General features: G+C 34.9%; 38 protein-coding genes, 1 tRNA gene and 1 pseudogene (1 of these 40 running past the window's edge). 9 read left to right on the top strand and 31 right to left on the bottom strand.

Annotation, left to right across the window (positions count from 1 at the left end; genetic code table 11):
• Together ACKI44_RS07790 and ACKI44_RS07785 are read right to left on the bottom strand one after the other, a co-directional pair.
• Nucleotides 1-954: the 5' end (the start) of an Ig-like domain repeat protein gene (locus tag ACKI44_RS07790; RefSeq protein ID WP_407423188.1), read on the bottom strand. 6,018 nt of this gene lie to the left of the window's left edge; only the first 954 of its 6,972 coding nucleotides appear in the window; it begins with the start codon at nt 952-954; the stop codon falls past the left edge of the window.
• A 204-nt stretch (nt 955-1,158) separates the two neighbouring features.
• Entirely contained in the window at nt 1,159-6,843 is a 5,685-nt protein-coding gene (locus ACKI44_RS07785) for an adhesin (RefSeq protein ID WP_407423186.1), read from the bottom strand.
• 364 nt (nt 6,844-7,207) lie between these two features.
• On the opposite strand from ACKI44_RS07785, the gene ACKI44_RS07780 reads away from it, so the two are divergent.
• Nucleotides 7,208-8,392 (top strand): coenzyme F420-0:L-glutamate ligase, encoded by a 1,185-nt coding sequence (locus tag ACKI44_RS07780; protein ID WP_407423184.1) that lies wholly within the window; start codon nt 7,208-7,210, stop codon nt 8,390-8,392.
• 23 nt (nt 8,393-8,415) lie between these two features.
• Here the strand turns inward: ACKI44_RS07780 and ACKI44_RS07775 are convergent, their stop codons facing one another.
• The 8 genes from ACKI44_RS07775 to ACKI44_RS07740 form a co-directional block, all read right to left on the bottom strand.
• A complete protein-coding gene (locus ACKI44_RS07775) occupies nt 8,416-9,579 on the bottom strand; it encodes a MalY/PatB family protein (RefSeq protein WP_407423182.1) in 1,164 nt (387 codons plus the stop codon).
• Nucleotides 9,566-10,081 carry a nitroreductase family protein gene (locus ACKI44_RS07770; protein WP_407423180.1) on the bottom strand — a complete coding sequence of 172 codons (516 nt, stop codon included), beginning with the start codon at nt 10,079-10,081 and terminating at the stop codon, nt 9,566-9,568. Before ACKI44_RS07770 ends, ACKI44_RS07775 begins: the two co-directional genes overlap by 14 nt.
• Nucleotides 10,082-10,291: 210 nt before the next feature.
• A complete protein-coding gene (locus ACKI44_RS07765; RefSeq protein WP_303736815.1) occupies nt 10,292-10,927 on the bottom strand; it encodes a flavodoxin family protein in 636 nt (211 codons plus the stop codon).
• Nucleotides 10,928-11,007: 80 nt separating this feature from the next.
• Nucleotides 11,008-11,382, bottom strand: coding sequence for a hypothetical protein (locus tag ACKI44_RS07760; protein WP_407423178.1), 375 nt, complete (start codon nt 11,380-11,382; stop codon nt 11,008-11,010).
• Nucleotides 11,383-11,479: 97 nt separating this feature from the next.
• Nucleotides 11,480-12,757 carry a serine--tRNA ligase gene (gene serS / locus ACKI44_RS07755; protein ID WP_407423176.1) on the bottom strand — a complete coding sequence of 426 codons (1,278 nt, stop codon included), beginning with the start codon at nt 12,755-12,757 and terminating at the stop codon, nt 11,480-11,482.
• Between the two features lie 58 nt (nt 12,758-12,815).
• Nucleotides 12,816-13,163: a hypothetical protein gene (locus tag ACKI44_RS07750; RefSeq protein ID WP_407423174.1), complete on the bottom strand. Its 348-nt coding sequence runs from the start codon at nt 13,161-13,163 to the stop codon at nt 12,816-12,818.
• A 72-nt stretch (nt 13,164-13,235) separates the two neighbouring features.
• Nucleotides 13,236-13,586, bottom strand: coding sequence for an arsenate reductase family protein (locus tag ACKI44_RS07745; RefSeq protein WP_407423172.1), 351 nt, complete (start codon nt 13,584-13,586; stop codon nt 13,236-13,238).
• A 55-nt stretch (nt 13,587-13,641) separates the two neighbouring features.
• Nucleotides 13,642-16,083, bottom strand: a complete 2,442-nt coding sequence (locus ACKI44_RS07740; protein ID WP_407423170.1) for a hypothetical protein — start codon at nt 16,081-16,083, stop codon at nt 13,642-13,644.
• A gap of 67 nt (nt 16,084-16,150) precedes the next feature.
• Between ACKI44_RS07740 and ACKI44_RS07735 the strand changes: the two genes are divergently transcribed.
• Nucleotides 16,151-17,221 (top strand): NADH-dependent flavin oxidoreductase, encoded by a 1,071-nt coding sequence (locus ACKI44_RS07735; RefSeq protein WP_407423168.1) that lies wholly within the window; start codon nt 16,151-16,153, stop codon nt 17,219-17,221.
• Here the strand turns inward: ACKI44_RS07735 and ACKI44_RS07730 are convergent, their stop codons facing one another.
• The 8 genes from ACKI44_RS07730 to hypA form a co-directional block, all read right to left on the bottom strand.
• A complete protein-coding gene (locus tag ACKI44_RS07730) occupies nt 17,222-18,163 on the bottom strand; it encodes a methionine synthase (RefSeq protein ID WP_407423166.1) in 942 nt (313 codons plus the stop codon).
• A 9-nt stretch (nt 18,164-18,172) separates the two neighbouring features.
• Nucleotides 18,173-18,478 (bottom strand): DUF1894 domain-containing protein, encoded by a 306-nt coding sequence (locus ACKI44_RS07725; RefSeq protein WP_407423164.1) that lies wholly within the window; start codon nt 18,476-18,478, stop codon nt 18,173-18,175.
• 1 nt (nt 18,479) lies between these two features.
• Nucleotides 18,480-18,935 carry a DUF1890 family protein gene (locus ACKI44_RS07720; protein ID WP_407423162.1) on the bottom strand — a complete coding sequence of 152 codons (456 nt, stop codon included), beginning with the start codon at nt 18,933-18,935 and terminating at the stop codon, nt 18,480-18,482.
• A 19-nt stretch (nt 18,936-18,954) separates the two neighbouring features.
• Nucleotides 18,955-20,037, bottom strand: a complete 1,083-nt coding sequence (locus tag ACKI44_RS07715; RefSeq protein WP_407423160.1) for a hypothetical protein — start codon at nt 20,035-20,037, stop codon at nt 18,955-18,957.
• A gap of 40 nt (nt 20,038-20,077) precedes the next feature.
• A tRNA-Ala gene (locus ACKI44_RS07710) sits at nt 20,078-20,150 on the bottom strand.
• A gap of 61 nt (nt 20,151-20,211) precedes the next feature.
• Nucleotides 20,212-21,252 carry a DUF354 domain-containing protein gene (locus ACKI44_RS07705; RefSeq protein ID WP_407423158.1) on the bottom strand — a complete coding sequence of 347 codons (1,041 nt, stop codon included), beginning with the start codon at nt 21,250-21,252 and terminating at the stop codon, nt 20,212-20,214.
• 5 nt (nt 21,253-21,257) lie between these two features.
• Nucleotides 21,258-21,911, bottom strand: a complete 654-nt coding sequence (hypB, locus tag ACKI44_RS07700) for a hydrogenase nickel incorporation protein HypB (RefSeq protein WP_407423156.1) — start codon at nt 21,909-21,911, stop codon at nt 21,258-21,260.
• Nucleotides 21,912-21,926: 15 nt separating this feature from the next.
• Nucleotides 21,927-22,304, bottom strand: coding sequence for a hydrogenase maturation nickel metallochaperone HypA (gene hypA, locus ACKI44_RS07695; RefSeq protein WP_407423154.1), 378 nt, complete (start codon nt 22,302-22,304; stop codon nt 21,927-21,929).
• Nucleotides 22,305-22,454: 150 nt separating this feature from the next.
• Between hypA and ACKI44_RS07690 the strand changes: the two genes are divergently transcribed.
• Nucleotides 22,455-23,603: an aldo/keto reductase gene (locus ACKI44_RS07690; RefSeq protein ID WP_407423152.1), complete on the top strand. Its 1,149-nt coding sequence runs from the start codon at nt 22,455-22,457 to the stop codon at nt 23,601-23,603.
• Between the two features lie 73 nt (nt 23,604-23,676).
• A complete protein-coding gene (locus ACKI44_RS07685; RefSeq protein ID WP_407423150.1) occupies nt 23,677-26,922 on the top strand; it encodes a C1 family peptidase in 3,246 nt (1,081 codons plus the stop codon).
• Nucleotides 26,923-27,573: 651 nt separating this feature from the next.
• Here the strand turns inward: ACKI44_RS07685 and ACKI44_RS07680 are convergent.
• Nucleotides 27,574-29,848: pseudogene (locus tag ACKI44_RS07680) on the bottom strand (DEAD/DEAH box helicase); the annotation flags it as partial.
• Nucleotides 29,849-30,001: 153 nt separating this feature from the next.
• Between ACKI44_RS07680 and ACKI44_RS07675 the strand changes: the two are divergent.
• The 3 genes from ACKI44_RS07675 to ACKI44_RS07665 are packed head-to-tail and all read left to right on the top strand — an operon-like array spanning nt 30,002 to nt 34,358.
• The gene (locus ACKI44_RS07675) at nt 30,002-32,443 is read left to right on the top strand and encodes a UvrD-helicase domain-containing protein (protein ID WP_407423148.1); all 2,442 of its coding nucleotides are present in this window, start codon (nt 30,002-30,004) and stop codon (nt 32,441-32,443) included.
• A gap of 13 nt (nt 32,444-32,456) precedes the next feature.
• Nucleotides 32,457-33,650 (top strand): PD-(D/E)XK nuclease family protein, encoded by a 1,194-nt coding sequence (locus tag ACKI44_RS07670; RefSeq protein ID WP_407423146.1) that lies wholly within the window; start codon nt 32,457-32,459, stop codon nt 33,648-33,650.
• Nucleotides 33,651-33,677: 27 nt separating this feature from the next.
• Complete coding sequence (locus ACKI44_RS07665; RefSeq protein ID WP_407423143.1) at nt 33,678-34,358, top strand: DUF169 domain-containing protein; 681 nt, start codon at nt 33,678-33,680, stop codon at nt 34,356-34,358.
• Here ACKI44_RS07665 and ACKI44_RS07660 read toward each other — a convergent pair.
• The 3 genes from ACKI44_RS07660 to ACKI44_RS07650 form a co-directional block, all read right to left on the bottom strand.
• A complete protein-coding gene (locus ACKI44_RS07660) occupies nt 34,347-35,000 on the bottom strand; it encodes an NTP transferase domain-containing protein (RefSeq protein ID WP_407423141.1) in 654 nt (217 codons plus the stop codon). The genes ACKI44_RS07665 and ACKI44_RS07660 overlap by 12 nt on opposite strands.
• Nucleotides 35,001-35,022: 22 nt before the next feature.
• Nucleotides 35,023-36,273 (bottom strand): hypothetical protein, encoded by a 1,251-nt coding sequence (locus ACKI44_RS07655; RefSeq protein ID WP_407423139.1) that lies wholly within the window; start codon nt 36,271-36,273, stop codon nt 35,023-35,025.
• Nucleotides 36,274-36,342: 69 nt separating this feature from the next.
• A complete protein-coding gene (locus tag ACKI44_RS07650; RefSeq protein ID WP_407423244.1) occupies nt 36,343-37,626 on the bottom strand; it encodes a Mur ligase family protein in 1,284 nt (427 codons plus the stop codon).
• A gap of 87 nt (nt 37,627-37,713) precedes the next feature.
• On the opposite strand from ACKI44_RS07650, the gene ACKI44_RS07645 reads away from it, so the two are divergent.
• A complete protein-coding gene (locus ACKI44_RS07645) occupies nt 37,714-38,112 on the top strand; it encodes a nuclease (RefSeq protein WP_407423137.1) in 399 nt (132 codons plus the stop codon).
• A gap of 8 nt (nt 38,113-38,120) precedes the next feature.
• Here the strand turns inward: ACKI44_RS07645 and ACKI44_RS07640 are convergent, their stop codons facing one another.
• The 6 genes from ACKI44_RS07640 to ACKI44_RS07615 form a co-directional block, all read right to left on the bottom strand.
• The gene (locus ACKI44_RS07640) at nt 38,121-40,871 is read right to left on the bottom strand and encodes an AAA family ATPase (protein ID WP_407423135.1); all 2,751 of its coding nucleotides are present in this window, start codon (nt 40,869-40,871) and stop codon (nt 38,121-38,123) included.
• A 2-nt stretch (nt 40,872-40,873) separates the two neighbouring features.
• Nucleotides 40,874-42,031, bottom strand: a complete 1,158-nt coding sequence (locus ACKI44_RS07635) for an exonuclease SbcCD subunit D (protein ID WP_407423133.1) — start codon at nt 42,029-42,031, stop codon at nt 40,874-40,876.
• A 126-nt stretch (nt 42,032-42,157) separates the two neighbouring features.
• Nucleotides 42,158-43,657 carry a helicase HerA-like domain-containing protein gene (locus tag ACKI44_RS07630; RefSeq protein WP_407423131.1) on the bottom strand — a complete coding sequence of 500 codons (1,500 nt, stop codon included), beginning with the start codon at nt 43,655-43,657 and terminating at the stop codon, nt 42,158-42,160.
• A 4-nt stretch (nt 43,658-43,661) separates the two neighbouring features.
• Nucleotides 43,662-44,762, bottom strand: coding sequence for a DNA double-strand break repair nuclease NurA (locus tag ACKI44_RS07625; protein WP_407423129.1), 1,101 nt, complete (start codon nt 44,760-44,762; stop codon nt 43,662-43,664).
• A gap of 216 nt (nt 44,763-44,978) precedes the next feature.
• The gene (locus ACKI44_RS07620; RefSeq protein ID WP_407423127.1) at nt 44,979-45,731 is read right to left on the bottom strand and encodes a geranylgeranylglyceryl/heptaprenylglyceryl phosphate synthase; all 753 of its coding nucleotides are present in this window, start codon (nt 45,729-45,731) and stop codon (nt 44,979-44,981) included.
• Between the two features lie 112 nt (nt 45,732-45,843).
• A complete protein-coding gene (locus ACKI44_RS07615; protein ID WP_058739021.1) occupies nt 45,844-45,990 on the bottom strand; it encodes a 50S ribosomal protein L40e in 147 nt (48 codons plus the stop codon).
• A 237-nt stretch (nt 45,991-46,227) separates the two neighbouring features.
• On the opposite strand from ACKI44_RS07615, the gene ACKI44_RS07610 reads away from it, so the two are divergent.
• Nucleotides 46,228-47,271 carry an acyltransferase gene (locus ACKI44_RS07610; RefSeq protein WP_407423125.1) on the top strand — a complete coding sequence of 348 codons (1,044 nt, stop codon included), beginning with the start codon at nt 46,228-46,230 and terminating at the stop codon, nt 47,269-47,271.
• A gap of 2 nt (nt 47,272-47,273) precedes the next feature.
• On the opposite strand, the gene ACKI44_RS07605 is transcribed toward ACKI44_RS07610, so the two are convergent.
• The 3 genes from ACKI44_RS07605 to ACKI44_RS07595 form a co-directional block, all read right to left on the bottom strand.
• A complete protein-coding gene (locus ACKI44_RS07605; protein WP_407423123.1) occupies nt 47,274-48,095 on the bottom strand; it encodes an alpha/beta hydrolase fold domain-containing protein in 822 nt (273 codons plus the stop codon).
• Nucleotides 48,096-48,107: 12 nt separating this feature from the next.
• Complete coding sequence (locus ACKI44_RS07600) at nt 48,108-49,559, bottom strand: sodium-dependent transporter (protein ID WP_407423121.1); 1,452 nt, start codon at nt 49,557-49,559, stop codon at nt 48,108-48,110.
• Between the two features lie 270 nt (nt 49,560-49,829).
• Nucleotides 49,830-57,668 carry a hypothetical protein gene (locus ACKI44_RS07595; protein WP_407423242.1) on the bottom strand — a complete coding sequence of 2,613 codons (7,839 nt, stop codon included), beginning with the start codon at nt 57,666-57,668 and terminating at the stop codon, nt 49,830-49,832.
• Nucleotides 57,669-57,671: the final 3 nt, after the last annotated feature.

The following is a 57,671-nucleotide window of genomic DNA, read 5'->3' as shown; positions in this document are numbered from 1 at the left end:
TTCATCCAAAATGACTGAATATGTAACGTTAATCTTGGATGAGAATGAGTTAATGCCTCTGTAAAAAATAGAGGATTTAGCAATCAATGTGGAATTGTAAATGAAGAATGGATTGGAGAATCTGTCCGGATCAAATACTATTACCCTATTGAAGTTAACGTCTGAATCATGTATCTTCAGCCCATTGGTAAAATTAACATTTGAAGCCTTTAAAACACCGTTCAGCTGTTCCATATGATGAATTTTGGAGTTTTCTATGCTTACATTAAAAGCAGGTCCTTTACTGTCATAATCATCATTGGACATTAACTCTCCGACTGTTGAATTGATTATCTGGATTGAATCATAGTTATATACCGTTGTACTTATTCCTCTTTCAACTGATCTGAAAGGAAGATTGGAATTTGAAATTCTGGCATTTCCAAGATTGATGATAATTTGAGCCAAAGCTGAAGAAAGAATATTATTGAAGTGTGAATTATCAATTTTGAGGTTATTATAATTAAATATAACTGACATGAAAGTATTCATCTTGCTGAATGAAATGTTATTTAACGTTAAATCACCATTGTTTACGATGAGGGCATTATATCTTGAATTGACATCACAATATCCGTTGATGAAATTTATATTGTTGATTGTCAGCGAATTCGAGCTTAAAATATTGAAAAATCCGTATTTATTTTCCCCGTCTATTGTGACATTTCTGGATAATGACTGTATTGTCAGATTCTTATTAATCGTCAACCCGGTGTTCAAGACACCTGAATACCTACCGTCCATCAGAATAATCGTTGAATTGTCCTCACTCTGCTCAATAGCTTCCTTTAAACTGGAATATGGTGCATCATAGCTGCCGTTGGCATATCCCATGTTTGTTGTATTTACATATATTTCATTCTGATTTATTCCGTAAGCATTATCAAAAGAATTTGAAATTAAATCATCTGACATTGCTGAATTATCCTCATTTGCACTAACAAAGGATAGAGAAAGAATAAAAATTAATAATAATGAAAAATATACGAGAATTTTATTATATTTAATTTTTAACACCTCTAATATAACCATTCTTTTAAAAAAATGGTCTTTAATGTTATAAGTTTTTGTTAAAGATGTATATAAAAATTATTAAAAAAAAGAAGATAAGAGAAATGTTTAATATTCTTCATCTCTCTTGCGTTTATAACCAAATATTAACAATAAAAACATTGCGATAACGGCAATTAAACTCATTATAATTGTCTTATTATCATCAATTTTTTTATCTACAGATTTTTCTTCAAGTTCGTATGATTTTCCTCCATCACTGGAGCTTGAAGCCTGCTGAGATTCACCGCTGGAAGATTCACCTGCAGATGAAGAAGCAGCTGACATCGCATTAGCCACTAAACCGTAAGTGTCTAAAGATTCATCGAACTGTGAACTGTTTACTCTGCTTACACTGTTGCCTTCAGCACTTCCATTTTGGGTATTGACATTAGCGTTTTCACCATCATAGGAAGGAATATCCTGATATATGAACTCCGGATTTCCGGTATTCGCATTAGGAATTACAGGAACAGGAATATTAATGCCCCTTGCAACTGCATCATCGATGATGTTTCCTATTGGATTTAAAGCGCCAGGTCCATCATATTGTCCTCCTTCACCATAACCCATATTGGATCCAGGTTTATTGGAATTGCCGGACGGACCAATGACATTACCACCATATCCTGCAGAATTACCACCATTTCCACCGATACTGGTACCGGTTGATGAATGAGTATTTGTACTGGTAGGAATGACACTTCCAGGAACGTTGTCTCCATCATCAGGATTTACTGGAGCTGGCGGATTATCATTATCCTCTTTTTGAACAATCCATGTTACATATTCACTTAATCTGGAGCCCATTCTGATATTAGGGAAATTATAAACAGAATTGTCTGCATTGGCAGGACGTCCGTTTAATTGGGTCGGACCCCAATAGTTGTATCTCATATCAGCCAGGACTCTTGAACTGTCAGAAGTGATATATGAAGAGGATATAGTGCTTGATTCGGGAGCAAAATTATCATATATGTTGGAGTAATGTATTGTAATGTTTGCCTGGCCAACGCGCATAGCTCCGCCTGCAATCAATGCCATATTGTTAGTTATGGTTGAATTATATATGTTGAGATTGTTTTGAACATGACCATAATAGAAATATGAATCATATGTCAAAGCCCCACCATATCTTGCGGAATTATTGCTGATGACCGTTCTTGTAATGAGGAAATTGTTTGAAATGAATAAAGCTCCTGCAGAGCTTCCTGCACGATTTCCAATGAAATTACATAAATCAATTAATGCATCTCCGGACTGTGCATAAACTGCACCGGCATCACTTGCAGCCTGATTGTCTCTAAACTCAGAGTTATAAAGCCTAAATTTATTGAATGCACCATAAATAGCTCCACCATCATAATTATTGTTATAACTGTAGGTATCAACCAAATCATTATTCTTATAGATTTTAGTGTTATTTGCACGGTTATTGATAAATGAAGAATTCGTTATTGTCAAATCAACATCTGATTTTGAACGGACAGATGCAGAAACATATTTGGCAGCTATTGCACCACCCTTATAAGCGGAATTCCTGTTAAATACTGAATTATCAATAATCAGATCCGTTCTATTACTGTAGATTGCCCCTCCTTCACCAACAGGAAGACTGCATCTGGAAGTATATGAATAGGTAACTCCGGTAACAGACCATGAAGAGACAGCTTTTCTAACCATACAGTAATTGAATGTTACAATTGCGGAGTTGTCATAGAATAATGTATTGTTTACAGTCATTAATGAATCTGAATCTGTATAAATTGCTCCTCCGTGAACACCATGATTTGCATAGAAAACTGAAGAGTTTATTGAAGTTTTACCATAATCAGCTATTGCTCCACCGATATGTGCTAAATTTCCATAAATAAATGAATTGTCTATTACCAGATTGCCGTAATTTAAAATGGCACCGCCTTTACCGTCATCTCTACAGTCAATTGTATAAGCTTCGTTTTCACTTACATTATTGTCGAAAATCGGATTTGAATTGTCGTAGTATGATGAGGAATTGCATAATGTTGAATTCCTGATTATCAGAGCTCCGTTATTTATAAACAATGCTCCTCCGTCAACATTATGGGCGTTTGTGAATGTAATGCCATTAACGGTTAAAATACCTTTTTTGGATATGGAGAATAACTGATTTAAATCAGCATCGATTATAACTCCATCTTCAAGGCTGGACAATGTGATATTCTTATTGATATTCAAATCATGCTCAAAGTAAATTCCTTTTGATATATAGATTATTGCATGGTTCAATGCATGTTCTAAAGCATGGGAAATGCTTGCAAAAGGATTTGACTGACTTCCATCACCATAGACATCACTTCCGTTTATGGATACATAGATATTGGATGGAGAGTTATCAGCAACAGTATCGTATTTTGAATAAACCGCATCATTTGAACGTCTGGTACCGTTTCCACTAATCAGATAATTATCTGTGACCCTGTTTGAAATGTTTCTGTCTGAGATTATCATAACGGCATAATCGTCAGCATTTAATGAAGTGGAAAATATTTTATTGTCCCAGACACAGTTATTTGATGATTCATCAGTTAAATATACACCGGACTGATTTGTAAGTGGAGATTTACCATTAATTCTAAACTCATTACTCATTATCATATTATTGCTTGAATTTAATCCGTAATATCCGAATATTGAAGAAGCATTTCCAGCAAGAATATTGTTCTCAACAAGTGAATCACATGAATTTAGGGAATAGATAAAAATCACGTCATCACAGATGCCTGTGAAATTATTGTTTGAAATAAAGACATCATGTGAATTAACGGCAGATATTACCTTTGATGAGCCATTTATATTAAATAAATTATTGTTCAATGTAATCAGTTCAGTATTTTCCAGTCTGATTACATCACTGTCGCTGTTAAAGGTATTGTCCACGAGATAATTATCATGTCCTCCATCAATGCAAATTACAGTATCATTGAAAACACTGTTTGAAATTGATACTTCTGAAACATTGTTTAAACGGACTGTAGAGTTTTTAAGCAAAATATCTGTAATATTTAAAGACGAATTAATGATTAACTCAATAGTATTTGCCAAATTCGCTTTATAACCTGAAATATTAACAGGAATATTAACGATTAGCTTCTGATTAGCTGACAAATTAAGCAATATGGTATCATTGGCCTTGACAATAGAGGAATCCAATAGCGGTTTGAAGTAAATATCGTAATTGATATCGCTTATAACATGAACATTAGTTTCCAAATCTATGAGGGACTCGTTACCGTCAATTTTAATAGGATTGGTAGCGTTTGAATATATTGTGTTATTTATAACAGAAACGTTTTCACAATCTGAAATAAAGACTGCCCCATCACCATCACCGATAACATCAAATACATAATCCATTGAAATGTTTTTACCGAAAATATTCAATTCATTATTAATTATTGAAATGTTATTGGAAAGATAAGCCGCTACACCATAGCTTCCTCCACTATTGGAGAAAAGATAATTCTTTTCTATATCCATTGAATCGGACATGTGCAATTCGATTAGATAAGCCATCTTATCCGCATGAATTATAATTTCATTGTCTGAAATGTTCCATCCGTAAAGCCTGCCGATAACGTTAACTGCTGCAATTCCATATCCGCAGTCCTTGGAAATGATATTGATCTTATTTCCAATCACTTCACTTTCAACAATGGCATCGGAAAATATTGCTTCACCCATTTTTGAAGTAATCATTATAATGGTATTGTCATTAATCTTGAAGTTTCTGGAAAACTCTTTATTATACTCATATGAATCCGGATTATATGATGAAACACTTATTCCGTAGGCATAATCTAGTTTGGAGTTGACATAAATGTTATTTCCTGAAATGATATTGTCATCACCAACACCGCAAACAAAGATAGCTGAATCAGAGCCAGTTTTCTTATTCAGTATTAATGTGATATTGTTTTTAGCCACGTTTATATCATTCACATTATCTAAAACAATCGCATTTTTGTTATAATTCATGAAGTTGAAATCCCTGATTAAAGATCCGGTTGAATCCTCTTCAAAGGTTATTGTAACATTGAATAACAAATTGTTTTGCTTATTGCTAATTACATTAATCTTTTCATTAAAGAATATATCCTTATTTGAAATGAAAGTAAAAAAGATTGATTTAGTGCGGTTTTCCTTAAACGTGTAGTTCAAATAACCGTTTTCATCGAAATAATCATAGAAATTATCATCATTAATGACCAGGGCCGTCGCATCATAAATGACACCGTTAATCATGTTATCTGAATCGTCATCTGCAACAGCATCGGTTATTTCCTTGTAGATACCTACACTGGCATTAGTTTCAATGACATTGGATGTGATTGTAGTATAATAAACCAATCCCTTAAGATATATTCCGTAGCTGTCACTGGTAATCTTGTTGTTGGATATTGTATTGTTATAATATCTGTTCAAACCGGATGTGGTTATGGAGATACCTCTGGCGTTAGTAACGATAATATTCCTGTCAATGGTATTTTCATTACCTAAAAAGGTGACTGCATCATCATAACTTGATCTGGCTTTATTGTCATGAACATTTGAATAGTTACCGACAAGGGCAATGGCATGACCATAACTTCCTATATTAATAATATTATTATAGACATTAAGTTTGCTGCCCACAATTAAACCGTTTTCAAGATCTTCAAATGAAATAACGTTTCCTGATACAACACCTGTTGAATCTCCCTTACCATAAACGGAAAGACCGGTTTTTTGGCTTTTACCGTGAATGCTATTGTCGCAGACAGAAATGTTAGCACCATTAACGGCAATACCTATTGCACTGCCATCGACGTCATTACCATAGACCTGAGCATTATCCCCTATCAGATTAATACCGTATGAGCCTTTATAGATAGTATTGTTTGCAATAATCGTGTTTTCATGATTTGCATAAACTGCCTGGATAATAATGGACATAGGCAATGTTGAAAAACCAATCAGCTCATTATAGGTTATTGTACATCCTTCACATAATGCAGATTCAAGACGACCTGCAAATGCAAAAGGTGAGAAATAAATCAGGTTAGTAACGGAAAAATCTGAATAGCTTAACACTTCAACCTTATTTCTTGAAATAAAGTTCCTGTGACTGTTTCCCATGATAATATTAGATGAAACATAAGTTTTCATATCATTATAAACAATAATATTATCGCTTGAAGAATGCATTGGAATGGCGTAAACGCCTCCTGAATTTGCAATTCTGATTATGTTATGGGAAATTGTGTTATTTGAAGTATCAGATAACCATATACCATGCAGATTACCTACCTCTTTAGAATTGATTGACAATATGGCCTCAGTGTTATTGATTGTAAGACCTGTCACCACTGAACCGTCACTGCCCTTAACCAAATGAATAAACCCGTTTCGAATTTGATCAGATGAGCTGTTAGGCATTAATGTTAACTGACGGTCTATAACAAAACCTCTGTCAGTTATATTGGCAATCTTTAATATATCTCCTGAATTAATATTTGCATCCCGTCTGATTTCACCAGTGTATTTATTAAAATAATTATCATATGAATCCTGATTAATCTCTATTGTTTTTCCAGATATGTTATCCCCGAGTAATTCATCAATAACTATTGAATCATCTAAACTGTTAGCAATGCATGCTTCATCTGTCTGATTTGCTGCAAAAGCCGCATTAAATGATAAACTTAATAAACAAATTAATATTAATGAAATCAAAATATCCTGTTTTCTTATTTTTTCACCTCCCTTTAAACCAATTTAAATAAAACCATAGCATCAATATAAAAAATATATTACTATAAGTGTACTCTATATATAAAATAATATTTAAATATTTACAAATAAAATTTAAATAGAATGATTTATTTGGACTTTTTTTGTTATAATTCAGCAATTATATCTACCAAAATATAATCAAAAATTAATTCAAGCCAATCAGCATGAATCTAATTTTCCCCAGATGCAGATGTTGGGTATTTTCGAACAACTGAAATTAATCTTAAGATATAAATAAGTTAAATTATATAGATTATTTGGGTTATTAAAATTTAATCCGACTTACTGCTTAGGAGTAAAAAAAATGAGATGTGTTGGTACTGTAGTACGTGGTATAAGGACACCTATTATTAAAGAAAATGATGATTTAGCTACAATTGTTGTAGATTCAGTTATGGCTGCAAAAGAAAGCGAAGGATTTGAATTCAGGGACAAAGATATTGTTGCAATTACCGAAGCGGTCGTAGGAATTTCAGAAGGAAATTACGTAACCGTTGATGATGTTGCCCAAGACGTTCAAAACAAGTTTCCATCCAAAAACATAGGAGTTGTAAATCCTATTTTAAGTAGAAACAGATTTTCAATCATCCTAAAAGGAATTGCAAGAGGAATGGACAAAATAACATTATTAACATCTTTCCCTGCAGACGAAGTAGGAAACGGTATTTTAGACGAAGAAGTATTAGACAAAAGCGAATTCCATTTAGGAAGCGTCATTTCCGAAGACGAATACAAAGAAACTTTCGGATCATGGATTCACCCATTCACAGGAATAAACATGATCGATTTCTACAGAGAACTAATCGAAAGCGAAGACTGTGAAGTCGAATTCGTATTCTCCAACGACATAAAAACAATTCTCGATTACAACAAAGACATTTTAACCTGTGACATACACACAAGAGAAAAAACCGTAAAATTACTCAAAGACCTTGGAGCAAACGTATACGGATTACACCAAATCCTAACCGAACCAATTGGAGATTCAGGATCCAATCCAGATTACGGATTACTAGGATCCAACAAAGCAACAGAAGAAAAATTAAAATTATTCCCAAAAACAGGAGACAAATTAGTCAGAGAAGTTCAAAAAAGATTAATCGACCTAACCGGCAAACAAATCGAAGTAATGGTTTACGGAGACGGAGCATTCAAAGACCCTGTTGGAAAAATCTGGGAACTAGCAGACCCTGTTGTATCACCAGCACATACTGACGGATTAATAGGAACTCCAAACGAAATCAAATTAAAATACGTTTCAGATAACAAATTCGCCGATTTAAAAGGCGATGAATTAAAAGAAGCCATCAAAGAAGAAATCAGAACCAAAGATAAAGACTTAACTGGACAAATGATTACCGAAGGAACCACCCCAAGAGTATTAACCGATTTAATCGGTTCATTATGTGACTTGACCAGCGGTTCCGGAGATAAAGGAACTCCAGTTATATTCATCCAAGGATATTTCGATAATTTAGCAAATGACTAAATTACGAAACCCCTTTTCTTTTTTTAAAATTGTTTAATATTGTTTAAACTGATTATTCCGCCTTTTAACCTTCGAAGACCATCAATCAACAATTCTTCAGGACATGCTATATTCATCCTTAGGAAGTTGTCTCCACATTCTCCAAAGTCTATTCCGGCAGATAAGAAGAGTCCCTGGTTGGACCTTAAGAATTCAGACAATATTTTTGATTTAAAACCGATTGCTGAGCAGTCAAGCCACAACAGATATGTTGCATCACATTCAACAAGTTTTATGACAGGAAGTTCCTCAGCTAAAAACTCCTTAACGGTTTGCTTATTTTTGTATAAAACACCTTTAAGTTCATCCAGCCATTCTCCGGATTCATTATAAGCGGCAATAACGGCAGATGCTGCAAATACATTGCATGAATCGGAACTGTCAATATGCATTTGGGTTTTAACTTTTTCCAGAAGTTCATTGTTTGTTGTGTGAACAACAGAGCTTTGAAAACCAGCAATATTAAATGATTTGGATGGAGAAAGACATCTTATCACATTGTCACCAGCATCAAATGGGTTGTATTTGACTCCGGGATCTGTCAAATCACAGTGGATTTCATCAGCTATCAAAATGACGTCATGCTTTCGGCACAGCTCAGAAATTCTTGATAAATCATCTCTAGACCAGATTTTACCGATAGGATTGTGAGGATTGCAAAGTATCATCATCTTAACTCTTGAGAGCTTTTCATCCAGGTCATCAAAATCTATTCTGTACTTGCCGTCTTCATAAATCAGCTCATTTTCAAGGACTTTACGGTTGTTGTCCTCTATTACATAGTAGAATACATGATAAACTGGTGATTGAATTAATATCTCATCATTTTCATCAGTCAGACATCTTATCATTGATGAAATTGAGGGCATTACACCAGTGGAATATGCCATATCCTCTCTTGACATTTCAAGACCATAATTTGAATCCCACCAGTTAATGTATGCTTCAAATAGCTCGTCTGGAACTATAGTATATCCATAGATTGGATGTTCTGCTCTTTTTTGAATTGCATTTTGGATTTGCGGTGCTACCTTGAAATCCATATCCGCTACCCACATCGGGACATCATCATCAAAGAGATCCCATTTAAGGCAGTTTGTCCCGTTTCTATCAATAACACTTTCAAAATCGTATTCAGTATTTTTCATAATGGATTCTTCCCTCATCGAATTTATCCATGAACTTGTTTTCCCAGCCTTCAGCAGGATAACCTAGAGTTATTACACAGAATGGTTTCTGATTTTCATTATCCAATTCAAACAAATCAGCAACTTTCTCCATTGTTTCTTCAGTTGGAGCCACACCATTCCAAAGACCTCCCAATCCAAGGTTAACTGCTTCAAGGAGCATGTTTTCAGCTGCAGCTGCCATGTCCTGTTGCCAGTGGAGTTTGTAAAATGCCCTTTCAATGTTTGCAACAAGCAATATTGCAACAGGTGCAGTTTTTACACGAGGCTTGATTTCAGCAAGTTTTTCCAATGTTTCCTTGTTTTTAATGACAACGAATTCCCATGGCTCAGCTCCCAATCTGGAACCTGGTGCCTGCATTCCAGCTTTCAGAATCTTTAAAATATCTTCATCACTAACATCCTTATCCTGATATTCACGGATACTTCTTCTTGTTTTAATAATTTCTTCAAAATCTGTCATATTAATTAATAGTTTGTCAAAATATTTAAATTTTAAATAATATAAGTGATTATAATTTGAATTAAAATATAAAATATTTTATAAAAAAGAAAAAAGAAGAACTGATTTTAATTTATAGAGAAAAACCAGCGAAATCATCTAAAGAATAATTTACATGCATTTTAGAAGGAATTAATTACCCACCACTCAAATCATTTTCTGCCCAGATCTTTAAATTTTACTTAGTTCAGCACCGATTTTAAAGGCGTTTTCAATATCTTTTGGATATTGTAAAATAAGCTGTTTTTCCTTCAGTTCCTGTGAAAAACCTGCCATATTATATTTTGAATAATCATGAACCTGAAGAGTATCACAAACAGGATATGATTTGACTTCCCCATTTAAAAATGAAAAGAGATATTCAACCGTTGAAAGGCTTGCCTCCATAGACTGCTTATAGTAATCAAATGGTGCATTCATGGTGTAGAAAATTCCTACATTGACTTTTCCAGTATAATAGCTTGATCCGTCATCATAAGACATTACACAAAAGATTAACCTTTCAATTAATGCCCTGAATTCACTTGTAGGCTCTCCAAAGTAAATCGGTGTACCTATAAGCAGAGTATCTGCTTCAAGGATTTTTTCAATTAATGGTGAAAGTTCATCGTTCCAGTAGCATTTTCCCTTAGGCTTATCTTTTAATTTACAGACCAGACAGCTTCTGCATCCCTTAAAAACCAAATCATATAAATTAACGTATTCTGTTTCAGCACCAACAGATTCAGCTCCCTTTAAAGCGGACTCCATTACCTCAGCAGTATTCCATTTCTTACGAGGACTTGCATTAATAACAATAGTTTTCATAAGATTTATTCTATATATTCTGATTAAAAAATTATTTGGATTTCGGCGACTCTGAATTTAGATAATATTCTCAATTAACCTTAATGCAGATTCTCTATACGAAAACTTTGTGCATTTACAAACTGACCATTTATAGAAACCGTTTCAGGACCAATCTTATCATTCACGAAATATCCATCAACAGTTACAGTTTGTCCTTCCAATCCTTTAAGTTTAGCAGTACTGACAATCACATAAGCATTACCCACCTGAATAACACCGGAATCACCACCCGCATTATAAATACTGTCATAAGGACCAAGATATGTTCCGGAAAATTGAACATGTTCATTAGCGGTAGGAAGCATACAATAACTTGCATCAACAGTTTTTGGAGGTAAAACATACACCAAACCAATGCATAACACTACAATAATTATCAATAATCCAATAATTATTTTTAAATTCATTTCCATTATATTAACTCCCCTTTATACAAATCTGTGGAATTTAAAATTTATAATTAAATAAAAATAGTTGTAGTGTGTAAAAACACACTTAAAATTTGATAATTTATTTTTTAGCTTCAATGACAGTTTTTCCATTCATGTAAGGGACTAACACTTCAGGAACTTTTACACTGCCGTCAGGCTGTTGATAGTTTTCCAAAATACAGCACATTGTCCTTTCAGTTGCAATAGCTGTACTGTTTAAGGTGTGCAGGGTTTGAGCGTCTCCGGAACCTGCTCTTCCATAACGGGTTTTGGTTTTTCTTGCCTGATAATCCTTACAGTTGGTACATGAAACCAGTTCCCTGAATGCTCCGGAACCTGGGAACCATGCTTCAAGATCATATTTAATAGCTGCATTATCGTTTAAAGCAGAAGATACAATAGCTATGACCTGATATGGGAGGCCTAATTTCTGATAGATTCTTTCGGTTACTTCCATCAGGTGATCATGCTGATTTCTTGAATCTTCAGGAGCGGAATAGATGAACTGTTCAATCTTTTCAAATTGGTGAACTCTGAATATTCCTAAAGTATCTTTTCCGTGTGAACCTGCTTCTTTTCTAAAACAAGTTGATAGTGCACAGTATCTTAACGGCAAATCATCAGGTGAGATGATTTCGTTTCTGTGAAGTGCTGCCAATGTCTGTTCAGCGGTTGCGATAAGGTACATGTCCTCATTTTCCACTTTGTATAGAGTTTCGTAGAATTCACCGAGTTCAGAGGTTTCAGCTGCAACTTCTCCTTTTACAAAGAATGGAGTTTGCATTGGAATGTAGCCTTCAGCTTCAAGCTCTGAAAGCGCAAATTGAATTAACGCCAAGTTTAAATGTAGGATGTCTCTTTTCAGGTAGTAGAAACGTGCACCTGCAATGCTTGCTGCAGTTTCCAAATCAGCACCGTCAATTTTATTAATTAAATCTACGTGGTTTAACAATTCGAAATCATATTCCGGGATTTCACCATAGGTTCTAACCACTACGTTATCGTCTTCTGTATCTGAAATCGGCACATCTTCATCTATGATGTTTCCGACTTTATATCTGTAATCATCCCTGAGTTTAAGATATTCTTCGTTTTTAGCACTCAATTCCTTAATCTCTGCTGCTACTTCTTTTGAACGGTTGATAACTTCTTCCAAATTACCTTCTTCTTTAGCTTTTTTGAATGATTTGGATAATTTATTTTTTTCAGATCTTAAAGAATTTAATTTTCTTTCACCTTCTCTCCATAAGGTGTCATATTCTATTACTTTTTCAACGTTTTCAGTGCTTCTAAATCTTTTCTTCTCAGAGTCAATGATAATTTCCGGACTTTCTCTGAATAATTTTATATCTAACACTTTTTGTCCCCATCAATTTTTTATCACTATATAATTATGAATCTTCTGTTTTTTAAAGTTAATCCTTAACTTCCTTGTTTATTAACATTCTTCTCATTTTTGTATTGTCCAAAATCTTCAAGTTATCGTCAATGTCATATTTCAGGTCAGCTATGAGATTAATTTCTTCGTCCCATCCTTCCCTTTCACGGGTTCTGATTTTTTCCCAGCGTTCATAATCCTCATCGACCGGAATGCCGTTGTTTTTAATGTTATCCAGTGCATTGAAAAATTTGAACTGGATATTTCCTCTTATTTCCATTAGCTTATCGTACTGTTCAAGCAAATCGTCAAGCTGATAAGACATTAATTTGAACTTTTCACATTCAAGTTCCAGTTTTACCATATCCAAATCATCGTTAGTCATGTTAATTAATTTAGATTTAAAATATAAAAAAGTTATCCTGGCTAAAAAAATAATAAGTGATGGTGAGTGGATTTAAAGAAGTTTTTCTTCCCATTCCTTAACTCTAAAACCGGTTAAAACAAAGTCATCCCCAACAATTACAGGCCTTTTTACAAGCATGCCGTCAGTTGAAAGCAGTTTTAACTGTTCGTCTTCTGACATGCCCGGACGTTTATCCTTCAGTTTTAGCTCACGGTATTTCATTCCGCTGGTGTTAAAGAATTTGTTTAAGGTCAAATCACTTTTTTCATACCATTCCTTCAGTTCATCATATGTGGGATTTTCATCAATGATATGTCTTTCTTCGAATTCTATATTGTTTTCTTCAAGCCATTTTTTGGCTTTTCTGCATGTTGAACATTTAGGATATTGAACGAATAACATGATTATTAATTTGATTTTTCATCTAAAAATATTTAGTGCTTAATTGATAACATAATTAACTTATGGTAATCCAATTTGCAACGTTTAAAGAATTGTAAGATGAGGTAATGATGTATTTGCCGGACATCAGATTTATATTCAATCGGGCTACACCATTTAAATCTGTTGTTCTTGTGTAAAAAACACCATTAACATTGAATGTAACATTCTGACCTGCATAGGGATTGCCTTCACCATCCAGAACTTTAGCTTCAAATTTAGATCCATCCCTATAGTGCATATTCAAGTCATTTGTTTCTAAAACGGACAATACCTTAATTTTATTTGATGTCATCAAGCCTTTATATTGGGCAGTAATGATATAATCCCCAGGACCTAAATTAATATTGAGTTTGGCAATTCCTGATGCATTGCTTTGACGATTATAGAATACGCCATTAATGTTGAACGTGACGCTTTCGCCTGCACCGACAGGCTTTCCGTCGTCTCCCAGAAGCCTGACAGAATACTGGGAAGCGTTTCTATAATATTTGGTCAAATCATTGTTCATGTCCATATTGGATAAGACTGTAACAGTATTGGAATAAAGCTCTCCTGAAGAAGGATTTCTGGCAGTAATGATATAAGTTTCAGGATTGAGATTTATATTCAGTTTGGCTCTACCTTCATCATTGGTTTTTCTTGTATAGAAGACTCCGTTAATGTTAAATTCAACATCACTGTTTTTTAAGATATTTCCATTGGAGTCTAAGAAAGTGGCATAGTACTGTGTTGCATTCCTGAATGTTTTGGTGATATTTTTTCCTGAAACTGTTGATTTAACAGTCACTGTGGCATTTACCTCTTCATCGTCATAATCAACAAATACTGTATAGACCCCACTGTTTAAATTGATTGCAATGCTTGACTGGCCTTTATCATTTGTTAGCCTATCATATCTCTGCCCGTTAATGACAATACCTAATGCCTGATTAGCTAAAGGAACATCATTTTTATCAGTTAAGGTTACAACAAATCTTTCAGGACCATTATAGTATTTTGTTAAGTCAGGAGCCGTAATCTTAACGTTTGAGGGTCCTATGATGAAACTTACGGCATTGGCGCTGGTCCGGTTATAGAGATTATCGCCTGAGTATAGTGTTTTGACGGTGTATGTTCCATTTTCCAAATCATTTAATGTTAGACTGGCCATTCCATCATTAACTGTTGAGGTGTAATTTTTACCACCAACATCATATATTATGCTTCCCGTTGCAGATGCAGGATTTATTATTGTGGTTAAAATCACGTTTCGACCGTTTTTCTTATAGCCGGTTTTAACATCAGGGATGAATTTTTCGTCCACATCACCCACATTCAATATTCCTTCAATGACTGTGCAGTCCTTTGAAATTGATTCACTCAAGATTCCTGAAAGTCTGTAAATTCCATTTTTTAAATTGACCGCATAGGTGTATCCTGAACTTTCATCAAGATATAATGTAGGCTTATCCACAAGTTTATTTGTTTTGTCATAGACTTCTAGAGTTATGGTATTGTAGACATCTGCAGGATATGAATCCAGTTTAATCCTGTTTTTATTGTCATCATAGACATTTCCAACCAATACAGTATCTCCGGAATTGACAGTCTGATTTAAGAATTCAAGATAAATCGGAGAAGCTATTGGAGTATCTCCACGATAGGAAATGTCCCACAGATAAGAAGAGGCCATTATATTATTTCTTAGGTATAGTGATCCGTCACGTCCGTCCCAATCATCAAAGTATTCAATGAAATTCGTATTGCCTCTGCTTGATGTGAAATTGGAATTGATGATATTAATCTCATTATTTGCACAAATGGCTGAAGCGTATTCATTAGCCATATTATCTATAAAAATACAGCTGTCAACAGTAGTGTTTGACTCATAAAGAGATGTTAATGCACCTGAAGCCCAATTGGCACTGTTTTCTATAAATTTATCATTATATAAGTAGGCTTTTGAACTTTCCAAAAATATTGCACCATCATTTTCAGCACTGTTTTTAGTAAAAATTGAATTGATAATGTCAATGGAGGTAAATGAATATATTGCTCCACCGGCAAATGAAGCATGGTTATTTGTAAATTCACAGCCGTCAATTTTTAAAGGATGTTCACTGTAAATCGCTCCACCCCAACCATCAGCGTTTCCATTAAGGAATTTTATATTATTTAAAACAACATTATCCGCATCGATTTTAAAGATTCTTGATGCGTGTGATGCATCAATGCTGTGACCATTACCATAAATGCTTATCTGCTTATTGATACTTATTTCACCGCTTCCAACATAATCTGTGGTTAAAAAGATGCTGTCACCATCATTGGCACCGTTAATTAAATTCAGTAACTGATTAAAGTCCTGTGAAGCCAAAATTTCCCCACCATCTTCAGTGGCATTGATATCTTCGTTTGCAGATACACAAGCAATCGAAACAAAAAACAGCAATAACAAAACAAATATTCTTTTCATTTATTCACCATAATTTAACTTATAATATAATATATGTTTTTATAGTATTTTTACTTAAATTATTACTATGAAAGATTTGTTTGACTGTTGTAAATTTGGAGAGTTTGACCTCAATAGCCGTATTGTAAGAACCGGTTTATGGGAGTCTGAAAGGGAAAAATCAGGAAATCTTACTCCTGAAATATATAATCGTTACGAAAACATTGCTGCAAGCGGCGTTGGATTGATAATAACTGAACTGATATCACTCTATCCGAGAGATGCATTTTCAAAGTATTCTCATACCCCTCATTTTAAGCGTTTTGTTCGTGAAATGAAAGATTTGACTGACCTGGTCCATCTTTATGATGTTCCAATTTTTGCACAACTCGGTTTTGTACAGTTCAACAAGCATGCTGAGCATAACGTGCCTATTGATGAGGTGTCCATTGATGACATTAGAAAAATACAGGCAGATTTTATCAAGACCTGTCAAAAAATCGACTATGCAGGCTTTGATGGGGTTCAGATTGCATTGGGCAATTACTATTTCCTCACCCGATTCATCAGCCCATACTTCAACAAAAGGAATGATAAATACGGGGGAAGCACACTTAACCGTTTGAGAATCGTATTGGAAATGATTAAGGTAATTAAAGAAACCACAAATTTACATATCAACTGCAGATTAAACGCATTTGACATTCAGGCCGGCGGAATGACAATAGACGATACCGTTGAAATAGCCAAACTTCTTGAAAAATTCGGCGCTGACAGTCTTCAAATAACAAGACCACGCTCACCACAGTACTTTTCAAAGGAACACAAGGACAGGACAAATCCCGAAATCCATTCAATGAATGTGGAAGAAATACACTTATTGACAAAAGAATCTGAAAAGATTATAGATAACGTCAATATTCCTGTAATTATGGGTGGTGGAGTCAACAGCAAGTCTCAGATAAATGAAATCCTTAAAAAAAGCAAAATAGATTTTATTTCAATGCAAAGACCATTCGTATACGATCCTAGCTTCCTGGTTGAATGGCAAATGGAAGATGAAGGCATTAATGAATGTAAAATGTGCAATAACTGCTACTGGAAAAAAACAAGTACCTGCTTTATCAACAGACCCCCAACATGGAATGTTGAAAAATAGCTAGTATGAATCTTTAATGTCATTCATTAATTTTAATTTTTTAAAGGCAACGTCCATTGGTGCTCTTCTAAGCCCGCAGTCAGGATCAAGCAGGATATTGTCCTTGCCGATAATATCCACTCCTTTTGAAATCAGTTCCTGAGTAACATCTTTTGAGTCAACCTCATTTTTAGCTGAATCTATACAGCCGAATCCTATTTTTTTGCCTTCAAAGAGTTTGATATTCTTTTCCAATAAATCCAAATTGACATTGTTTCCTGCAAATTCAAAGTCAAGAATATCAACATCAAAATTGGCAATGTCTTTATATGCACCTTCAAGGGTACCGCAGACATGCATAGCCAAAGGAATAGTTAAACCGTCGTGCAATATTTCAATAGCTTCACGGGCAACTTTCATGTTTACCATACCGGTTGATAAAAATGGTTCATCGACCTGAATATAAACAGGTTTTACTTTCTTTTCAATAGCATCAACTTCCTTTTTTAGGCTGTGTGCCAAGTCAATAATGGCATCATCCTTGTTTTTATAAAAGGAAGTGATTCTTGATGAATGGATAATAGTGGACGGACCGGTGATAATTCCCTTGATTCCTTTTCCTTCAGGAATATTTCCATTGTAATACTCTTTGATTAATTTTTTAGCATAAAGCAAATCTTTTACAGAGATTTCACCAGTAGGATTTCTGATTTTAGAAACAATATAAGTATTTCCATCCTCGATTTTAAATCCAGGAATGAATTTTGAAAAACTTGAAACCATATCTCCCCTTACCTGACCATCGGATATGATATCAACGCCGGCATCAAGCTGGGAAAATACAGCCTGTTTAATTGACTCCTTAAATGGGTCATATGCTCCAACAGATTTGAGCAATTTATCTTTAAAGCCAGTTGCCTCTTTCAATTCAACAGGGTAACTGCCTACAACTGTGGAACGCATAAAAATCACTTATTGAGTATTTAATTTTCTAATATTATCAATTTCTTCAGCATCTATTGGCAATTCAACAACGGAAGTACCGTGACAAGGTTTTGTGTACGGAATAAAGACCGTTCCTTTCTCATCATCGATTCCGATAGGAATTGGTGGAATTCCGATGACACGAACACCTAAAACCTGGTCTCCAGGTTTGACATATACGATTTCATCAGCTTTAAAACGAATAATCATAGCACAATCTTTAAAACCAGCTTTGGAAGCATGAATTTCGTAATTATCTGATTGCTGAAGATAAGTATCTAAACAGAATGACATTTTATAACTCCTTTAAAGCTTTATCAAAATTAATTTTTATTGGAGAAGGATTGTGGAAAGCCCTTACAGCACAGATTTTTGCTTTACTGCCGCTTTCTTCTATCATACTGACAAATTCACCAACCAAATCCAAGTCCCTTTCAAATACTAAAGCAAGGGATTTGGTGTTCAATATTTGGTCGAATGTGACAAAGAATGCTGCTGCAGCGTCTTTATGGACAAAACCGACTAACAAATCATAGTCACCTTCACTGACTTCACCTAATGTTCTTTCCAAATCTACTAGATTAAGTTTATAATAACCTTCAGGATCAGATATTTTAACTAATTTTGAAGCTGCAGGATTAGCAGCTATTGTAACGTCATAACCTAATTTGGTTAATTCACTGAAAGCATATACTGCCATCGGTGTTTGAGAAGGTGTCTCTGGACAACCCAATAAAATTAAAGCTTTCATATATTACTCTCCTATATATTTAAGTTCTAGATTTTAAGGTAACTGCATTTGCCAATATGAGACATCCCAAGAACATGAAAGTCAAAAGCGCAGTACCGTTAATAGTCCTATTAAAAATGAATAAACCGATTAAAGCCTGTGAACAAAATGCTGCTAATGCACCAGTTAACAATACTTCTTTACCCAAGTATTTTTTACTGTTTTTCTCCCTTCTTTCTCTGTAAATAGCCAATATTTTAAAACCAATAATTATGGTTCCTAAAACAAATACCATTAGACCTACGAGTCCTAAATAACCGAAATCAAATCCATAACCGAAAATTCCCGGAAGCATGTAGTCAACGGTATCCTTTTGGTTAACCAATATACCAAAAAACATTGGGAACGGAAGTCCGAAGAATAAAACCAATTGCATCGGAAGTGTAATATAACCTTCAGCAAATGCTGTTCCTTCTGCACCCCAGTATGAAGCGTTTCCACTGTGTCCGATAAGCTGAATATTGTTTAATACCATTTTTACACTTGATGTGGAGTATTGCTCAATCCTGCCTAACCTTAACATTGGTGAAAAGATTGTCATTCCAGTAATTCTTGAAACAACTTCCAAACTTAAAAATCCGGCTACAGCTATACCTATGAAGAGCATTATTCTTTTTAAAGTGAAGAAAGATTTTTCTCTGAATGATTTGGATAATATGGTATAACCAATGAATAAACCCAATATCCATAATAATAAGAAAGATCTGTGCATTAATCCACCAAATACGGTAATACCTAGAAGGAATAAAATAACAAATCTTCGAAGCGGTTTAACGTCCACTCCCGAGTTCCGCATAACCTTCAGCGACGCTAAAGCAGTCACCGCACCAAGAAGAGCAATTGGACCAAAAGGGTGAGTAAATTCCGCCTGACTTGAAGATACAACAAGCAAAGCAATATCTGCTCCGAAAAGAAGAGTGAAACCTCCCGCTAAAAAGAGAGACAAGAAAGTTACTACACTGAGAGATAATGGAACTAAATTAAGCACAAAGACCAATAGAATAAATATCATTATCCCTACTTCTAATATTAGCTGTAAATGATTTTGAGCTATTAACATCATATTTGAATCACAATTTAACTTTATTTAATAAATAGAAAAATGGACTGACCGGGATTTGAACCCGGGGCCTCCGCCATGCCAAGGCGACGATCTCCCATCTGAGCTACCAGCCCATATAAAAAATATATGAAAAAGGTAATACAAAATAATATTTGAAAAAAGTAATATAAAAAACTATTTACCATTTTTACCTAAATCATATAAGTTATCGATAATAATTTGGAATAAATCATCAGTCTTTAAATCAATTTTTTCATGAGGATTATTCAAAAATTCCATAGCTTTTGTAATTACCTGATTTACATTATTTGACCTGTACATCAAGCCATAATCGATGTAATACTGATCAACTGACAATGTTTCTCCAGGATAACATGAAATAACAGGAGTCTGTAAAATAGCTGCTTCCCTGTTCATTGTTCCGCCGGCACCAATAACCAAATCACATTTCTTGATTAGGCTTGAAGTGTCAACAGGAGGCTCCAATATTGTAACATGGTCAATGCCTTCAAAGATTTCAGCCTGTTCTTTAAATCTTGGCAATATGAGGATATTGGCATGTTCCTTTAAATCATCTACGATTGGAGATAAAACAGATTTTCTGCAATCAGTATTCAGGTATGACGCAAGGGAAGGCTCTGGCCTCATCAAAATAGTTTTAGGATGTTCAAGTTTTAAATTCAGATCTTTGAAAACATCATCGTTATAATTGAAACTTTTAAAGTGCATGAGTTCTGAAGTACCGTTATATGGAATTATTGTATTTGGATCTGCACCGAATTTCATTAATTTCCAGAAATCGATTTTTCTTGGAGTGATAATTCTGTCACATAATGGCAATGTTAATTTATTAGCTGCAAGAGCATGTTCGTTGTCTAAAACGTACAAACTAGGAATTCCTAAACCGAATGAGATTCTAGGAAGTTCTATAGAATGCTTGCTAAGGGCGACATCAACCCTTTCATCAGCTATAATATCAACAAGGTTATAAACTCTTGAAGTACTTTCTCTCAGTTTGTCATATAAACTTACACCGTGTTTTCCAACGGAAATAAAGTCTATATCATACATATCCATTAATTTATGGATATCTCCAAATTGCCTTGCAGTGACAATCAAATCCTCACCTTCGGCTTCAAGGTATTTGATTACGTCCTTGAAAAACCTCACGTGAGGAGCATTTGAAATATCAATCCAAATTTTCAAAAAAATCACCAGATTCAGTTGTTCATTTTTTCTTCAATACATTTAATGATTTCATCTAATCCAGTTCCTTCTTTTAAGCTGGATTTAATGACTTTAATGTTAGGGTTTAATTTTAAAGCGTCATCGACCATTTTATCAGCATCTGCACCTACAGCATCAGCGAGGTCAACCTTGTTAATGACGACTGCATCAGAGGTTTGGAAAATAATTGGGTGTTTTTCAACGGTGTCATCTCCTTCGGTAACACTAACAACAACTATTCTCATGTGGGAACCTAATTCAAAGTCGACAGGACAGATTAGATTACCTACGTTTTCAATGATGAGCATGTCCAAGTCATCCAATGGCAAGTCTGCAATTCCATGACCTACCAAATGAGCATCCAAATGACATTCTTTACCTGTGTTTAAACCTACAACAGGCACATCATGTTTTTCTATTCTTCCGGCATCGAATTTTGAAATAACATCTCCTGCCAAAACACCGATTTTATAGTCAGTATTGTCAATTATTTCTTCTACCAATGTTGTTTTACCGGAACCGATAGCTCCTACAAAATCAACACAGAAAATTCCTTTGTCGTCTAAATTTTTTTTGTTTTTATCTGCTAATTTTTTATTAGCGTCCATAATATTTTTTGCTACTTCAACGTCAGCCACTTGATGCATATTATCACCATTTAATTAATCATCATCAGGTTTTTCAATAACTATATTTTTAACAACAATATCTTTACCGTTTAAAATTTCAATTTTGAAACTATCGCACTCAGGACATTTGACCATTGGAGCATAATGATCTTTATCGTCAATTATTGCCTTACCATGGAAGTTGCAGTCATGACAGTCAATTTCAACAGGAATCTCTTCAAATACTATTTTTGCATCTTCCAAAATTGTATTTTCAACAAGAACCCCCAATATAAATTCCAACTGTTCCGGATTAACCATTGCAAGTCTTCCAAGTTCAATTGTTACTTCATTGACTTCAGTTGCATTATTACTCTCTGCAGTTTCGATTACTGCATTAATTATTCCTTGAGCCATTGATAATTCATGCATTATTTTCACCTATTTAATAAAAATATAATTATTAATATTATAACTTTAATTTAATGTGCTTATAAATTTTATTAATAAAATTGTTGCAATTGACAACATTTATATATCCAGTAAAACAAAGTATTATTTAATTGAAAGGGGGATAATACTATGACTTTTAAAGAGAAATTTGGTTTTGGATGCATGAGGCTTCCACAAACAGATGATAATGATCCTACAAGTGTCGACCAGGAATTATTCAACGAGATGGTTGACATTTATATGAAAAAAGGATTTAACTACTTCGATACGTCATATGCATACCACAATGGAGTTTCCGAAGTGGCCATCAGAAAGGCAGTTGTTGAAAGATACCCAAGAGAATCATACAGAATATGTGACAAGATGCCGACATGGGCATTAACATCCGAAGAGGACAATGACAAATTCGTTGCAGAAATGCTTGAAAGACTGGGAATTGACTACTTTGACGTGTTCTTTGTTCACAACATCAACGTTCCATGGTTCAAACTGGCTGAAAATGCAAAAACCTTTGAATACATTAAAAAAATGAAAGAGGACGGAATAGCTAAAAAAATAGGTTTCAGTTTCCACGACAATTCCGGACTCTTAAAAGAAGTTCTTGACAAATACGGAGACTTTTTAGACATAGTGCAATTAGAATTAAACTACCTGGACTGGGAAGACAATGCCATCGAAGCCCGTAAATGCTATGAACTATGTTGCGAATACGGATTGGACGTTTATGTCATGGAACCTCTGAAAGGCGGTGTTATTGTAAATCCTCCGGAAGATATTAAAAATGACTTTAACGAATTCAACCCTGACAAATCAATAGCAAGCTTCGCATTGAGATTCTGCGCATCACTTGAAAACGTTAAAATCGTTTTAAGCGGAATCAGCAAAATGGACGACCTTCTTGATAACTGCAATACCTTTGAAAACTTTGAAGTTTTAAATGATGAGGAAAGGGAATTTTTAGAACAGATGGCAGAAAAGCTACAATCAAAAGTAGCCGTTCCATGCAGCGAATGCGGATACTGCATAGACGCATGTCCTGAAATGATACCGATTCCCGAATACTTCTCACTGTACAATACAAGCAAAAACCAGCCGGAATCAAATATCTACAGAAATTACTTTGACAAGCTAGGTGATGAAAAGGTACCTGCAGATGACTGTACATACTGCGGAACATGCCTTGATTACTGTACCCAACACATCGACATACCTGAAGAGCTTGAAAAAGTCTGTGAACACTTTGAAAAGGGTTTCAGCGCTTATGCCGGAGCACCTTAAAAACAACCCCCATCACCATTTATTTTAAAAAAAATGAAAATTATATTAAATTAGAATATACAAATATATAATTATGACAAATTTTTATAAACAAATTACAAAAATCATATTAATAATAGCTATTTTATTAATATGCACAGATTCTGTTTCGGCAGAAGGTAACTTTACTGCATTGCAAAAAGAAATTGACAATAGCGGTAACGTTTTAGAAATAACTCAGGATTATACTTTCAACAAATCCACTGATGCAGGTCTCGGTGGGGCAATATCATTAAACAATAAAGAATACTTTACAATCAACGGTAATGGCCATATTTTAGATGGAGCCAACCAAAGTTCAATTTTTGCTATTACCACAGACAATATCGCAATTAATAACATCACATTCATAAACGGAAAATCCATGTCCGGAGGAGCAATTAGCGCATTAGGTTATAATGTAACATTAAACAATGTAATCTTTATAAACAATCATGCAGAATTTAGAGGAGGGGCTGTTGCATGTGGTAACGAAGTAACAATCAATAATGCTCAATTTATTGACAATACCGCTCTTGAAGAAGGAAATTCTCTTGAAGTTAGTTTTCATGGTATTTTAACATTAAATAACTGTACTTTTTCAAACACACAAGAGATTTTAAAATTCATGGTTTATGCAGAGGATTCCACATTATATGTAAATAATTGCACTTTTGCAAATACCACCTCCAAATATGGTACAGCCATATTTAGCAATGAGAATGCAATCATTACAAATTCAACATTCATTAACTTAACTGCAAAACTAACCGGCGGAGCACTGTTATTTAAAAATCATCATACAATAGAAATTAAAGATTCCAATTTTATTAATACCCATGCTCAAAATGATGGCGGAGCCATTTTTGCAGATAAAACGCCGCAAGGACTTTCAAGTTCTAATTTAAACATCAAAAATTCAAGATTCATTAATACAAGTGCAAATTACGGTAGTGCTGTTTGCGCACTTAATAATTACCTGAATATTGAAAACTGTACTTTTTTAAATAATACGGCTATTTATAGTGGAGGAGCCGTTTATGGCGGTTCATGTGATTCAACCATTTATAATTCAACATTTATTCAAAATAATGCAATTGATAATGAACTTGGGTCATTTGGTGGTGCAGTATATCACGATGGCAGGTCAATATATATTAAAAACTCAACATTTCAAAAAAATCATGCTGCAACACACGGAGATGCAGTATACATCTATCAGCCTTATGATTTGAGAATATATAATTCAACATTCAAGGATAATGGTAATGCAATATATTCACTCTACGAAGAAGAATTTTGCTTTATAGAGGATAATGATTATTCAGATGATACCGTATCCATAAACAATACAGATTATGAAACCATTGTTGTAGAAAATGGTATGAAACTTAAACTTATTAACAATACTATAAATTATACAGACTTGCCTGAAAAATTCGATGCACGTGACTACGGATGGGTTAGTCCAGTTAAAAATCAGGGCACAATGGGTTCCTGCTGGGCTTTTGGAACAATATCTTCATTAGAATCAACATTGCTTAAAGCAACAGGAATTACATATAACCTTTCCGAAAACAATCTTCAAAACTCCATATTAAGATATTCAAAGTATGGTTCTTACACCATGTTTGAGGGCGGCTATGTAGAAAATGCTGTGCGATACTTTACTGGTTGGTTAGGAGGTTTCTCATCAGAATATGATGAATACGATGAATATGGTAAGTTATCCCCATTAATTGATACTGATGAAAATATACACATTCAAGATGCTATAATTATTCCACCAACCACTAATTTGACATATCAAAAAGAGATAAAAGAAACAATTATTAAATGCGGTAGTATTGCAGCTCCAATTGAAGCCCATATGAATGATATGGATTACTATGATTCTTCACAAGCCACATATTATTCACAAGATCAGTTAAATAATAGTTATCATATTATTACTGTCATAGGATGGGATGACAATTTCCCAAAAGAAAACTTTTCTACAACCCCTGAAGGCAATGGAGCATGGATCTGTAAAAACAGCTGGGGTACAGACTGGGGAAAAGATGGATTTTTCTATATTTCATATTATGATAAAACAATATTTAGAAAAGAATATAGCATTGGATTTATAATCGAAAATACTGAAGACTATACAAAAAATTACCAGACAGAAGTTGGCGGAACAGTTGTTCAGGAACAATTCGAATATGATAAATATTATAATAGATATACCTCTTTTGCTGATGATTTAATAGCTGGTGTCGGAACATATATCAATGAAATCGGACTGAATTATACAATTGACGTTTTCGTGAATGACATTTTGAAATTAACTCAAAATGAAACTTCCAAATTTATCGGATTCGCCACAACGAAACTTAATGAATATATTCCAATTAAGACCGGAGACAATTTCACGGTAATGATTACCGGCAACCCTGTCCCGATAATCAAAGAGTCCAGACTTGTATATGAGCCAAACAATTCATTCCTATATTCCAACGGCACCTGGAAGGATTTATACTTGGATAAAACAACAGCTGTTTTAAAAGTCTATACTGTGGAGTTTCCAATAAAAACCAATGATTTAGTAAAAATCTATAAAAATGAATCCCAGTTCGAGGCTAATGTTGGTGTAGAAAATGCTACCGTTAATTTCAAGATAAATGGAGTCAGCTATAACAGAACCACCAACAAAAACGGAACGGCCAAATTAAACATTAACTTAAATCCGGGAAATTACACAATTACAACAACATTCAACAATCTAAGCGTTGAAAACAGCGTATGTGTCGTATCACCAATCGAGTCAAATGATCTGGTCAAATACTACAAGAACGCTTCACAATATGTTGTAAGAATTTTAGGATCTGACGGCAATTATGTCGGTGCAGGTGAAAACGTGACATTCAACGTTAACGGAGTGCTCTACACAAGACAAACCAATGCGTCCGGCCATGCCAAATTAAACATTAATTTAGAACCTGGCGAATATATAATCACAGCGGAATATAAAGGATGCATGCAGTCCAATAACATTACAGTATTGCCAGTATTGAATGCAAGCGACATTACAATGAAATATCTTGACGGAACACAGTTTAAAGCAAGTTTGGTTGATGGTCAAGGCAATATCTATCCTAACCAGTCTATCCAGTTCAATATCAATGGAGTATTATACGATAGACTAACTGACAGTACAGGTACGGCAAAACTAAACATCAGATTAATGCCTGGTGACTACATCATAACATCAAGTTATAATGGACAAAATATTGCAAACACAATAAAAATAACATCATAGAGAAGTTTAAAAGCTTCTCCTTTTTAATTTTTTAAGACAGTTCTTTTATTAACTCACGAACCATTTCATTATTCTTATCCAGTTTGGACGCTTTTCTTGCATATTCAACTGCCTTGGGAAATACTCCTCCCCTTCTATAAACAAAACCCATTAATGCAGTTGCCTCTACATGAGTATCATCAATGGCAAGCAGTTCTTCAAGCAATTCACGTGCAGTATCGAGATCTCCCTGGAGGAATAAGTCATAGGCCTCTTCATATAACGTGTCAACATCATCAAATGACTTTTCTGTATCGATTTTATCAATGACTTCTTCTTTTTCATCAGCACTTTTGTGAACAAATTCAACCTTTGCAGGTGCAAACTGAAGTTTCTGAAGCAGTTCAGCAGCATTGGTATTTGAAGGAGAAATCTTTAAGGCTTTTCTTGCATAATAAGTTGCAACATCCTCTATTCCCTGCTCATAAAGAACATGTGCCATCAAAAGATTTGCATTGAGGTTATTTGCATCATCATTCAATATCTCATGAAGCAAATCCTTTGCCTGTGAATATAAATGTTCAGTGTAGAAATCCAGTGCCTGAGCATACAAATCATCATCATGAACCTTTACCTCTTCGGTTACCACTTTGGAATCGTTTTTTAAAGTTTCATCCAGCATATACTGTAGAATATATTCAGTTGCCTTTTTGTGAAGAGGTTTATTATCGTTTCCGCATTTTGGTGAATAAATACATGACGGACATCCGTTTCTGCATTTACATCCCTTAATCAAATCCAAAGTTGATTCCAATAGCTCCACAAATACATCTACTGCCTTTTCACAGATTCCAATTCCACCCTCATATCCATCATAGATGAATATTGTTGCTTCTTCTGTATCTTTGTGATAAGCTGTTGACATTCCGCCGATATCAAAGCGGTCACACATTACCTGAAGCGGGAAGAGTCCGATTAATGAATGCTCTGCCCCGTGAAGGCCTCCTTCAAAGACCTCATCCTCATCAGGATAGAGTTTTTTAAGCTCATCTTTTACGCTTTGAGGTATGGTAAACCATAACCCTTTGGTTTTGAATTTAAGCGGAGGCAAATCAAGAGGATACATTCCTAAAACTCTTGAATGCTGCATCTTTTTATATTTATAATAATCCTTTTTAACGTTAAGCTCTCCAAAATGGATTGTCAGATCCCCGTATTGCCTTTTAAATTCCTTTGAAACGACATTTACTTCAGTATCATCCAATACCATCGTATGATAATCAACATTCTTTTTGGAAACGTTTACATAACCGGATTTCAAATTGATGTTGTCAACGGTATAGGTTTCTCCCTTATTGATTAGGATTGCACCTTCATGAGCTTCGCGGTATACCTGTGAACGTTCCATAGTCTCCAAAAGCCTGCCGTTGTTCATTATCTTAAATTCCTCTGAAGATATTTGGTCCAGTGAATGGTCGAAGGCAGGATTATCATCATACTTGTATGTGTAGTTTCCAACCCTTGACAAGTACAAATCATCATTTTCAACAAGATTATCCAGAAATGCATCAGGAATATTGAAGTATTTTAAAGCTTCTCCTTTCTTAAGGGGCAGTTCATTGGCTGCACAGAGAATATGCGCTTCCTGCAATATAGGATTGGACAGGTCAATGATTGCCTTTTCCTGAGGCTTTGAGAAAAATGCCTTCGGATTATTCATATAATACTGATCAAGCTGATTTTCAAATGCAAGTAAAATGGCCAGAGACTTCTGATTGCTTCTTCCTGCCCTTCCACTCTGCTGCCAGGTTGACATCATAGTTCCCGGAAAACCGGATATGATAACAGCATCAAGTGAACCGATGTCTATTCCCAATTCCAAAGCGTTTGTACAGGTAACTCCCAGATATTTGCCTGACTTCAAGCCGTCTTCGATTTCACGCCTCTCTTCGGGACGATAGCCTGCCCTATAAGCGGCGATACGTGAGTTGTCAAGTCTGCCGTCAGTAAGTTTAGCATCCTTTTTTGACCACATTGCAATGAGCTCCGTGATTTTACGTGAAACTGTAAAGCATAAAGTCTGAATGTTTTTAAGCATCAGATAACGAAAGATATCTGCCGTTACTACATGAATTGACGGAGCGGAAGATTCAGCAGAATTTCTGTAATTTTTAAACGGATTGAATAGAATGAAATCCTTTTCACCACTAGGTGATGTGTCATTGTCAACCAGAGTAAACTCCTCACCGGTTAATTTATTTGCAAGCTCCAAAGGGTTTGCAAGTGTTGCAGATGAAAGTATGAACTGGGGTTCGGAGCCGTAGAAATTAGCTATTCTTTTAAGCCTTCTGATTAAAAAGGCAACGTTTGAACCGAAAACACCGCGATAGTAATGGGCCTCGTCTATAACGATATATTTAAGATTCCTATAGAATCTCTCCCACTGATGATGCCATGATAAAATCAGATGGAGCTGGTATGGATTTGTTAGAATAACCCTTGACTTTTGACGGATATTGTATCTTTGTGACTTTGGAGTATCCCCGTCATATGTTCTTGGTTTGATATCGATTCCCAAATCAGATTCCAAATCCTTTAAGACATGCAGCTGGTCATTTGACAATGCCTTTGCCGGATAGATGTAAAGGGCAGTAGCTTTCTCGTCATTGATTAATGAATCCATAATTGGCAGATTGAATGCCAAAGTCTTACCTGAAGCAGTTGTGGTTGTAAGGATTACATTTTCATCCCTTTTTATTGCCTCATATGTATCTGCCTGGTGATTATAGAGTTTAATTTCTTTAGAGTCAAGATAATCAACGATTGTGTCATTTAAATCAGGTATCTTTTTGAAACTGGCCTCTTTAGCAGGAATAGTTTCAACATGGGCAATGTGATCCCTGAACCTAACATCATTTTTAAACGCATCAATCGGAGAATCTAACATAATAATCAAAAAAATAGTTATTCAGATATTATATTGATTTAAGGTAATATTTAAATTATTCGTGAAAAGACAATACTCTTCAAATGCTCTCTCAATTAATTTATTAATAATTAAAAAAATAAATAATAAATAATAAAAATTTTAGGGATTACAATGATTAGTTATGAAGAATTTGAAGATATAGTGGTAAATATTTTGAAAAGAGATATTTCATCCAACCATGACCAGAAAAAAGCTATTCGTTCAAAGGCAAATGAAGGACTTTTTATTGTAGCGGGACCAGGATCTGGAAAAACAACAGTAATTGTGCTTAAAATATTAAAGTACATATTCGTTGATGACATCAAGCCTATTGAAATACTTGCAACCACATTTACCAGAAAAGCGGCAGATGAACTCTATTCCCGTATTCTTGGATGGGGAGATGAGATTAAAAATTACCTTATCGACAATGCAGGAGACGATTTCGACAGACTTATAGAAATCAACAGAATCGACTTTAACCAATTGACCATTGGAACAACAGACAGCATTGCCCAGGAACTTTTAAGAGTTCATAAAGAACCTGGAACAAACCAGGAAGTGGTTATTGAAGAGTTTGTCGCTAAATTCGCTATGGTGAGAATACTTCTAAAGGACAACCGTTATCTTGATGAAAACCTTCAGGGATATCTTAAAAGCTTTACCAAAAAGGATAAGCTGAAGGAAGCTTCCCAGATGAGTGAAATCCTACTGCAGCTGAAAAACAGGATGTATTATGACCAGATTGACTTTGAAGAATTCTACAATAATGTAGGCGAAGGGGGCGGTGCAAGAATTGCACTTGACTGCATTAAAGAGTACGAGGAAGAGCTTGAAAGCAGAAACATCATCGATTTTACAATGCTTGAATCAAAATTCCTGGATTCCCTTAGAAACAATAAGCTGGACATCTTTTTGGATGACTTGAAAATCATTTTAATTGACGAATATCAGGACACCAATCTTATACAGGAAGAAATCTACTTTACAATGGCAAAATCCGCAATCGAAAATGGAGGAAGCATTTCCGTTGTGGGAGATGACGACCAATCACTTTACCGTTTCAGAGGAGCAACAGTTGATTTGTTTACAAATTTCAAATCAAGAGTCAAAAACAAACTTGGAATTGACGTTGAAGAAATTAATCTTAGAACCAATTACCGTTCAAGCAAAAACATTATTAATCATTGTAATCAGTTTGTTGAGCTTGACGGTGAATACCAAAATGCAAGAGTAGAGGCGAAGCCTAAAATTATCGCACCGGAACTTGAAAAGTACAACATGCCTATTTTAGGAATGTTTAGAAACAATCCGAAGATGCTGGCTCATGATTTATCAAAGCTAGTGAGCGATTTGATTAATGAAGGCGAAACCTCTTTAAAGGTCAACAGGGTAATTGATGAAGAATACTTTAAAAAACTGGAAAAGTGTAAAACACCGGAAGAGCTGAAAGAACTGAAAAAGGAAAGTGCAAGAAAGGCACAGGATATAGAAAACATCAGTATCAAGCTGGATGAGGAGGAAGGTTCCGCTTCAGACATGGCTGTCTTAACATATTCTCCAAAGGAAATGAAATCCGGAACACATACATTTAACGGATACCTGAGAAATCAGCTTAAAAGACAAAGGAAACCTATTGAAGTATTCAATCCACGTGGCCGTGACCTGCAGGAAATCAAAGAGGTTGCAATATTCTGCGGTTTGATGCTTGAATGTATTGATCCTGAATCAAAAATACAGAATTCAGACAAGCAGCTTCCAAGTCTCGGTAAGAAAAACATGCAGCGCTGGAGATATGAAGCAAGAGATTATATGAAGTTGAATCCTGAGCCTCACGAGCCATTTGGCCTAAATACCTTTGTCATTGACTGGCAGAGAAGAAACCCAAGAGGATATGATAAATGGCCGGACAGGGCAAACCTGATGGAGCTTGCATATAAACTGGTAACATGGCTGGATTTCCTGCAGGAGGACGCTGAAGGAGTAGTTTATCTTGAAGCAATAACCCAGTCAATTACACAGACAGGATTTTTCAACAAGTTTTCCGCAAATATTGTCTTTACATCTCCTGAAATTGAAAGGGCATCAATTCTGGAAGCTATCTGGAACATTTTCCTGCCTATAGCTACAGGAGACGTTGCAATTGATGAGGCACTCCTTGAGACTTTGCCTGCAAACAGACTGAATGTAATGTCCATTCACCAGTCAAAAGGACTGGAATTTCCATTGGTTATTGTGGATGTGGGTTCAAAATTTAAAAACAATGATATAAGAACACAAAACCTGAGATTTCCTAAAAAAGAGCCAGAATATACTATTATGGAAGAAAGCATACGTAAATACAGTGAACTTGGTGAAGATGAAAGAAGCGAAAAGGACAAATCCTTTGACGACTTGACAAGGCTTTATTTTGTTGCATTTTCAAGAGCAGAACACATCTTAATATTAATTGGACTTAATAAAGCCATTGACGGCTATTCATTTAAGCAAAAGCACAAATCAATTCCTAATGTTGCACTGGGCTGGAGCAGAGATGAACATCAGAAAGGATTTAAGGAGATTTATTTAATTTAAGAGGGTGAAACAAATGAGATTATCATCAAAATCAAAACCGTACATGATTCCGGAGTACAGCCTGACCGGAGATTTGTTGTCTTATCTGACATGCGGTTTACAGTACAGATATCAAAACAAAGGAACTCTTCCTCCTTCAATGCCCGTTCAGCTCTGGTTTGGAGAGTTTATTCATGGAGTGATGGAAGAGGCCTATATGAAATGGGAAAATGACAAAACCCAATTTCCATGGGACTGGAAAAATGATATAAGGCCAATCGAAGACATTATTGATTTAAGATTGCAGGTAAGGGGACTTTATCCTCCGGCAAATCATTTCTTTACAATAAATCATCCGGATCTTGACATGACAATAGATGACTTGAATGAATATGACCACAAAAAGCTGGCCAGTGCCCGTGCCGAAAAGGCGATTAACGTTTGGGGTTCTGATTTATTCCCGTTAATGGAGTCTGCTGAAGTTTTAATCAAAGGACTAAGGGATATGCCATATACCAAAAACGATAAGCGTTCAAAGTATTATGGAATTAACGGAGTCATTGATGTATTGAGTCTGATTAATATAAATGAGGACAATAAAATCGTTAAATACCTCAAGGAAAATGAGGAATTCAACAGGATTGTTGAAAAGTATAATGAAGATGAATACGAGATTATCATAGATTATAAGGGTATGAAAAGGCCTCCATGTGACGTTGCAGGAAGCAATAACGAGAACTGGGACTATCATGAAAGGCAGATTTTAACATATTCATGGCTCAGGCAAAAGCAGGAAGGCAAAAAACCTGTTGCAGGAATCATATTTTACTTGAATGAACTTGTTCCATCAATTGAGGATTTGAAATTAATCAAAGAAGATATTTATTATCATCTGACTGATGTTGGAGACGGTGAGGAATATCAAAAAGACATTGAACTGATTGATAACTGGACAGAAGACGATGAAATGCCAAAATTAAGTGATAAATTTAAAATTGACAGATCCATTAGAATAATCCCGATTGATGAGGATAAAATCAACGAAGCATTATTAAAATTTGACAGTGTTGTTGAAAAGATAGAAACATCAATAATTAAAGAAATAAACGGTGAAAAGATTCAGGACGCCTGGACTGCCGAAGCAGAGGAAAGAACATGCAGCGCATGCGACTTTAAAACTTTTTGCAAAAACAACAAAAACAAAAGCGAAGATTTTAAAATTCCTTAAAATAAATAATATAAATAGGTGAGTATTATGAGTAGTGATTTAGAAAAAAATCAAAAATATGCTGAAGTAATTGCTTCAAAAGTTAAATTAACTTGCAAACCTGTTGCCATGAAGTTAATTAATGGTGAAGACGAAGTTTCTGAAGGTTATGAGTTAATTGACGAAAAAGTGAGACACTGTGAAATGGTTAGAAAAGCTTCTCTCGGTGAAAAATTCTACAGCACTGTTGAAGAACAGATGTGTCTTGGAGGGGCTGGAGCTATTGGCCTTAGAGACATGCCTGAAAAATTGGCAAATGGTGAAAAATACTTATCATTAGGTAGATTCAAAGATTTAGAAACTGCTAAAAGCCTTACCGCTAAATTATCCATTGTCAAAGATAGATATTGGGGAATGATTTATGCACCTTTAGATGAAGCTGATTTCAAAGCCGACGTAATTCAAGTAATTACCGAACCTGTAGGCGGAATGAAACTTGCCCAAAGTATCGTTTATGCTACCGGGGACAAAATTAACCCAAGTTTTGCAGGTATTCAATCATTATGCGGAGACGCTTTTGCAAATCCTTACATTGACGGCGGAGTTAACTTCACATTAGGCTGTGACGGTTCCAGAAAAGCTGCAGATATCAAAGATAATGAAATGACTATCGGCATCAGCGCTGAAAAAATAGATGAAGTAATCTCCGGATTAGAATCAATGGCTTAATTCGAGATAATCGTCATAATGATTAATATTCAATAATTCTTTTTTATTTTTTTCTTTTACACCATAAAAAGTAAAACCGTCAGCAAATATTTTTCTAAGTATCGGATTTAAATTATCATCCTCATTTTCCAGATATTCCATCAGGTTAATTCTAGGTGCAACAAAAGGCATTCCAAGACCTTCTGCAGTATCCAACAGTCCGGTTTTTCTTCTTCTCAAAATGGAAATTGTTTTATATGGATTTTCACATTTATCCAAGACATTAATCATCCTATTGAATGTTTCGGTTGAGACTGTCGGCTGGTCACCGGTGACGCAAAGTGCAAAATCAGAGGAGATATTTGACAAACCATTGTATAATGAAGTTGATAAACCTACATCACATGGATTGTTAATAATGAATTTTACCTTATCTTCATAATTATTTGAAATTGCTTCAAGTATTTCATCACTATAATGACCAAGTACCACAATGCATTCATCAATATTTGAGGATAATGTATTGTCAATTGTTGTCTCCAAAACGGTTTTATTATTGAAGGGTAAAACAAGTTTATTTTTTACTTCCAGATTTCTTGAAATCTGGTCCTTGCGCATTCTGGAATTTTTTCCGGCTGCGGTAATAATAGCTGAAATTGTCATAATAAAAAAAGAGAAATATAGGTTATGTGTCACCTATATCTTTTGTAGAAGTAGTGTTTGAAGTCATATTATTTGTATTGACCTGATCTGTAGGTACATATCTGACAATCTTAGCAAGGATACACATTCCAGTTCCAGACCCCTCGGTCCACATTACAATTTTAACAGGGTAATCATGAGTATTGGTTACTTTAATATCACTTGCAGGATTATAACCGTATAAAACAGCATTTTCAGAACCGTCCATACCTACAGGCAAACTGAATCCTTCACCTAAAACAGCTGCTCTTAAAGCTCTTGCAGGCGGACATACACCGTGAGCAGCACTTCCTCCAGGTGCTGAAGCATCAGCTGCAGAACCGAATGAAACGTAGTCATGTCCGTTACCGCTACAGTTAGGTGGAATGACAGTATTGTTCCAAGCATCTACGAATTGATTAGCGTTAAATTCTCTTACACTGTCACCATATTCAGGGTGAGAACCTAAATAAGTATAGTAAACTTCTCCCTCAACGTCTGTTGTATTACCCATGTATAAGACAATAGGAGAGCCAGATGGATATGCATCTACATAATCGGATACTTCTTTACCGAAAATACGTTCAACATCATCATAACTGATATTATTCCGTCCATCGGAAAATCCTACGATTCCTTTTTCTAAAGTAAAGTTTGAACCAACACTGGAATCATAATTATACCAGTTTACAATTGAAGTTGAATTAAAGAAATCATTACTGAAATTCAAATTCTTGATTTGATCTGTAGGAACTGACTGGACAACAGTACCGTTTTCAACAACATCTACACCATTTTCTGTTTTAGTTAATACTTTATATGGTGAACTGTAACCCCATATGTAATTATCCGGAGCTTTTACAGCTAATTTATCCCCCTCTAAATCCAGATAACCCGGACCTTCAAAGCCATAGACATTTCCATATGAATCAATACCTTCAGAAGAAATTGTTGAAAAATCAAAAGGAACATAACCAGTTGTTAAAGTCAATAATATACCTTTCAAATCAAGAGTTGCAATCTCATGAAGAATAAATGTAGGATTACCAAGGAGCGGAACTTGAACCGCCTCTCGATCATCTAAAACAGAATCTCCAGCAAACATTGATTGACCAATAGGTAAACTGTAAGCTTCAGCAAATGATTTACCAGTAAATGAAGTATGATTTACAAATGAAAATGCAAATAACATTATACAAACAACAAATAAAATCAAAACGATTTTAACAGATGTGTTTCTCCATTTTGAACTCATTATCATAAACACCCTAAATTAATTATACAAAATATAATTATATGTTTATTACTATTTATACATAATGCATTATGAAAGCTTTTCAGAAATGAGTTTAATTCTCTCTTGAATATTGATAATAGCATCCTGACCATTACCCCCTATCAACATCGCTTCCTCATGAGAAAACTCTGCAACATAAGCAATAATGTCATCTAAAGAAGTTGCTGTCAATACTCTGCCCCTATATTTAAGATAGTTCAAACGATATAATACCAAATCAAGATTATCATCCAAACCTGGGAAAACAACTATGACTTCAGGATTATATTTGACTGCTTCATCAATAATATCCAACCTGTGTGATTCATGAGGTCTTGGCGTTCCGATAAATATTGCATAGAAATCCTTTTCTGACAATATGGATTTTAAAGCATCGGAATTGTCAGTTTTACCAACATAAACCAGAGAATCATTAATTTTATAAACATCCAAACGGCCGCTGACCGCTTCAAATTCAGCCAAAGTATCTTTAATAACATCTTTCGGCACTTTCAATTCACTTGCAATTGCCATTGCCAAACCGGCATTTAATCTATTGAACTTACCGAAAACCTTCAGTTTATCCTGATATTCAAAGTAAGAAATGTGTTTTGATGAGGCTTCTTTGAAGTTGCTGTTGAAATCCTGATTGAATGCTGTAAAAATCTCCTTGCCGTCAAAGAATCTGACCAGGGAATCCTTATAATTGGCAATGGTTTTGTGAACGTCCATATGATCATTGCCTATATTAGTTAAACCAACCATATCAAAGTCAAATGCATAATTACAGAAATCCAATGTCATGTCACATACTTCAACAAGAATTATATCATAATCGCCGTTTTCAGCCTCAAGCATCAAATCATAATAACCTGAAAAGCCTCCGCCGCCGTTTCCGCCGACAAGAACTTTTTTTCCTGCATTTTCCAAAATGGATTTTAACATGTGAACGGTGGTTGTCTTACCGTTAGTGCCTGTAATGCCAATTGTGAATATCTTTTTATGATTGGTTACGACATCACTCAGGAGATGACCTTCATCCAGCAGTTTATTTGCAAAGGAACCTCCAAACATGCTGGGACTGATTGCAATAGCATCACATTCATCAATGGCCTGAGAATTGGTAAATCCCAAATCCAAAGTTAAAGTGTCAGAAACAATAGAAAATGTTTCTCCACCATCTAAAAAATTTAAAGAAATACCTGGCAAATTCAAATCAGATAAATCAATATTACTGTTTAAATCACTTGCATAAACATCCCAACCATGTTTTAAAAGTGAATTAACTGCCTTTTTACCTTCAACACCTAAACCTATAACCGCCGCTCTCATAAAAAACATAAACCTTAAAATAAATTATACTAAATATATTAATAATTTACATATTTTATAAAATATATTTTTTGATTAGGTGAGAGAATGTTCGAGGAAGATAAAGACGATAAAATTTATAATTTAATTATTACCAATGGTTTTGACAAAAACAATGAGTACGCTCAGTTTACTGAAAAATTATTCTCAAAAGTTGATTTTTTATGGAAAGAATCAATGTCCGCTTCATACTCAACTGCAGGAGATGCGTTTTTCAATAAGGTGGACTGCATCATTTTACTTGCAGGACTATACAAAGACAACAAAGAAACCTTTGATGATTTACTTGAAGCAGCCGAAAAATATGATATACCATTAGTACTTGTCAGACCATACGGCCTTGAAGAAGTACCGGAAGAATTAGAAAGCAGGGCTGCAACAATCGTCGGATGGAACGGTAACTGTATCGTTGACTCAATTAAGAGTGCAGACGAAATGATGGAATAATAGTGAATTTAATTCACTATATTTGAAATTCCATTTTCTTTTTCTACTTTTATTAAATTATCAGCAGCGCTTTCAAGCTGATTTTCATGAGTTACAATTATCATTTGAGGCAGTAAAGACATTTCTTTTAACAGATTGATTAATTCCTGTCTTCTTGCATCATCCAAATGAATTGTAGGTTCATCCAATAGGATAGTTTCCAAATCTCCTTTTGCCATTGATTTGGTGATACCTAACCTTAAAGCCAATGCAATAGCTATTTTTTCACCACCACTAACCATGGACATTGAAGATTCACCTTCAGGACCTCTTACAGTGACGTTATAATCATCATCCAAAATCAAATCGGAATAGTTGAAATTAAAGTCATCGAAGAATTCCTTGGTGTTCTTTTGTATGATCGGTCTGGAATTGTTTCTCAATTCTTTTTGAATACCGTTTTTACCATATAACTCACGAATATCTTTCAATAAAACAAGATACTGTGAAATATTATCATATTCCATCTGGAACCTGTCGTTATTTTTGATTTTTTCAGCTAATGACTTATGGACATTAATGAGTTCCCTTGCCCTTCCCTTGATTTCGGAAAGTTCATTGCTGAAGGATTCATATCTTCTGCCATACATCTCATCACGGTAAGTGATTTGTTCGTATTTTTCCTTATCATAAGTTGATGCATCGATTTTGTTTTGAATGATTTCCAATTGATTGTTGGAAACACCAATATCCTCTTTAACAGAATCAAATTGAGCAGATATGGTATTTTTATTTTTAACGAAACCTTTCAACTGATTATATTCTTCATTTTTCTCTTTCAAATCATCAATACGCTGTTTAAGTTCAAGGTTATCCATATCACCGCTTAGATGAGGATCATTGTCAATAGCCAGCTTGATATTTTGAACATGAACATCAATTTCGTTTTTAATCTGTTTGAGTTTATATTCAGCTTCAGTCTGACTTCCTAAAACATCCAAAGCTCCTTTGGACTGGTTATAATCATCATGATCCTGCTTGAATTTTTCACGGCTTTCCTTTTGCCTAGCGATTTCGAGAATCAATTCACCTAATTTATTTCCAATATACTCTTTGGAATCAAGGCCTGCATCTATTTCGCTTAAGCGTTGCAAGTCCTTTTGAAGATTTGAGAATTTATATTTATATTCCAGAATGTCTTCAGATAATTTTTTAACTTTGGATTCTTTTTCTTTAAAGCTGTCCTTATTCTTGGTGAAAAGGCGAATAGTTTCTTCATTATCCTTAATTGCCTTATTGTTTTCTTCAATATCTGTAGTATACTGATTGATTAATTCCTCTTTTTTGACATCATCAATATCTGATTGACATACAGGACACTTGTTGTCTACATTTGACAATTCTTCGAGAGGTTTTTCACTGGCGTTAATTGCCTGCTTGAATGCGACAATCTCTTCCTTTTTGGAAGAGATGCTATTGCTTAAGTCCTCTATTTTGGTTGAAATTTCTTCTAGGAACTGATTGGTGGTTTCGCCTAACTTTTTCAAATCATCGACTTCAACCAAATCATCCTGTGGAAAATCAAACTCAAGCAATTTTTCCTTTGAAAGGGAGAAGAACTTTTCAATGTCATTTCTATCTGCTTCAATGCCTTCGAGAAGTTTCTTCTTATCCTTTTCAAGTTGTGTAATTGTGGCCAGCTCTTTTTCCAAATCAATTTTTTGATTGGTTAATTTGGTTATTTCTTCATCACATTTTAAATAATCATTATATCCTTGCTTTTTTTCATGAACCAAACGTTTCTGTTCCTTAATTGAATCTATTTTTTCTTCAGTTTCCATTTCTGATTCTTTTAAGGATTGAATACTGACAACAGATTTCTCAAAGTCAAGATAAACATCCAATTTTGAGACATATTTCTCCAAACGTTCGATTTCCTCTTCAGCTTCACGTATCTTATCAAGATTTTCCTGAAGGGTATGCTTATCCTTTTCAAGTTTTTCCAAGGTCTGTTTTTCATTATTCAAATTATTCATCTGAGTTTCATAAATTTCTTTTTCACGTTCCATGTTACGTTTACTTTCAGAAATTTCCTCTCTGAGATTTTTAACTTCTTCAATTTGTGATTCAAGTTCATGGCCTCTGTTTTTCATTTCATTGAGTTCAGAGGTCTTTTGATCATATTCCTCCTGAAGAGCGTCCTTGGAGTAAAGTTTTCCCTTAATCTCGGATAAGTTGTTTTCATATTCGCTGATTAATGGAGCTAAATTTTTCCATGCTGTTTCGAGGGAATCCAAACCTAATAATTTACCTATTAAGCGTTTTTTATCAGCAGGCTGTTTGTCGACAAGCTCTGCAATTTCACCCTGCCTTACATAAATAGCATTTAAGAAGAGATTTGCATCCATATCCAGTATTGCCTGGATATTATCTGAGACCTCTTTTTCACCGGAACAGAGTGACATGAATTCTCCGTCGCTTGAGGTTTTAGTCAGGAGCCTTGATGCGGATTTGGATTTGTTCTTGTCACGGACAATCCTGTATTCCTTTCCTCTTGATACGAAATCCAATTCCACACTCATATGGTCAGTGTTATTTCTAACCAGATCACCTAATTTGCCTGCAGTGTGTTGTTTGAATAAAGCAAAACTAATAGCTTCAAAAATAGAGGATTTACCAGCACCATTTTCTCCAACAATAACTGTGATTCCTTTATCAAAATTAATAACTTCATTTGAATAGGATTTGAAATTTTTTAATCTTAATCTTTTAAAAATCATTTTTAATCCTCCTCAACTTCTTCAACAGGATATTTCTCTTTATAGAATTCCTCGATTAGTTCTTTTGCTTCTTCTGTTTTATCTTTTGAAAGCAAATTGTATAATTCCGCTGCGAATTTGGTGATGTCTTCATCCTCATAGCTTTCAAGTCTTGAAGACAATACTTCAATAGGACCTAATGCATTTTCCTTATCTATGATTAAATCTATGTTTTCCTCACCAGGAGTGTTGAATTTAGGCCTTATCATCAATGCCAAATCTTCAAGCTCCTCATTAATCATTTCATATGCGGTACCAGTTGAAGTAACATTATTGACCGTTAAATTAAGGATAGGCTTTTTGTCGAAATTTTCAATTGTCTTTTTTATTTCCGCAATTCCATTGGCCAAGTCCTCAAATTCAATGGTTCTGTCTATAAATTCACGGGGAAGATCAATGGTAATCCTTTCAACGGAAGGTTTTTTACCATCCAAATCTACAATGACAAATCCTTTTCCGTTTTTTCTATAATCTCCAAGTTCCGTTGTTTTCCAAACTTCACTGGAACCCGGATAAACCAGTTTACCTTTTCCGAAATCGTCATTGATATAATTGTGGAGGTGTCCCATCGCATAATATGTGAAATTGTCCGGAACGTCACCTATTTCCAATTCATATTGCAGGTTAAAATATTTGTCAATGCCCTGATGCAATACAAGAATGGACTTTTCATGATTGACTGCCTTTTTGGACAATTCTGAAAGTTTGTTTTTAAGGAGTTTATCCTGTGATGATGAATAGAACGGCAAACCTGCAATAAATACATCATCAAACATGTAATTAGTATTAATCGGACTGATTACTTTCAAACCAAATTTCTTGAATAACACCTGTGGCGGTATTGAGTTTTTACGAAGTACGCTATCGTGATTTCCTGCAATAGCATAAACAGGAATATTAGCGTTTTTAAGTTTTATTAAACCTTTTTGAAATGCCAAGAGCGCTATTGGAGCAGGTCTTGAATTGTCAAATAAATCTCCACTGTGTATTACAAAATCGACTTTTTCATCGATTATTCTATCAATTATCTTCTCAAACACTTCATAAAAGTCTTTCTCCCGTTCATATAAACCGAACTGGCGATAACCTAAATGAGTGTCTGCTAAATGTGCAAATTTCATTATATTACCTTTTAAAATTTTTGTATATAACCAATTTAAACACTTACAAAGTATTTAATTATGTAGTAATTTAATTTATTAATTATTTAAGGTTTATGTTTCCTCTAAGAGCAATATTGACCTTAACTAATAATTATATCCCAAATCAAGGCTTTCCTGTTCTTGGTGCCTGATTTCATCTTCTTCATCTTTTTCAAAGCTTGCTAAGTCCCCGATAATATCCAGGTCTCCTCCGGTACGGCGACCTTTAAACTCATCAATTTTAACTAATGTCGGCACTTTACTCATCAAACCCAGAACAATGGCCTCACCAACATTTAGGGAAGGCAGCTGATTGATCAGGTCCTTGGATAATGATTCTGAAGCAGACTGAACATGCCTTTGGTCTTCAGGTTCAACTAACCTCAATATTATCATGTTGTTCATCTGAGACAATGCGTCATGGTCTACAGTTTTTGGAGACTGGCTTACAAGACACAGTCCTAAACCGAACTTACGGCCTTCTCTTGCAACCCTTTGAATCCAATGCTTGGACTGGGAGTCCCTTTTGTTAGGAGCAAGAATATGTGCTTCCTCTATGACAAAAAAGACTGAATGATTTAAAGTTTTATTAGAACCTCCATGGAAGAAATTTTTTCTTCTCTGAAGGGCGTTTCTTAAGATATGACTTACAAGGACTTCAGATACTGATTCATCAGTCTGGCTTAAATCAAGGACATTGACATGCCCCACCTTGATGCTGGTTAAGATATTGCCCTTGTTATTGTCAAATAAGTTGTTGTATTTGTCTTTGGCGTCTTCAATCTTATTCATCACGTCAACAATCTGTTTATCTGAACCCTCTTCCTGTGAGCGGACATATAAAATGTCATACATTGCCTCTAAAAACTTGTATGTATGTTCAGTTCCCTCATTAATTTGAGTTCTGGCCTTGTTGAAAGCGTATCTGAAATGTCTTTCCTGAATATATGCGTTATTTGGAATATTGACGAGTCTTTTGATTTCGGAAAAGTTCATGTATGTAGGGTTGATTTTAGGCTGAATTACATTAACGTCACCATTCGGGAAATCAGCATCCCTGTACTCGCCGTGCATATCAAATACGAATATCGGAACATTATACCTGAGAAGCTGGTCCATCAAAACAGCGACCGTGTTTGATTTACCCGCACCGGTCATTGCCAGAATGGCCAGGTGTCTGTTTAATATAGGGTTTCCTTCAACATTGACTTCAATATCCCTCTGATTGACCAATGTACCTAATCTAATCGGATTTTTAACCTTGAATACCTTATCCAAAATTTCCTTATCCGCCAATTTAATTGGAGTACCCGGAAGGGCAGGGGTTCTCGGAAGCCTTAAATTGTCATTGACATCCCCCAAGAGCTTTACCTTACCTTTTATATAGTAATCCTTTCCGCCTATACGTGCAATGGTTTGAATAGCTTCAACATCGTGCAAATCAATGTTTAGGGCATCATTTCCCCTTACAAGATTTTCAACCATTCCCAAAACCTTTTTACCGTCATACTCTACCGTGACATACTCTCCAACCTGAGGCATCTTATCTGAAATAAAGGTCAATTCGGATAGAGATATTTCACCGACACAATAACCAACTACCATTTTATCACTTCTTTAACTGTTCTCTGTTTGTTGTTTCATAAATTCTGCTAATCTTTAAAAGTTCATCCACATGCTTATTGGTAATTACCACATCATTATGAGCCTTATTCAATAAATACGGATAGCCTTCAGCGACATCCCTTTTAATAATTTCAATGATTTCCGTTATTTCATCATCATCTTTATCTTCTATATAATAAGGAATTTCAACCTTTAAAACGTTCTTGTTTTCCTTAAGCCTTACATAAAATATCGTGAACCACAATCCGTTGAAAAAGTCATCATAAACCGGAAACGGAACGGGAGTGCTTGATTCAACTTTCTTGTGAATTAACTTTGAAATTCCCTGCTTTTCTGTGAACTGGTCCAAAATACCGATGTCGGGAGCGTTGCTGTGGAACAAATCACTGCTTGATGAAGTTTTGGAAATTGAAATGATCTTTTTATTTTTCTTTAAAACTTCCTTTAAAACCAGTAATTTCTCGATTGATGATAAATAAAGATTATAAACGTCATCAATTTCGGTGTCCTTAAAGTCATCCTCACCTTCACCGGACACGTGAACATATACCTTCTTTTTTATTTCCGGAAATGACAAATCAAGACTTGAGAGATCATTGATGTCATCCTCAAAGAGTTTCAGGACTCCCGGAGTCAGTTTCTTTTTGATATCTGAAGGCTGCTTTGCCCCTTTAGGGTAATGATTCTGCAAATCCCCCAGAATGGATCCGTCAAATAGATAATAATCGACATCATATTCATTGATTGCCTTTAAACAGCATTTAAGCTCGAATATTGACATGTAATTGGGAACCAATTCTTTTATGAAAGGAACATGATCTATTTCAAATATTTCTGACTGTTCGATATTTTTAAGCTGCCCGTCATAAATCAGCGCTTCGGCAGATACGGGGCAGTAATTGAACATGAGAAATTTCTTGATATTGAAACTTCCATCACCTGCAGCAATAGAAAACTCCTTATTGCTTTTGGCATAGGGTCTGTCAAACCATTTGCCCTCCAGGGAAAAATCAGTGTTTTTTTCTGGTTCTGGTTGAAGAAATCTTCTGTTATTCAGTGCTTTAATATAAAGAGATTTTAACATAATGAACTACCTCTCTTTGTAGAAGACTAGAATTAGTTATATAGCCCTCTTGAAACTTATAATTTAATTTTTTAACGTGGTTAATGTTAAAATTAAACTTTTCATTGTCATTTATTAATATATTCATTTACTATATTTAAAACCTATGAGAGAGCATTTGACGAGTATTGTGCTCAGAATATTTGTTAAAAAAATTAGTGGTAGAGCAGTTGAAAACTACTCCATGGAAGCTTTTCTAATAGCTCCTGCAATCTCTTGAATTTTAGCTTTAACATCACTGGTTTCTTCTACAACCGTACCAGTGACTATAATATCCCCACCTGCTTTAGCTGCAGTGTAAGCTGCTTTAGCATCACGGATACCTCCACCAACAACAACAACCATGTCATCAGTAGCTCTTTTTGTGTATGCAACCATTTCAGGAGGAATAGGTTTATCTGCACCTGAACCTGCTTCAATATAGAAGAATCTCATTCCTAAAGATTCAGCAGCCATTGCGTAAGCGGCAGGTATTTTAGGTTTGTCTCTAGGTACTAATTTAGCGTCTCCTACCCAACCGACAGTTCCACCAGGTTCTGCAACCATATAACCCATAGGCAATATTTCAATTCCTGATTTCTTAACAGGAAGTGCACCAAGAGCTTGTGCTCCAATTATCCAATATGGGTTATTGGAGTTAAGATAACTCATAAAAAATATAGCATCAGCATATTTACTTACGCTGCTTGTATTTCCAGGGAATATAATTATTGGAACGGCAATGTTTTCAGACAAGATTTTACATGTTTCATTAACGCCAACATTGTCTACAGTTGATCCGCCAATCATAATACCGTCAGTTCCGCCCTCAATAGCTTCAGTTGCAATGTCTAAAGCTTCTTCAGGAGTCTGTTCATCAGGATCGATTAATGTGAAATGAACTTTCCTTTCTTTTAATATATCTTTGATATATGCTTCTACATTTTTCATGGAAATATTTTTATTTAAAATTATATATTAAATTAATGATTTTATAAATTAAAAAAAGATTGTAGTAAAAATTAGCAAAAAAATTAAAAAAATAGTAAAAAAGAGAATAAATCTATCCTCTTGGTTCTTTAGCTTTGTATCTTAAACCTTTGTAACCACATTTTCTACAAGTTGTTGCACCAGCAGGGTTACGAGCATTACATTTTAAGCAGATTTTAATATTGAACATTCTGTTTTCTGCTTCTTCAAACCTAGCCATTAATAACTCCTCCTTATAATAATGAAATCAAATTAAATAATCGTTATGAAGAAAATAAGATATTTCAATAATCATAACTATTAATAAATTATATTAATTTAATAGTATTTAAAGTTTTAGATATTTTCACTTATTTTAATGTTAATAACTGAGAATATTTTAAAAAAAGGACATATTAAACTATTTATTAAATTATTCACAAAAATTATATTATAAAATTTATGGAGAAAGAACTAGATGGCAAGAACTAGAATAGAATGGATTGACCTTGTAAGGGCAATAGCTATTTTAACAGTATTGTATATTCATGCAACCGATGGAATCTACATCATTTCATCCGATGCCATTGTTAATTACACATTAGCTTCAAGAATATTCAATTTCGCTTCTCTTTTTATTGGCCGTATAGGAGTTCCGTTCTTTTTAATGATAACTGGTTATCTACTATTGGACAGGACTTATGATGATTTAAAAACTCAGAAGTTCTGGAGTAGAAACTGTAAAGGTTTAATTATTGTTACAGTGCTCTGGACAGTAATTTATGCCCTATCACTCCAGTTCGTATTCTTAAACAGCAGTTCAATAAATCCTGTAGAGGCCGGAAACCTCTTTTTCAGCCACATGTGGTATATGCCGATGATTATTGGAATGTATCTTTCAATGCCGTTTGTTGCAAGTGCCCTTAAGCACTTCGATAAAAAAACCATATTCCAGGCGCTGGTTGTATTTTCCCTTTTAGCATTCCTAATGCCGTTTGTATCAACATTACTGGACATGCAGGGAATTCAAAATGTATCAATACAATACTGTCTTGGTTTCAGTGGTGGCGTTTATGGAATCTACATACTTTTAGGATATCTTGTTAAAAAAGGAATGTTCAAGGATATCTCAAGTGCAAAATTATGGATTTTAGCTATAGTTTCCTTTTTGATTTGCGTTGTCTTCCAGTACTACACATTCACAAGATCATACAATTTCTTCCTGTGGTATGAATTCCCATTCATCTTACTTGGATCATTTGCACTCTTTGAGCTATGTTCAAGAAAAGATACTGTAAGGTTTTACAGCGGCGTTCAAGTATTGTCAAAATATTCATTTGCAGTATTTTTAATACATAACCTCTTCAGATTACCGTTGCTTCCATTAGTGGTCATGATACCGGTTGCAGAACCTGTAAAAGCTATAATTTTATGGATTCTATTAATAATATTCAGCTTTGCTACAGCAGCAATAATCTATAGAATCCCTAAATTTGGAAAATATATACTCTATATGAGATAATCTTACATTATCTCCTTTTTTATTTCTTTAAAAGCAGTTATTGCCTCAGGCATTGGAAACATTGGATAAATATGAAACAATCCATTACCGACGATTAACCTCACATCAGGAGCATTCTTAACGTACTCTTCAATATCCTCATAAAAGATTTCATTGTCTCCGGCAAAGATTAATGTTTTTGGAAGGCCCTCATTATCCCCATAAAGAGGACTTACCAGGTAATCTTTGGTATCCAGATTTCCTGCCCATGATTTGCCGATTTCTCGAAGACCAACTTCACCCAAAATCGGATCGTTACTGCTGTCATAAACATTACTCATTGAAATATCGACCCACGGAGAAAATACGACAATGTTATTGGGCTGTTTTAAATCAATCGTTTTTAAGTATTGGCAAAAGGAAAGTACAAATCCTCCTCCGGCTGAGTCTCCCATCATTATAAGATTGTCATCGCAATACTCTTTATATAAATCTGTGATTAAATCAAAAGTTTCATCACAGGAATGATTTGGAGCCAAAGGATATGCGGGTGCCAAAACGTAAGCATTTAATCTTTTAGCCAGAAGCCAGCAGTATAAAAAGTGCTGATAGTTGATTTCATTAACATATGCACCGCCATGGATGAATATGATTGTTTTATCAGATGAGGCCCTATTTCCAAAGTGAAAGACTTCCATTCCATTAAAGTTAAAGCTTTTGAAAATACTTTTAGGCATTTGGTCTTCTTTAGCGGCTAAAAACTCATTGATTTTTTCTTGTGAATCCATATAATCCGGTTTTGTAGACATCAATATTTTTTCATATAATTTAGCTATAAATGACATTTTTCTATTTCCTTAAGCTTTTGAATTGATTCTGGTCAGTATTAAACTGAATATCAATACGACAACAGTTATTATTCCATAAACTGTGAGTTTAAATGGATCGGTACTTGAAATTAATTTATAAACTCCCATAACCCACATTACTATTAAAAAGATTGGCAATATGTATTTAACTATTAATTTCCAAAGTTTACCTACCTTAAATTTATTATTTTCATTCAATACAAGAATAATTGAATCAATATCATAAAACCAGGTAAAAACAATACATTGAATGGCTATTAAAATAATTATTCCAAAGGCATTCATGAATGAATCTACAGTTTCTACAAGATAACTTCCGCATCCTGTTGTAAATACAAGAGATAAAATACAGCCGATAATGGACAACAGAGTAACAGTCTTTTTACGAGACCAGTCAAATTTATGCAACGTGGAATTGACCATCGGTTCAAATATGCCTATGGCAGAAGTTATTCCTGCAAACAATATGGCGATGAAAAGAAGAGGGGCGAATATGCGACCTATTGGACCCATTATATTAAAAATCATTGGAAATACAATGAAGACAAGACCGGTTCCTTCTGTTATCAATTGAATCATCGGAGTTCCTGAAGTAAATGACATGTATCCTAAAACTGAAAATATTCCAAAAGCTGTGAAAACCTCAAATAAACAGTTGCATACAACAACAACTAACACATTATCTGTTAATTTAGCGTTATCCGGCAGATAACTTGCATAACTAAGCGCAATGGCCTGACCCAGACTTAATGAGAATACGATTTGTGAAAATGCAGCAAGCCAGATATTGACATCCGTCAGGCTGGACCAATCGGGATTCAACAGGGTAGCAATACCAATACCTGCTCCCGGAAGAGAAACTGAATATATAATAATGAATGCCATTATAACAAACAGAAGAGGAATTAAAATCTTTGAAACCATACCGATACCGCTATTTAAATCCTTATGGGATATGAACCATACTGAAAACCAAACCAATAACACCCCAGCAAGTGTCGGAAGCAAAATTGATGTGAAATTGGACAAATTAGAGCTTCCTCCAACGGATTTTACAAAGTAAAGTGCAGGGTCACTTCCCCATGAAAAATTAAAACTCGAAAAGAGATAAATCAAGTCCCAGCTGATGATTACAACATAATAAATTACTACGCCGAATACCAGAAGCACCAGAATCCATGATAAAATTTCAAACTTGGGATTAATCTTTTTAAAGATATTTGTAAATGAATCCCTGAATGAAAATCCTATGCCGTATTCTAAAATTAAAAAGGGAATTCCCATAAGAGCAATCGCAACCAGATAAGGAATGAAAAATGCTCCTCCACCATTGGAATACAGCACATAACTGAAACGCCAGATATTTCCAAGTCCGACTGCCGAACCAATCATTGCCAGAACAAATGAGAGCGGAGAGTCCCACTGATTTTTTTCCACCATAAGATTTTCACCAAAAATAAATATGATATAATTTATTTAATTCAGTATATAAATTTTTAAAAAATTAAAAAGCAGTCCCTATACATCTACATTACCCAGGTAAAAGAATTATTTTTTTATCAAGGATGTTAGCAAATTGATTTTATAGATAATAATTCATTGAAAATTAGTGACAAGTATTAAAAATAATTGGTCTAGATTTAATTAAAATGATAGAAAAAAAGTTATGAAAAAATGAATAAAAGTAGGAGTTCAAAAACCCCTACCTGTTTAGTCTTTTCTTCGAATTAAACAAATACCCGCAGACAATAAAACCATCAATAACATCATTATTGGGTTACCTGTTTCTTTTAATACTGCTTCAGCAGGAACAGGAACATCGGTTTCATTTTCTGCATGTTCGACAACTTCAACAGTTGCATTAGCAACAGTTGAGTTAATATCGACAATTCCTTGGTCACAAATAACAATTACATTATTGGTAATATTACCCGCTTTGGTTACCTGAACAACAATATTCAAGACTGCAGTTTCACCTGCGTTGAGGTTTCCTACATACCAAATACACAAAATAGGATCATAGTCATGTCCTCTGTCATCAGATACATATCTTAATCCATCAGGCATGTCCTCATATACAAGAACTCCTGTTGCATTAGTTGTACCTCTGTTGACAACAGTTATTGTGTAGGTAATTAAATCACCAACATATGCTTTTGTAGCGCTAACAGATTTGGATATTGAAAGGTCAACGTCCCTAAATTTAGCGTTAATTGTTATTTTAGTTTTACCACCATCAGGGTCCGTGTTGTCTTGGTCTGCTGTAACGTTAACAATGTTTGTAATCTCACCAGCTCTGTTAACTTTAACTTTAATGGTTAAAGTTTTACTTTCATTAGTTTTAAGAGAATCGATTGTCCAAACACCTGTGTTAGGATCGTATCTGCCTCCACCGTTGTCAGATACGTAAGTTACGCCATCAGGCAATTTGTCATTTACTACGATTCCGGTACCGTTTGACGGACCGTTGTTAACAACAGTTATTGTATATTCAATTTCATCTCCAACAAATGGAGTTGTATCGTTTGAAGTTACATTAACTTTTAAATCAACCAATGAATGAACCGTTAAAGTCACGTTATCATAGTTGTTGGTAAGATCTGAATCATCTTCAGCAGAAGACACATTTCCATCGACTGTTATGACTCCATCACGGATTACACGAGCTTTAATTGTTGCTGAAACCTCTTCATCTGCATTCAATGAATCGATTGTAAAGCTTCCATCCTCATTAACTCTTAATAAATCTGACAGGAAGTATCCTAAAAGATCGCCTGAAGAGAATATGATATCTTCGGAGTCGATTGAGATTATTTCCAATCCGTTCAAGAAGTCTTTGTTTAATTTACCGACGATACTTGTTGCGGTTGATGGACCATTATTCCTGACTTTCAAAGTAAGAATAATTTCTCCATTAATGTCTGGAGTTGTATTATCAACGCTTAAATCGATAGCAACGTCAACGAGGTCTTTGACATGTATTGGAACATCACCGGTAGCATTTGTTTTGTTTTCATCGCAAGTAACATTAACGGTGTTTGTTAAATCGCCGCTGCTTACAGCAATACATACAACTTCAATAGTGATATTTTCATCTGCAGCTAATTTTGAAACGGACCAGGTTACTTTGTTACCAACTACAACACATTCAACATTACTAGAGACAAATTTCAAACCGGTAGGTAATTCATCAACGATAATAACGTTGTTTGCATCGCTAGGACCATTATTTGAAACAACAATATTGTAACAGACTTTGCCTCCAACATATATATTGGAAACATTAGCAGTTTTAACAACAGTTAAATTAACAACAGGGTCAATATCAATTTTTGAAGTGTTTGTTTCGGAAGTTGAATTCTCATCGCATGTGACATTAGCAGAGTTAACAATAGAACCTGCAGTTACTGCGGTTACTTCAACATAAACACTTACTTGTGATTTTCCAGCTATCTTTTCAATTGTCCATAATACATTTTGACCATCATTTACATAAGTACCGTTGGCTGAAACAAATTTCACACCATCTGGCAATACATCTCCGACTTTTACGTTAGTAGCATTACTTAAACCATTGTTTGTTACTGTAATTGTAAATCTGATGTTTTCTCCAACATATACTGCAGTTACATTAGCAACTTTAGCAATGTCCAATTGAACATCCGGATCGACAGTTACGTTATCACTAGTGCCGTTTACAGGAGTCTTGTTCTCCTGAGCATAAGCACTGACGACATTAGCAAAAGTACCATTAGTCAAAAGACTGACAACAACATAAACCTCAGTAGACTTTCCAGCCTCAATATTACTAATTAACCAAGTTACATTACGTGTAGCCGCATCATAAGCTCCACCGGATACATATCCAAATGCGGCATCTAAAACATCACTGACAACAACGCCAGTAGCATTAGATAAACCGTTGTTTGTAACTTTAATAGTAAACTTAATATTTTCTCCAACTACAACAGAAGTAACATTAGCAACTTTACTTATATCCAATTTGACATTAGGATCAGCAGTCACATTATCACTTGTGCCATTAACCGGAGTTTTATTCTCATCAGCATAAGCACTAACAGTATTTGTAAATGTACCATTAGTTAAAACGCTGACAACAACATAAACATCCTCAGTTTTACCTGCTCCAATATTACCAATAGTCCAAGTTACGGTACGTGTAGCTGCATCATAATCTCCACCGTTAATATATTTGAATGCAGCATCCAATTTATCGGTCACGACAACATTAGTCGCATTGGATAAACCGTTATTAGTAACTCTGATAGTAAATGTAATGTTATCACCGACGATAACGGAAGTCACATCAGCAACTTTAGTTACATTTAATTTAACGTTAGGGTCAACAGTTACATTATCACTAGTACCTTTGACATCAGTAGTATTTTCATCGCAGTGCGCAATGACCGCATTAGTGAAGTTACCTGCACTTAAAGCAGTAACAGTAACGTAAACTTCTTTGGATGCATTTGAAGCAATGCTGTCAATAGTCCAGGTTACAGTACGTGTAGCCTCATCATAAGCTCCACCGGAAACATATCTAAATGCAGTATCCAAAACATCACTGACAACAACGTTGGTTGCATTGGATAAACCATTGTTAGTGACTTTAATGGTAAACTTAATGCTGTCTCCAACGATGAGTGAAGTAACGTTAGCAACTTTAGTAATGTCCAATTCAACATTAGGTTCTACAGTTACATTGTCACTGGTCTTGTTAACAGGAGTCTTATTCTCTTTACTGTTAGCAAATACGGTATTTGATAAGTTACCAGCACCTGTTACATTCACACGAAGAGTAACGGAAGTGAAGTAACCTGAAGCGATCTTATCAATAGTCCAGGAAGCATTACGTGTATTTACATCATAATTATCTGCACCGGAGACATATTCAACACCTGCAGGCAAAATATCCCAAACTTTAACGTCAGTTGCGTTGGATAGACCATTATTGACAATAATGATTGTATATTCTATTGTATCACCGACAACAGCCTCAGTTACATTAGCAACCTTGTCCATAGTCAATTCAACATCATAGGTAACAGTTACATTGTCACTGGTCTTATTGACAACAGTATCATTTTCAGTACTGTTAGCAAATGCAGTATTGGATAAACTGCCAATGTCTGTAACATTAACAATGAAAGTAATTGTTGTTACGTGACCTGCAGCGATCTTATCAACAGTCCAGGTAGCATTACGTGTATTTACATCATAATTATCTGCACCAGAGACATATTCAACACCGGCAGGCAAGATATCCCAAACTTTAACACCTGTAGCATCAGATTTACCATTGTTAGTAATAACAATAGTGTATTCTATTGAATCACCGACAACAGTCTCAGTAACATTTGCAAATTTATCCATTGTCAATTCAACGTCATAGGTAACAGTTACATTGTCACTGGTCTTATTGACAACAGTTTTATTGTCTTCACTGTTAGCAAATACTGTATTTGATGCATTACCTGTTTTAGTTACGTTTACAACAAGATAAACTGACTTGGATTCACCTGAAGCTATATTACTAATACCCCAGGTAACATTGCGTGTTGATTTATCATATCCGTCAGCACCGGAGACATATTCCATGCCTTCAGGCAGGATATCCCAAACGTAAACCCAAACAGCATCAGATAAACCATTATTCTTAACTGTAATAGTATACTCTATTGAATCACCGACAATAGCCTCAGTAACATTAGCAACTTTAGTAATATTCAGTTCAACATTAGGACCAGCAGTTACATTATCACTGGTAGTGTTAACAGGAGTCTTATTCTCCTGAGAGTAAGTGCTGACAGTATTGGCAAAAGTACCGTTAGTTAAAACTTTGACAACAACATAAACCTCAGCAGACTTACCAGGCTCAATAATTGGAATAGTCCATGTCACATTACCTGTAATCACATCATAATTTCCACCGTCGATGTGTTCAAATGCTTTATTTAAAACATCATAAACAACAACGTTAGTTGCATTGGATAAACCATTGTTAGTGACATTAATGGTAAACTTAATCCTGTCTCCAACGATGACTGAAGTTACGTTAGCAACTTTAGTAATGTTTAATTCAACATTAGGAATAACCGGTATGTCATCACTGGTAGCGTTGGAAGGAGTTTTATTCTCATCAGCATAAGCAGTGACTGCATTAGCAAAAGTACCGTTAGTTAAAACTTTAACAACAACATAAACCTCAGCAGACTTACCGGCCTCAATAGCAGGAATAGTCCAACTTACAGTATGCATAGTCTTATTATAAACTCCACCGGAAACATATCCGAATGCAGCATCCAAAACATCACTAACAACAACGTTGGTTGCATTGGATAAACCATTGTTAGTAACATTAATGGTAAACTTAATGTTATCTCCCACAACAGCGGAAGTAACGTTTGCAACTTTAGTAATGTTTAATTCAACATTAGGATCAACAGTTACATTGTCACTGGTAGTGTTAACCGGAGTCTTATTCTCTTTACTGTTAGCAAATGCAGTATTTGATAAGTTACCAGCAGCAGTTACATTGACAACAAATGTAATTGTTGTTACATGACCTGCAGCAATCTTATCAACAGTCCATGAAGCATTACGTGTAGCCTCATCATAATTATCTGCACCGGAGACATATTTTACACCAGCAGGCAAAATATCCCAAACTTTAACGTCAGTTGCATTGGATAGACCGTTGTTCTCAACAGTAATAGTATACTCTATTAAGTCACCGACAACAGCTTCAGTAACATTAGCAACTTTAGAAATGTTTAATTCAACATTAGGATCAACAGTCACATTGTCACTGGTCTTATTGACAACAGTTTGATTGTCTTCACTGTTAGCAAATACAGTATTTGATAAATTACCTGCACTAGTTACATTCACAACAACAGTAACAACAGCATCACGATTTGGAGCAATCCTGCCAATAGTCCATGAAGCAATACGGGTAGCATTATCATAATCGTCAGCACCGGAAACATATTCAACACCGGCAGGCAATATATCCCAAACTTTAACGTCAGTAGCATTAGATAAACCATTGTTTTTAACTGTAATTGTATATTTTATTAAGTCTCCGACAACAGCAGAAGTAACGTTAGCAACTTTAGAAATATCCAATTCAACATTAGGAATAACAGTTACATTGTCACTGGTAGTGTTAACAGGAGTCTTATTCTCATCAGCATAAGCACTGACAACATTAGCAAAAGTACCATTAGTTAAAACACTAACAACAACATAAACCTCAGCAGACTTACCAGCCTCAATACCAGGAATAGTCCAACTTACAGTATGCATAGTCTTATTATAAACTCCACCGGAAACATAAGCGAATGCAGCATCCAAAACATCACTAACAACAACGTTAGTTGCATTGGATAAACCATTGTTAGTAACATTAATGGTAAACTTAATGTTATCTCCCACAACAGCAGAAGTAACGTTAGCAACTTTAGTAATGTTTAATTCAACATTAGGATCAACAGTTACATTGTCACTGGTAGTGTTAACCGGAGTCTTATTCTCTTTACTGTTAGTAAATACAGTATTTGATAAATTACCTGCAGCAGTTACATTCACAACGACAGTAACAACAGCAGGGTGATTTGGAGCAATATTATTAACAGTCCAGGAAGCATTACGTGTAGCCTCGTCATAATTATCTGCACCGGAGACATATTTTACACCAGCAGGCAAAATATCCCAAACTTTAACGTCAGTTGCATTGGATAGACCGTTGTTCTCAACAGTAATAGTATACTCTATTAAATCACCGACAACAGCTTCAGTAACATTAGCCTTCTTACTGACAGTTAAGTTAACAAACGGATTAACGGTAATATTGTCTGAAGAAGCGTTTACATCTGTCTGATTCTCATGACAGTTAGCGGTTACATTGTTTACAAAAGTACCATTGGATAAAGCCTTAACGGTAACGTTAACCTGAGTTGAACTGCGTGAAGCTACTTTATCAATAGTCCATGTAACAGTACGTGTTTGATCATTGTAAGTACCTCCTCTTACATGGCCGAAAGCAGCATCTAAAACATCTGTTATGACGACATCTGTAGCGTCAGATGTACCGACATTACTTACAGTGATTGTAAACATGATTTCGTCACCGACTTTAACTTCACTTACATTTGCAGACTTATTAATTTCTAAAACTGCAAATTCACCGATAACAATAACTTCAGTACCGTTTGATTTGGTTTTATTCTCATCGGAATAAACAACAGCAGTATTGTTATAGGTACCTTCAAGTTTAGCTTTTACAATAACGTAAACTTCAGCGGATTTTCCTGCAGTAATGTTATTAATAGTCCATTCCACAGTGCGTGTTTGTTGGTTATAAATACCATAATCAGTATTGTTAAATTCAAACGCGTCGTTGAGTTTATCGGATACTTTAACATTGGTTGCATTGGAAAGACCAGTGTTTGTAACGGTAATTATGAATTTGATATATTCACCTAATTTAACTATTGTAACATTTGCCTCTTTAACAACATCCAAATCAACGTAAGGAATTACAGTAATATTTGTAGTTCCATTAGTTTCTGTTTTGTTTTCTTTTGAAGTGACCACAGCAGTATTGTTGAATTTACCGTGATTTTTAACTTTTACAACAACTTCAACACTGACTGGAGTGTTAACGGCCAAATCACCAATATTCCAAGTGACCACACCGTTTTTAAAGACACCTCCTTCAGTAGCATTGACAAACTCAAATGCTGAATCAAGGGTATCATTAATTACAACATCTGTAGCGTTAAAGGTTCCGATGTTAGTCACGTTAATTATGAATTTAACTTCATCACCGACTTTAACTTCACTGACATTGGCGGATTTACTTGCATTTAAAATCACGGTTCCTGAATTGACATCATCTGACTTATTGGTAACTGTTGTCTTATTCTCATCGCTGTTAACGGCAACGGTATTTACAATTTTACCTGCAGCCTTAACTCTAACAACCAAATTCAAAGTAGTTTCAGCATTAGGAGCAAGAGAATCAATTCTCCAACCATTTGAAACAACAGTATTATAATTAGGGCTAGATTCAGCAGCAATAACCTCAACAAGATTGCTATCAACAACATCAGTCACGTTAATCGCAGTAGCATCAGATAAACCGATGTTTTTAACTGTAATAGTATAATTAAGCTTATCACCAACAAGAACAACGTCCGCAGCAGTTACGTTAACAGTCTTATTAATGGTAAATTTAACAAACGGATCAGCATCCACATCAACAGAACTATTAGTCACGTTAGTATCATTCTCTTTAGAAGTAACATTAACACTATTAGAAATAGTACCGTTTCCGATAACTTTTACAACTAAATATAAAGTAGTGTCTTTTCCAGTCGCAAGGGATGAAACAACCCAACCATTAATACTGGAGTCATAACCAGGAGTCGTTTCAGTGTAGTCAATTTCAACAAGTTTAGTATCAATAACATCAATCACTTTAACGTCAGTAGCATTGGAAAGACCTTTATTAGCAACAACAATAGT

The organism is Methanobrevibacter sp. (assembly GCF_045646205.1).
In the GTDB taxonomy this organism is placed as follows: Archaea; Methanobacteriota; Methanobacteria; order Methanobacteriales; family Methanobacteriaceae; genus Methanocatella.
The sequence above is the reverse complement of the archived record's forward strand: the minus strand, read 5'-3'. Positions and strand labels throughout refer to the sequence as shown.

Excerpts from the sequence above, each read along its gene's own strand:
- ACKI44_RS07650 (WP_407423244.1), bottom strand. The coding sequence starts at position 37,626 with ATGAGAGCGGCGGTTATAGGTTTAGGTGTTGAAGGTAAAAAGGCAGTT.
- ACKI44_RS07655 (WP_407423139.1), bottom strand. The coding sequence starts at position 36,273 with ATGAGTTCAAAATGGAGAAACACATCTGTTAAAATCGTTTTGATTTTA.
- ACKI44_RS07635 (WP_407423133.1), bottom strand. The coding sequence starts at position 42,031 with ATGAAATTTGCACATTTAGCAGACACTCATTTAGGTTATCGCCAGTTC.
- ACKI44_RS07780 (WP_407423184.1), top strand. The coding sequence starts at position 7,208 with ATGAGATGTGTTGGTACTGTAGTACGTGGTATAAGGACACCTATTATT.
- ACKI44_RS07610 (WP_407423125.1), top strand. The coding sequence starts at position 46,228 with ATGGCAAGAACTAGAATAGAATGGATTGACCTTGTAAGGGCAATAGCT.
- ACKI44_RS07760 (WP_407423178.1), bottom strand. The coding sequence starts at position 11,382 with ATGGAAATGAATTTAAAAATAATTATTGGATTATTGATAATTATTGTA.
- ACKI44_RS07600 (WP_407423121.1), bottom strand. The coding sequence starts at position 49,559 with ATGGTGGAAAAAAATCAGTGGGACTCTCCGCTCTCATTTGTTCTGGCA.
- ACKI44_RS07725 (WP_407423164.1), bottom strand. The coding sequence starts at position 18,478 with ATGTCATTCTGTTTAGATACTTATCTTCAGCAATCAGATAATTACGAA.
- ACKI44_RS07640 (WP_407423135.1), bottom strand. The coding sequence starts at position 40,871 with ATGATTTTTAAAAGATTAAGATTAAAAAATTTCAAATCCTATTCAAAT.
- ACKI44_RS07770 (WP_407423180.1), bottom strand. The coding sequence starts at position 10,081 with ATGACAGATTTTGAAGAAATTATTAAAACAAGAAGAAGTATCCGTGAA.
- ACKI44_RS07735 (WP_407423168.1), top strand. The coding sequence starts at position 16,151 with ATGAAAGATTTGTTTGACTGTTGTAAATTTGGAGAGTTTGACCTCAAT.
- ACKI44_RS07605 (WP_407423123.1), bottom strand. The coding sequence starts at position 48,095 with ATGTCATTTATAGCTAAATTATATGAAAAAATATTGATGTCTACAAAA.
- ACKI44_RS07630 (WP_407423131.1), bottom strand. The coding sequence starts at position 43,657 with ATGGTAGTTGGTTATTGTGTCGGTGAAATATCTCTATCCGAATTGACC.
- ACKI44_RS07690 (WP_407423152.1), top strand. The coding sequence starts at position 22,455 with ATGACTTTTAAAGAGAAATTTGGTTTTGGATGCATGAGGCTTCCACAA.
- ACKI44_RS07665 (WP_407423143.1), top strand. The coding sequence starts at position 33,678 with ATGAGTAGTGATTTAGAAAAAAATCAAAAATATGCTGAAGTAATTGCT.
- ACKI44_RS07750 (WP_407423174.1), bottom strand. The coding sequence starts at position 13,163 with ATGACTAACGATGATTTGGATATGGTAAAACTGGAACTTGAATGTGAA.
- hypB (WP_407423156.1), bottom strand. The coding sequence starts at position 21,911 with ATGCATCAAGTGGCTGACGTTGAAGTAGCAAAAAATATTATGGACGCT.
- ACKI44_RS07620 (WP_407423127.1), bottom strand. The coding sequence starts at position 45,731 with ATGAAAAATGTAGAAGCATATATCAAAGATATATTAAAAGAAAGGAAA.
- ACKI44_RS07685 (WP_407423150.1), top strand. The coding sequence starts at position 23,677 with ATGACAAATTTTTATAAACAAATTACAAAAATCATATTAATAATAGCT.
- ACKI44_RS07740 (WP_407423170.1), bottom strand. The coding sequence starts at position 16,083 with ATGAAAAGAATATTTGTTTTGTTATTGCTGTTTTTTGTTTCGATTGCT.
- ACKI44_RS07715 (WP_407423160.1), bottom strand. The coding sequence starts at position 20,037 with ATGATGTTAATAGCTCAAAATCATTTACAGCTAATATTAGAAGTAGGG.
- ACKI44_RS07765 (WP_303736815.1), bottom strand. The coding sequence starts at position 10,927 with ATGAAAACTATTGTTATTAATGCAAGTCCTCGTAAGAAATGGAATACT.
- ACKI44_RS07670 (WP_407423146.1), top strand. The coding sequence starts at position 32,457 with ATGAGATTATCATCAAAATCAAAACCGTACATGATTCCGGAGTACAGC.
- ACKI44_RS07645 (WP_407423137.1), top strand. The coding sequence starts at position 37,714 with ATGTTCGAGGAAGATAAAGACGATAAAATTTATAATTTAATTATTACC.
- ACKI44_RS07625 (WP_407423129.1), bottom strand. The coding sequence starts at position 44,762 with ATGTTAAAATCTCTTTATATTAAAGCACTGAATAACAGAAGATTTCTT.
- hypA (WP_407423154.1), bottom strand. The coding sequence starts at position 22,304 with ATGCATGAATTATCAATGGCTCAAGGAATAATTAATGCAGTAATCGAA.
- ACKI44_RS07660 (WP_407423141.1), bottom strand. The coding sequence starts at position 35,000 with ATGACAATTTCAGCTATTATTACCGCAGCCGGAAAAAATTCCAGAATG.
- ACKI44_RS07615 (WP_058739021.1), bottom strand. The coding sequence starts at position 45,990 with ATGGCTAGGTTTGAAGAAGCAGAAAACAGAATGTTCAATATTAAAATC.
- ACKI44_RS07730 (WP_407423166.1), bottom strand. The coding sequence starts at position 18,163 with ATGCGTTCCACAGTTGTAGGCAGTTACCCTGTTGAATTGAAAGAGGCA.
- ACKI44_RS07675 (WP_407423148.1), top strand. The coding sequence starts at position 30,002 with ATGATTAGTTATGAAGAATTTGAAGATATAGTGGTAAATATTTTGAAA.
- ACKI44_RS07745 (WP_407423172.1), bottom strand. The coding sequence starts at position 13,586 with ATGTTATTCGTTCAATATCCTAAATGTTCAACATGCAGAAAAGCCAAA.
- ACKI44_RS07720 (WP_407423162.1), bottom strand. The coding sequence starts at position 18,935 with ATGAAAGCTTTAATTTTATTGGGTTGTCCAGAGACACCTTCTCAAACA.
- ACKI44_RS07775 (WP_407423182.1), bottom strand. The coding sequence starts at position 9,579 with ATGAAAAATACTGAATACGATTTTGAAAGTGTTATTGATAGAAACGGG.